The organism is Fusicatenibacter sp., from assembly GCF_977045365.1.
The window spans coordinates 1-46,444 of record NZ_CDRRUH010000018.1; the positions used below are offsets into that span (position 1 = coordinate 1).

General features: G+C 50.9%; 41 protein-coding genes, 7 tRNA genes and 2 riboswitches. Of the genes, 45 read left to right on the plus strand and 3 right to left on the minus strand.

The window, feature by feature from the left end; all coding sequences use genetic code 11:
• The coding region (locus tag ACY2VW_RS05910) for a LysR family transcriptional regulator (protein WP_461877399.1) at positions 1 to 238 on the minus strand (238 nt) is incomplete at its 3' end.
• Positions 239 to 375: 137 nt separating this feature from the next.
• Between ACY2VW_RS05910 and ACY2VW_RS05915 the strand changes: the two genes are divergently transcribed.
• The 38 genes from ACY2VW_RS05915 (at position 376) to ACY2VW_RS06100 (ending at position 33,921) form a co-directional block, all read left to right on the plus strand.
• Complete coding sequence (locus ACY2VW_RS05915) at positions 376 to 2,136, plus strand: ABC transporter ATP-binding protein (RefSeq protein WP_461877400.1); 1,761 nt, start codon at positions 376 to 378, stop codon at positions 2,134 to 2,136.
• A 41-nt stretch (positions 2,137 to 2,177) separates the two neighbouring features.
• Positions 2,178 to 3,887, plus strand: coding sequence for an ABC transporter ATP-binding protein (locus ACY2VW_RS05920; RefSeq protein WP_461874452.1), 1,710 nt, complete (start codon positions 2,178 to 2,180; stop codon positions 3,885 to 3,887).
• Between the two features lie 310 nt (positions 3,888 to 4,197).
• Positions 4,198 to 4,288: riboswitch (glycine riboswitch) on the plus strand.
• A 209-nt stretch (positions 4,289 to 4,497) separates the two neighbouring features.
• A complete protein-coding gene (locus tag ACY2VW_RS05925; RefSeq protein ID WP_461877401.1) occupies positions 4,498 to 5,862 on the plus strand; it encodes an alanine/glycine:cation symporter family protein in 1,365 nt (454 codons plus the stop codon).
• 475 nt (positions 5,863 to 6,337) lie between these two features.
• A complete protein-coding gene (locus tag ACY2VW_RS05930) occupies positions 6,338 to 6,523 on the plus strand; it encodes a hypothetical protein (RefSeq protein WP_461874440.1) in 186 nt (61 codons plus the stop codon).
• Positions 6,524 to 6,643: 120 nt separating this feature from the next.
• Complete coding sequence (locus ACY2VW_RS05935; RefSeq protein WP_461877402.1) at positions 6,644 to 6,961, plus strand: rhodanese-like domain-containing protein; 318 nt, start codon at positions 6,644 to 6,646, stop codon at positions 6,959 to 6,961.
• A gap of 106 nt (positions 6,962 to 7,067) precedes the next feature.
• Positions 7,068 to 7,610 carry a phosphodiesterase gene (gene yfcE, locus ACY2VW_RS05940; RefSeq protein ID WP_022462632.1) on the plus strand — a complete coding sequence of 181 codons (543 nt, stop codon included), beginning with the start codon at positions 7,068 to 7,070 and terminating at the stop codon, positions 7,608 to 7,610.
• A gap of 16 nt (positions 7,611 to 7,626) precedes the next feature.
• Positions 7,627 to 8,784 carry a THUMP domain-containing class I SAM-dependent RNA methyltransferase gene (locus ACY2VW_RS05945; protein WP_173812551.1) on the plus strand — a complete coding sequence of 386 codons (1,158 nt, stop codon included), beginning with the start codon at positions 7,627 to 7,629 and terminating at the stop codon, positions 8,782 to 8,784.
• Positions 8,785 to 8,913: 129 nt separating this feature from the next.
• Positions 8,914 to 9,516: an XTP/dITP diphosphatase gene (locus ACY2VW_RS05950; RefSeq protein WP_117760504.1), complete on the plus strand. Its 603-nt coding sequence runs from the start codon at positions 8,914 to 8,916 to the stop codon at positions 9,514 to 9,516.
• 20 nt (positions 9,517 to 9,536) lie between these two features.
• Positions 9,537 to 10,016 carry a metallophosphoesterase family protein gene (locus ACY2VW_RS05955; RefSeq protein WP_055265863.1) on the plus strand — a complete coding sequence of 160 codons (480 nt, stop codon included), beginning with the start codon at positions 9,537 to 9,539 and terminating at the stop codon, positions 10,014 to 10,016.
• 320 nt (positions 10,017 to 10,336) lie between these two features.
• Positions 10,337 to 10,411 (plus strand) — tRNA-Pro (locus tag ACY2VW_RS05960).
• Between the two features lie 6 nt (positions 10,412 to 10,417).
• Positions 10,418 to 10,488 (plus strand) — tRNA-Gly (locus ACY2VW_RS05965).
• Positions 10,489 to 10,514: 26 nt separating this feature from the next.
• Positions 10,515 to 10,588 (plus strand) — tRNA-Arg (locus ACY2VW_RS05970).
• A gap of 46 nt (positions 10,589 to 10,634) precedes the next feature.
• A tRNA-His gene (locus ACY2VW_RS05975) sits at positions 10,635 to 10,708 on the plus strand.
• 20 nt (positions 10,709 to 10,728) lie between these two features.
• Positions 10,729 to 10,800 (plus strand) — tRNA-Gln (locus ACY2VW_RS05980).
• 18 nt (positions 10,801 to 10,818) lie between these two features.
• Positions 10,819 to 10,891: transfer RNA gene (locus ACY2VW_RS05985), tRNA-Lys, on the plus strand.
• A gap of 70 nt (positions 10,892 to 10,961) precedes the next feature.
• Positions 10,962 to 11,043, plus strand: a tRNA-Leu gene (locus ACY2VW_RS05990).
• Positions 11,044 to 11,328: 285 nt separating this feature from the next.
• Positions 11,329 to 12,900: a transcription termination factor Rho gene (rho, locus tag ACY2VW_RS05995; protein WP_461877403.1), complete on the plus strand. Its 1,572-nt coding sequence runs from the start codon at positions 11,329 to 11,331 to the stop codon at positions 12,898 to 12,900.
• 131 nt (positions 12,901 to 13,031) lie between these two features.
• Positions 13,032 to 13,232, plus strand: coding sequence for a 50S ribosomal protein L31 (rpmE, locus tag ACY2VW_RS06000; protein ID WP_022462139.1), 201 nt, complete (start codon positions 13,032 to 13,034; stop codon positions 13,230 to 13,232).
• Between the two features lie 104 nt (positions 13,233 to 13,336).
• Positions 13,337 to 14,320 (plus strand): DUF1385 domain-containing protein, encoded by a 984-nt coding sequence (locus ACY2VW_RS06005; protein ID WP_461877404.1) that lies wholly within the window; start codon positions 13,337 to 13,339, stop codon positions 14,318 to 14,320.
• A gap of 3 nt (positions 14,321 to 14,323) precedes the next feature.
• On the plus strand, positions 14,324 to 15,181 hold the full coding sequence (prmC, locus tag ACY2VW_RS06010; protein WP_461877405.1) for a peptide chain release factor N(5)-glutamine methyltransferase: 858 nt from the start codon (positions 14,324 to 14,326) through the stop codon (positions 15,179 to 15,181).
• Between the two features lie 75 nt (positions 15,182 to 15,256).
• On the plus strand, positions 15,257 to 16,333 hold the full coding sequence (gene prfA / locus ACY2VW_RS06015) for a peptide chain release factor 1 (RefSeq protein ID WP_022462136.1): 1,077 nt from the start codon (positions 15,257 to 15,259) through the stop codon (positions 16,331 to 16,333).
• 92 nt (positions 16,334 to 16,425) lie between these two features.
• Positions 16,426 to 17,346 (plus strand): nucleotidyltransferase family protein, encoded by a 921-nt coding sequence (locus ACY2VW_RS06020; protein ID WP_461877407.1) that lies wholly within the window; start codon positions 16,426 to 16,428, stop codon positions 17,344 to 17,346.
• Between the two features lie 108 nt (positions 17,347 to 17,454).
• A complete protein-coding gene (glmM, locus tag ACY2VW_RS06025; protein WP_461874448.1) occupies positions 17,455 to 18,801 on the plus strand; it encodes a phosphoglucosamine mutase in 1,347 nt (448 codons plus the stop codon).
• Positions 18,798 to 19,832, plus strand: coding sequence for a tetratricopeptide repeat protein (locus tag ACY2VW_RS06030; RefSeq protein WP_461877408.1), 1,035 nt, complete (start codon positions 18,798 to 18,800; stop codon positions 19,830 to 19,832). The genes glmM and ACY2VW_RS06030 overlap by 4 nt, the downstream gene beginning before the upstream one ends.
• Positions 19,833 to 19,850: 18 nt before the next feature.
• A complete protein-coding gene (gene hflX, locus ACY2VW_RS06035; RefSeq protein WP_461877409.1) occupies positions 19,851 to 21,086 on the plus strand; it encodes a GTPase HflX in 1,236 nt (411 codons plus the stop codon).
• Between the two features lie 245 nt (positions 21,087 to 21,331).
• Positions 21,332 to 23,740, plus strand: coding sequence for a ribonucleoside triphosphate reductase (locus ACY2VW_RS06040; RefSeq protein WP_461877410.1), 2,409 nt, complete (start codon positions 21,332 to 21,334; stop codon positions 23,738 to 23,740).
• Positions 23,741 to 23,938: 198 nt separating this feature from the next.
• Positions 23,939 to 25,216 (plus strand): O-acetylhomoserine aminocarboxypropyltransferase/cysteine synthase family protein, encoded by a 1,278-nt coding sequence (locus tag ACY2VW_RS06045; protein ID WP_461877412.1) that lies wholly within the window; start codon positions 23,939 to 23,941, stop codon positions 25,214 to 25,216.
• 137 nt (positions 25,217 to 25,353) lie between these two features.
• Positions 25,354 to 25,827 (plus strand): acyl-CoA thioesterase, encoded by a 474-nt coding sequence (locus tag ACY2VW_RS06050; protein ID WP_461877429.1) that lies wholly within the window; start codon positions 25,354 to 25,356, stop codon positions 25,825 to 25,827.
• 76 nt (positions 25,828 to 25,903) lie between these two features.
• A riboswitch (ZMP/ZTP riboswitch) is annotated at positions 25,904 to 25,984 on the plus strand.
• 78 nt (positions 25,985 to 26,062) lie between these two features.
• Positions 26,063 to 26,776: an IMP cyclohydrolase gene (locus tag ACY2VW_RS06055; RefSeq protein ID WP_461877413.1), complete on the plus strand. Its 714-nt coding sequence runs from the start codon at positions 26,063 to 26,065 to the stop codon at positions 26,774 to 26,776.
• 31 nt (positions 26,777 to 26,807) lie between these two features.
• The gene (locus ACY2VW_RS06060; protein WP_461874128.1) at positions 26,808 to 27,986 is read left to right on the plus strand and encodes a phosphoribosylaminoimidazolecarboxamide formyltransferase; all 1,179 of its coding nucleotides are present in this window, start codon (positions 26,808 to 26,810) and stop codon (positions 27,984 to 27,986) included.
• Positions 27,987 to 28,075: 89 nt separating this feature from the next.
• Positions 28,076 to 28,324 carry a hypothetical protein gene (locus tag ACY2VW_RS06065; protein WP_461877414.1) on the plus strand — a complete coding sequence of 83 codons (249 nt, stop codon included), beginning with the start codon at positions 28,076 to 28,078 and terminating at the stop codon, positions 28,322 to 28,324.
• A 161-nt stretch (positions 28,325 to 28,485) separates the two neighbouring features.
• Positions 28,486 to 28,728, plus strand: coding sequence for a hypothetical protein (locus tag ACY2VW_RS06070; RefSeq protein ID WP_461874131.1), 243 nt, complete (start codon positions 28,486 to 28,488; stop codon positions 28,726 to 28,728).
• Positions 28,715 to 29,251: a DNA-deoxyinosine glycosylase gene (locus ACY2VW_RS06075; RefSeq protein ID WP_461877415.1), complete on the plus strand. Its 537-nt coding sequence runs from the start codon at positions 28,715 to 28,717 to the stop codon at positions 29,249 to 29,251. The genes ACY2VW_RS06070 and ACY2VW_RS06075 overlap by 14 nt, the downstream gene beginning before the upstream one ends.
• A complete protein-coding gene (locus ACY2VW_RS06080) occupies positions 29,248 to 29,478 on the plus strand; it encodes a hypothetical protein (RefSeq protein ID WP_022463115.1) in 231 nt (76 codons plus the stop codon). Before ACY2VW_RS06075 ends, ACY2VW_RS06080 begins: the two co-directional genes overlap by 4 nt.
• A 37-nt stretch (positions 29,479 to 29,515) precedes the next feature.
• A complete protein-coding gene (locus tag ACY2VW_RS06085) occupies positions 29,516 to 29,860 on the plus strand; it encodes a metal-sensing transcriptional repressor (RefSeq protein WP_461874134.1) in 345 nt (114 codons plus the stop codon).
• Between the two features lie 30 nt (positions 29,861 to 29,890).
• Positions 29,891 to 30,715 (plus strand): P-loop NTPase, encoded by an 825-nt coding sequence (locus ACY2VW_RS06090; RefSeq protein WP_461877416.1) that lies wholly within the window; start codon positions 29,891 to 29,893, stop codon positions 30,713 to 30,715.
• Positions 30,716 to 31,050: 335 nt separating this feature from the next.
• A complete protein-coding gene (locus ACY2VW_RS06095) occupies positions 31,051 to 31,278 on the plus strand; it encodes an HPr family phosphocarrier protein (protein WP_461877417.1) in 228 nt (75 codons plus the stop codon).
• A 207-nt stretch (positions 31,279 to 31,485) separates the two neighbouring features.
• Positions 31,486 to 33,921 (plus strand): ATP-dependent DNA helicase, encoded by a 2,436-nt coding sequence (locus tag ACY2VW_RS06100; protein ID WP_461877419.1) that lies wholly within the window; start codon positions 31,486 to 31,488, stop codon positions 33,919 to 33,921.
• On the opposite strand, the gene ACY2VW_RS06105 is transcribed toward ACY2VW_RS06100, so the two are convergent.
• Positions 33,909 to 34,805, minus strand: a complete 897-nt coding sequence (locus ACY2VW_RS06105) for an AraC family transcriptional regulator (protein WP_461877420.1) — start codon at positions 34,803 to 34,805, stop codon at positions 33,909 to 33,911. The genes ACY2VW_RS06100 and ACY2VW_RS06105 overlap by 13 nt on opposite strands.
• 255 nt (positions 34,806 to 35,060) lie before the next feature.
• On the opposite strand from ACY2VW_RS06105, the gene ACY2VW_RS06110 reads away from it, so the two are divergent.
• The 7 genes from ACY2VW_RS06110 to ACY2VW_RS06140 all read left to right on the plus strand — a co-directional run bounded on the left by ACY2VW_RS06110 (position 35,061) and on the right by ACY2VW_RS06140 (position 44,905).
• A complete protein-coding gene (locus ACY2VW_RS06110; protein ID WP_461877421.1) occupies positions 35,061 to 36,230 on the plus strand; it encodes a galactokinase in 1,170 nt (389 codons plus the stop codon).
• 40 nt (positions 36,231 to 36,270) lie between these two features.
• Positions 36,271 to 37,764 carry a UDP-glucose--hexose-1-phosphate uridylyltransferase gene (gene galT, locus ACY2VW_RS06115; protein ID WP_461877422.1) on the plus strand — a complete coding sequence of 498 codons (1,494 nt, stop codon included), beginning with the start codon at positions 36,271 to 36,273 and terminating at the stop codon, positions 37,762 to 37,764.
• A 73-nt stretch (positions 37,765 to 37,837) separates the two neighbouring features.
• A complete protein-coding gene (gene galE / locus ACY2VW_RS06120; protein WP_461877423.1) occupies positions 37,838 to 38,854 on the plus strand; it encodes a UDP-glucose 4-epimerase GalE in 1,017 nt (338 codons plus the stop codon).
• 186 nt (positions 38,855 to 39,040) lie between these two features.
• On the plus strand, positions 39,041 to 40,975 hold the full coding sequence (gene ftsH, locus ACY2VW_RS06125) for an ATP-dependent zinc metalloprotease FtsH (protein ID WP_461877424.1): 1,935 nt from the start codon (positions 39,041 to 39,043) through the stop codon (positions 40,973 to 40,975).
• Between the two features lie 92 nt (positions 40,976 to 41,067).
• The gene (gene uvrC / locus ACY2VW_RS06130) at positions 41,068 to 42,927 is read left to right on the plus strand and encodes an excinuclease ABC subunit UvrC (protein ID WP_461877425.1); all 1,860 of its coding nucleotides are present in this window, start codon (positions 41,068 to 41,070) and stop codon (positions 42,925 to 42,927) included.
• 94 nt (positions 42,928 to 43,021) lie between these two features.
• The gene (gene hprK / locus ACY2VW_RS06135; RefSeq protein ID WP_461877426.1) at positions 43,022 to 43,957 is read left to right on the plus strand and encodes an HPr(Ser) kinase/phosphatase; all 936 of its coding nucleotides are present in this window, start codon (positions 43,022 to 43,024) and stop codon (positions 43,955 to 43,957) included.
• A gap of 3 nt (positions 43,958 to 43,960) precedes the next feature.
• Positions 43,961 to 44,905 carry an ROK family glucokinase gene (locus ACY2VW_RS06140; protein ID WP_461877427.1) on the plus strand — a complete coding sequence of 315 codons (945 nt, stop codon included), beginning with the start codon at positions 43,961 to 43,963 and terminating at the stop codon, positions 44,903 to 44,905.
• A 96-nt stretch (positions 44,906 to 45,001) separates the two neighbouring features.
• Here ACY2VW_RS06140 and ACY2VW_RS06145 read toward each other — a convergent pair.
• A partial coding sequence (locus tag ACY2VW_RS06145; RefSeq protein WP_461877428.1) for a transglycosylase domain-containing protein occupies positions 45,002 to 46,444 on the minus strand: 1,443 nt, incomplete at its 5' end.

Consider the following 46,444-nt stretch of genomic DNA (forward strand, 5'->3'; position numbering starts at 1 on the left):
GCTCCGTCGATTTCACGTACTCGAGCAGGTTGGCGGAGCGGTCGTACAGCAGTTTTCCGGCTTCGGTCAGGCGGACGCCCTGGCGGGTGCGTTCAAATAAAGTGACGTTCAGTTCGGCTTCCAGCTGTTTTAGCTGATAGCTGAGCGGCGGCTGGGACATATTGAGGCGGCGGGCGGCCTCGTGAATGCTTTCGGTTTCGGCGATGACGCGGAAATATTCAAGCTGGCGCAGTTCCATAAGAGACTTCCTTTCGTGAAATTATCTATGATATTAAAATTGTATCACTAAGCTATAAAAACAATACTATTCGTATTAATCATATGAGATTATACTGTCAATGTCAAGAACCAAAGAAATGGAGAGTGAAAAAGAAGATGAAAAGTCTTGGAGTCTACTTGAAGCACTACAAAAAAGAGAGCATCATCGCTCCTTTGTTCAAGCTTCTGGAAGTCGTATTCGACCTTCTGGTGCCGATGGTTGTTGCCCAGATCATCGATGTGGGTATCGCAGGCAATAACCGTCCGTACATCGTCAGCCGTTTTGGAATCCTCGTTCTGATGGCGGCAGTCGGACTTTGCTGCAGCTTCACCGCGCAGTATTTCGCGGCAAAAGCGAGCGTCGGCTGTGCAACCGAGCTTCGCCAGGCGGTCTTTGACCACATCCAGGCTCTGTCCTTTACGGAGCTGGATACCATTGGAACCGATACGCTGATCACCCGTCTGATCAACGATATCAACCAGGTGCAGAACGGAATCAACATGGGTCTGCGTCTGCTGCTGCGGAGTCCGTTTATCGTATTCGGTTCCGTTGTGATGGCATTTACCGTCAACGTAAAATGTGCCATCGTATTCCTGGTTACTATTCCGATCCTGTTCGTTGCCGTATTCGGCATTATGCTGGTCAGCATCCCGCTGTTCAAAAAGGTACAGGCGGCACTCGACCGCGTCACCGGAATGACAAGAGAAAATCTGAACGGTGTCCGTGTCATCCGTGCGTTCTGCCGTGAGGAGCAGTCTGTTGCCGATTTCGAAAAGAGCAACGATGAGCTGACTCGTCTGAACGAGTTTGTCGGAAAAATTTCCGCACTGTTAAATCCGCTGACCTATGTCCTCATCAACATCGCAGCCGTTGTTCTGATCTGGCAGGCAGGCCTTCAGGTCAACATCGGCAGTATGCAGCAGGGACAGGTTGTCGCACTTTACAACTACATGCTGCAGATCATCGTGGAGCTGATCAAACTGGCATCGCTCATCATCACCTTAAACAAATCCGTTGCCTGTGCAGAGCGTGTCTCCGGCGTACTGGCGGTTCCGACAACCATGAACTACCCGGCAAAAGGCGGCGCTGCAAAGAAAGTAACTGGCGATGCGGCTGTTACATTTAAAAATGTCAGCTTCACCTATGCAGGAGCCGGCGCAGAGAGCTTATCGGATATCAGCTTTACCGCAAAACGCGGCCAGACCATCGGAATCATCGGCGGTACCGGAAGCGGAAAATCGACGCTGGTCAGCCTGATTTCCCGTTTCTATGACAGTACAAGCGGTGAGGTTCTGGTGGACGGCGAGAATGTAAAGAATTATACAAAAGAAGAGCTGTGCAATAAGGTTGGCGTGGTACAGCAGAGAGCAGTCCTCTTTAAAGGAAGCATCCGCGACAATATGAAGTGGGGCAAAGAGGACGCCACCGATGCAGAAATCTGGGAGGCGCTCACCACAGCCCAGGCGAAAGAAGTCGTAGAAGGCAAACAGGATCAGCTCGATTTTATGCTGGAGCAGAACGGAAAGAACCTCTCCGGCGGACAGAAACAGCGTCTTTCTATTGCGCGTGCGCTGGTAAAAAAACCGGAAATCCTGATTCTGGACGACAGCTCGAGTGCGCTTGACTTTGCAACGGATGCAAAACTCCGCAAAGCCATCCACAATCTCGAAGGAAACACGACAACCTTCCTCGTATCCCAGCGAATCGCCGGCATCCGTCAGGCAGACCAGATCCTCGTTCTTGGAAATGGTACGCTCGAAGGAAACGGCACACACGACGAGCTGATGAAAACCTGCGAGGTTTACCGCGAGATTTACTTCTCCCAGTTCCCGGAAGAGTGTGCAGCTTATAACAACGAAAGCGGGGTGATCGCATGAAAAAGACAGAAAACAAGTCCGGAAAAAGCGGCATGCAGGTCATGAAAAAGCTGATGGCGTTTATCGGAAATTATAAAATTTTCTTAGGCCTTAGTATTGTCCTGGCTGCGGTTACCGTTATTTTACAGCTTTATATTCCGATCCTGTTCGGCGATGCGATCGATGAGGTCGTTGCAGCCCACCAGGTCAATTTCCCGGAGATGTGGTTCTATCTGAAACGAATCGTATTCTTTACCCTCGTTTCCGCACTTTCCGCATGGATCATGAACCTGATCAACAACCGTATGACGTACCGCATCGTGCGCGACCTTCGTTCCCAGGCGATCCGTCATATCCAGGTGCTGCCGCTGTCCTATCTGGATCAGCACAGCTCCGGAGACATCGTAAGCCGTGTTATCGCAGATACCGATATCTTATCGGACGGTCTTCTGCTTGGCTTTACGCAGCTGTTCTCCGGCATCGTAACCATTATTGTGACACTGTTTTTCATGTTCTCGAAGAACGTATGGATCACCCTTCTTGTGATCTGCCTGACACCTCTCAGCTTCTTCGTGGCAAAATTTATTTCCGGCCGCTCGTTCAAAATGTTCCAGAAACAGAGTGAGACGAGAGGAAAACAGACCGCACTCATCGATGAGATGATCGGAAACCAGAAAGTAGTCAAAGCGTTCGGCTATGAGGAAAAAGCTTCCGAGCGTTTTGCAGAGATCAACAAAGATCTGCAGAAATACAGCCAGCAGGCCGTGTTCTACAGTTCCTTAACGAACCCGTCCACCCGTTTTGTCAACAACGTGATCTATGCCGGTGTTGCCCTTGTGGGAGCTTTCATGATCCCGGGCGGCGCGCTGACCGTCGGCGGACTTTCCGTTCTGCTGTCGTACGCAAACCAGTATATGAAACCGTTCAATGATATCAGCTCCGTTATCACCGAGATGCAGAACGCGCTTGCCTGCGCAGGCCGTATCTTTGCTCTTCTGGAAGAGAAAGAGGAGAGTGCAGACCCGGCCGGAACGATCGATACCGTGACGGGAAATGTGACGATCGATGATGTAGCATTCAGTTATGACAAAGAGAAAAAACTGATCGAGAACTTTAATCTTGACGTACAGCCGGGCATGCGTGTTGCCATTGTCGGCCCGACCGGATGCGGAAAGACGACGTTTATCAACCTGCTGATGCGCTTCTATGATGTCGATGCCGGAAAGATCTGCATCGACGGAAAGCCGATCGACGGACTGTCCCGCCATGCGCTCCGCAGCTGCTTTGGTATGGTGCTGCAGGATACCTGGATCAAACAGGGAACCGTGCGCGACAACATCAGCTTCGGAAAGCCGGATGCGACGGAAGAGGAGATCATCAATGCGGCCAAAGAGGCACACAGCTGGGAGTTTATCAAGCGTCTGCCGAAGGGGCTTGACACGGTTCTCAGCGAAGACAGCATCAGCCAGGGTCAGAAACAGCTTCTCTGTATCACCCGTGTCATGCTCTGCCTGCCGCCGATGCTGATCCTCGACGAGGCGACCTCCAGCATCGATACCCGTACCGAACTGCAGGTTCAGGAGGCGTTTGACAAGCTGATGCAGGGCAGAACGAGTTTCGTCGTTGCCCATCGTCTGTCCACGATCCGCAACGCTTCGCTGATCCTTGTCATGAAAGACGGAAAGATCATCGAGCAGGGATGCCATGAGGAGCTTCTTGAGAAGAAAGGCTTCTACTACAATCTGTACAACAGCCAGTTCCAGGCGTCATAAAAGATATTTGGAAAAGAGAACAGCAGATCTGTGCCGCGCATGCGATTTTGAGGCGTGCGCGCAGATCTGCTGATTTTTTATATATTTTTGCAATATTCCGAAAAAAAATACGGCATGGGGTATTGACGAATCCTGTCACAGGTGCTATAGTTTTACAAAAATAAAAAAAGACGTAGAAGTTTTTAGAAAATGTGCGGAGAGCCTTTGGAAATTTAATTTTTGAAAGGTGCACGACCGAAGAAGTAAAACTTTCAGGTGCTGGTTCTCTTCTTAAAACAAGAACGGACGGGAGACGGCGAGGACTAAAAACGGAGTGGTCTCTGGAGAAGCTCTTGAAAAGAGTGCCGAAGGTGCAATGCAGCGATGCAGAATCTCTCAGGCAAAAGGACAGAGTCAAAAAAAGATACAGAAGAAGAACAGCCGCGGAACAAAAAAGCGGTGCGCAGAAACGAAAAAATTCCGGAAGCGCGGTTTTTTGCTGTATTTTTCAATCAGAGCCATGTTCTGCAGGAAAATTCCCGCAGGAGATGGTATTTTTTTTCTCAAAACGGTGCGGATGTGTGATCCACATCGTTCAGACCATACGTCGAATGGAAAGGGAGAAAAGAAAATGGATGCATTGAATCAGGCAATTGCGCAGATCAGTGATGTGCTCTGGAACAGCGTACTGCTGTTTCTGCTGGTAGGTACGGGAGTTTATTTCTCCGTTCGGACCCGCTTTGTACAGGTAAGAAAGTTTAAGACCGCGTGGAACCGCGTTTTCGGCGGTTTCTCGTTAAAGGGTAAGAAGGCCGGAAAAGACGGCATGACTTCCTTCCAGGCGCTTGCAACAGCGATCGCCGCACAGGTCGGAACCGGAAACATCGCAGGATGTGCGACCGCACTCGTATCCGGCGGCCCGGGAGCCATCTTCTGGATGTGGCTTGCTGCGTTCTTCGGCATGGCAACGATCTACGGCGAGGCGTATCTCGCGCAGATCTCCAAACGCCGCGATGAGAACGGAGAAGTCATCGGAGGACCGGTTTACTACATTACCCACGTATTCAAGGGAACGTTTGGAAAAGCACTGGCAGGCTTCTTTGCCGTAGCCGTTATTCTGGCGCTTGGCTTTATGGGAAATATGGTACAGTCGAACTCCATCAGTGATGCGTTCTACACCGCATTTTCCGTACCGAAATGGGTGATGGGTGTGATTGTAGCCGTTCTCGCCGCATTCATTTTCATCGGAGGTATCTCCCGTATCGCATCCTTCACCGAAAAAGTTGTTCCGGTGATGGCAGCCCTGTATCTCGTCGGAGCCCTTGTTGTTATTCTGATCAACATCCAGCATGTGCCGTCAGCGATTGCTTCGATCTTTATCTGTGCATTCCGTCCGGACGCCGTATTTGGTGCAGCAGCCGGTATTACCGTGCGGAAAGCCATGCGTTACGGTGTTGCCCGAGGCCTCTTCTCTAATGAAGCCGGTATGGGTTCCACCCCGCATGCCCATGCGATTGCCGATGTCGAGAACCCGGAGGATCAGGGTGAAGTAGCGATGATCGGTGTCTTTATTGATACCTTCGTTGTTCTGACCATGACCGCTCTCGTTATTCTTTCTTCCGGCGTTCTGGAAGAGATGATGAGTACCGGTGTTGTAGGAACCCCGGTTGCACAGGCGGCATTCCGTACCGGCCTCAAAGGCTTTGGTCCGGCGTTCGTAGCGATCTGCCTTCTGTTCTTTGCGTTCTCAACCATCGTCGGATGGTACTTCTTCGCAAGACAGAACGTACAGTATCTGTTCGGAAAGAAAGCAGTCGTTCCGTTCTCGCTGATTGTCGTTGTGTTTGTATTCTTCGGCTCTCTGCTGAAAGTAGATCTCGTATGGAACCTGTCAGATCTCTTTAACGGCCTGATGGTAATTCCAAACCTCATGGCGCTGATCGTCCTCGCAGGAACCGTAGCGAAAGCGGCAAAAGGTGAAAAAGTAGAATTTTAATCATACATACAGAACGGGAAAAAGGAGGAAAGTCTGCTGATGCAGACTTTCTTTTTGAAATTTTATATGGCGAGAAGCCACATCGAGATGCAGCGCAGCGGAATCGAGATGGGGCTCTGAATAATTGCAAAAAGAAAGACCGGCAGGGGAGCTACCGGTCTTTCAAGGGGAGTATAAATAATTAATAAGGGGTTATTAATTGTAAAAAAATTTATGAAGGGTAAATTCTTTTACAAAATTGATTATAATACAGATAACGGGAAAAAGCAACATCGAAATTCAAAAGTTGGAAAAAATTACCACAATTTGGAAAGCAGTGGTCCAAAAGCAGGAAAAACACAGTGTTTTTGGGCTTGCATTCCCCACTTTGGAACAGATACCATGGAAAAACAGGGTTCTGGATGCATAATCTGCGCGGAAAAAGCGATACTAAAGGATGTCGCAGGACAAAAAACATTCAGGAGGAAACAAGATTATGACCAGAAACAGCAAAAATGAATACAGCAAAAACGAGTACAGTAAGAACGGATACGAGAAAAGCGAATACAGCAAAAACCAGAAGAACAGCAGAGACTGCAGTCATGTGAAAGACCGTGAGATGTCATCCTATGGTCAGCAGAACCGGGAGCAGGACGAGAAGGATGAGTATGAAAAATACTAAGTAAACCTCGGGATTCCGGCAGAAAAAAGCCGACGGCGGGTCCCATACGGACTCTGCCGCCGGTTTCTGCATACATATAAAACAGGAGAGAAAGTCAGATCCGGAGAGGGGGACCAGGATATGGCAGGCATGACACTGCTGGCGGCAGACCAGCTGGACTGGTACGTGGGAAAAACGTGGGCGATGATCATTGATGTGCGGAACCGGCGGGAATACGAAAAAGGGCATGTGAAAGGAGCGGTGAATCTTCCCTATGACCATCTGCTCGAACGGGTCTGTCTGCCGCGGGACAAAATTCTTGTGATCTGCTGTGAGCGGGGTGCCGCGAGCATGGCGGAGGGAAAGCGGCTGGCGGAGAACGGATACGAGGTCAAAACGGTCATCGGCGGAATGCATGCATACCGCGGACGGTATCTGGTGGCAGGAGAAGAGCTGTAAGGGGGCGGCAATCCAACATTTCTTCTTGTCAAGCGGGAAAAGATACGGTAAGATGAAACAGAAAACAATACAAAACCAAACCACAAAACGAAAGAGAGATCACGATATGAAATACATGTTTGCATCTGATATTCACGGTTCTGCCTATTACTGCAGAAAAATGCTGGAAGCCTTCGAGGCAGAGGGCGCAAGCCGCCTGTTTCTGTTAGGCGACCTTCTCTATCACGGCCCGAGAAACGATCTTCCAAAAGAATACGCACCGAAACAGGTCATCGCCATGCTGAATGAGAAAAAACAGTACCTCACCAACGTGCGCGGAAACTGCGACGCAGAAGTAGATCAGATGGTACTGGAGTTCCCGGTGCTGGCAGATTACGGCATCCTGATCGAGGGAGGCCATACCTTCTATATGAGCCATGGCCACATCTACAATGAGCAGAATCTGCCGCCGCTGATGGATGGAGATATCTTCCTGTACGGCCATACCCACGTCCTGCGTGCCGAGAAAAAGGGCGCACACACCTTCCTGAACCCGGGTTCTGTATCTCTGCCGAAAGAGGGCAATATCCCGACCTATGCAATCCTCGAGGACGGCGTATTTACGATCAAAGGCTTTGACGGCACCGTCGTAAAACAGCTCACATTATAAGAGGGGACGGGAGAGTATGGAATTATATGAACTGATCGCCCCGTGCCACTTCGGCCTGGAGGCGGTGATGAAACGTGAAATCCTCGACCTCGGCTACGAAATCGAGCGCGTGGAGGATGGAAAAGTAACGTTTCTTGCAGATGCAGAGGGAATCGCCTACGCCAACCTGTTCCTTCGCACGACCGAGCGTATCCTGCTCAAAGTAGGACAGGTCCACGCCGAGACGTACGATGAACTCTTTGAAGCGACAAAAGCACTCCCGTGGGAGAATTTTATCCCGAAAAACGGAAAGTTCTGGGTAACGAAGGCAAACTCCATCAAGAGTAAGCTCTTCAGCCCGTCCGATATCCAGTCGATCATGAAAAAAGCGATTGTCGAGCGATTGAAACAGGTCTACCACATGGAGTGGTTCCCGGAGGACGGTGCACAGTACCCGATCCGTGTTTCGATTTTAAAAGACGAGGTTACGATCGGACTCGATACCTCCGGCGTTTCCCTTCATAAGAGAGGCTACCGCAAGCTGACCGCGAAAGCGCCGATCACCGAGACCCTTGCCGCAGCACTTATCATGCTGACTCCGTGGAAGGGTGACCGGATTCTTGTCGATCCGTTCTGCGGAAGCGGTACGTTCCCGATCGAGGCGGCCATGATGGCGGCCGATATTGCACCGGGTCTCAACCGTTCTTTCCTTGCGGAGCAGTGGACGCACCTCGTGCCGAAAAAATGCTGGATGGATGCGGCGGAGGATGCACGCTACCGGATCCGGAACGATATTGAGACAGATATTCAGGGCTTTGATATCGACGGAGATGTCATTAAGAGTGCAAGAGAGAACGCAAAGCTGGCCGGTGTGGATCACCTGATCCATTTCCAGCAGCGTCCGGTTGCCGAGCTGTCGCATCCAAAAAAATACGGTTTTCTGATTACCAACCCGCCGTACGGTGAGCGCCTGGAGGACAAAAAAGATCTTCCGGCCCTGTATCAGACATTAGGAGAGCGGTACCGCGCTCTCGATTCCTGGTCGATGTATCTGATCACGAGTTACGAGGATGCCGAGCGGTATCTCGGCAAAAAGGCGGATAAAAACCGTAAAATTTACAATGGAATGCTGAAAACCTATTTTTACCAGTACGCGGGACCGAAGCCGCCGCGCCGGGAAAAAGAACAGAAATAATACAAATGGAGGAGCAATGCCGAATGATTTTTGGCGTTGCTCCTTTTTTGCGACAGGGTTCTTGTGTTTGCGTCACACATACGGTATAATGATCGCAAGTTATTTCAGCGTGAAAGAGGGAAAACGGTTATGAAAAAAATTGTATTTGCAACAGGAAACGCCGGCAAAATGAAAGAAATCCGTGAAATCCTTGCGGATCTGCCGGTGGAAATTTATTCAATGAAAGAAGCCGGCATTTCGGTAGAGATCGATGAGAACGGCAAAACCTTTGAGGAGAATGCAAAAATCAAAGCACAGACCGTTGCCGGATGCACAGACGGCGACATGATCGTGCTGGCGGATGACTCCGGTCTGGAAGTGGATGCCTTAAACGGCGAGCCTGGTGTCTATTCGGCAAGATATATGGGAGAGGATACGTCCTACCGCATCAAAAATCAGAGCCTCGTTGACCGCCTGGAGGGCGTGCCGGTGGAAAAAAGAACGGCACGATTCGTCTGTGTGATTGCAGCCGCCTTCCCGGATGGAACAGTCTGTACCACCAAAGGAACGATCGAGGGAAAAATCGGTTACGAGGAACGCGGGGAGAACGGTTTTGGCTATGACCCGATTTTCTATCTGCCGGATATGAGCCGCACGACCGCAGAACTTTCTCCGGAAGAGAAAAACGCAGTCAGCCACAGAGGAAAAGCACTGGCGGCGATGAAAGAACAGATTGCATCATATTTGAAATAAGAAGAGGGAAGAGAATGAGTATGAAATTTCTGATAGTGAGCGATACCCATGGACGGATGTATAACCTCGAGGAGGCCATGGAACGTGAGGAGTTCGACGGCATGATCCACTGCGGTGACGTGGAAGGGATGGATGACCTGATCAAATCCAAGGTAAACGGCCCGTGCTATATGGTCATGGGAAATAACGACTGGTTTTCAAACCTCCCGGCGGAGATTCAGGTGAACATTGATGATTACCGTGCCTTTATCACACACGGTCATAACTACGGCGTATCGCTCGGCCTGGAGGGAATCTATGCGGAGGCGCTTTCCAGGGGTGTGGATATCGTACTGTTCGGCCATACGCACCGGCCGGTCGCAGAAAAGCGTGGAAATCTCTGGATTGTCAATCCGGGCAGCCTCACGTATCCGCGTCAGATGGGAAGAAAACCAAGCTATGCCATGCTGACGATCAACGAAGAGCATGAGCTTTCGGTGGAAATCAAGTATCTGGATTAAAAAACGGGTCGAAAAAGGGCGGAGAACAGCCCAAAATCGAATGAATTATCGCAACTAACATGACTATTCCAAAGAAAACAGGGTAGTACCGGAGCAGGTTCTGACTAATTCTTAAAAAGTTTGTCAAAAAAATACAATTTAGGTGTTGACAGATGAGAAAAGATATGATAAGATCTCTTTGTTGTCCGGTGAGAACAAAACAACACAAAAAACATTTTGAAAAAAATGAAAAAAAGTGTTGACAAACCGAAAACAATGTAATATAATAAATCTTGCGTCGAGCGCGAAAGGGTTAAACGCAAATCGGGAAACCTTGTTTACGGGGTGTGGCTCAGCTTGGCTAGAGCGCCTGGTTTGGGACCAGGAGGTCGCAGGTTCGAATCCTGTCACCCCGATGTCGTGCGGGTGTAGTTCAATGGTAGAACACCAGCCTTCCAAGCTGGATACGTGGGTTCGATTCCCATCACCCGCTTGCTGCTACAATTTTGTAGAAGCTGTGTGCTTGTAGCTCAGTTGGATAGAGCAACGGCCTTCTAAGCCGTGGGTCGGGGGTTCGAATCCCTCCAAGCACGCTTCACTAAAATTAAATAGTGAAAAAGACTGTAAGTCGTAATTATGGTGGGTATAGCGCAGTTGGTTAGCGCGCCAGATTGTGGCTCTGGAGGCCAAGGGTTCGAATCCCTTTATCCACCCTGCCAGCAAGGCGAAACATTGGGCTATCGCCAAGCGGTAAGGCACAGCACTTTGACTGCTGCATTCGCTGGTTCGAATCCAGCTAGCCCAGTTGGATGCAAAAGTATACGGAGCATTAGCTCAGTCGGTAGAGCACTTGACTTTTAATCAAGTTGTCCGGGGTTCGAATCCCCGATGCTTCACTAAATAACCCATAGAAAACGCCCATGGAGGTTTTCTATGGGGTTTTTCTTTTTCTCGAAAAAATAATATGCGGTTATGACGGAATTGGCAGACGTGCAGGATTTAGGTTCCTGTGCCTTTCGGCGTGTGGGTTCGAGTCCCACTAACCGCAGAAAAATCGTTACAGTTCACAGGTTCCCTGCAAACTGTAACATTCGCAGCCCTCATTTAAAGTTTTGCTTCGCAAAAGGAGGGCTGCTCACACCTGAATCACTTTCTTACGCAGCGAAACAGCAAGTGTTTCACTGCTGAGTGAACAGTAACGAAAAATCTACAGCAGTAAAATGACAAAAATCAGATTCTAAATAATTGCAGCAAAAATATTCGCGCATCAAATATCTTAAAAACTCCAAACAGAACCGAAAATCAAATAGAGAATAGATAGAGGAAAAATGGTATGACAAGAGAAAAGTATGAGTCATTGCCTTTGAGCACGCTGAAAGCGCTGGCAAAATCCAGAAACATGAAGGGGATTTCCACCCTGCGGAAAGAAGCGCTGATTGAGCGGATGCTGGAAGAAGATCAGAAAGAAAACCAGAAAAACATGGAAGAGCCGGCGGTTCTAAAAGAGGAAAAAAAGACGGAAACTGTACAGGATCAGAATCAGGAACCGCAGGAAAAGCGGGAGGACGGTATGGAGCGCCAGAAGTACCGTCCAAGAGCGCCGCGTTTCAATGAGCGCAGATTTCAGGAACCACGGAATTATAATCAGAATAACCGTGAGGAAGAGCAAAGACAGGAGCCGCGTCAGGAAGCAGGGCAGGAAATGAGACAGGAGCCGCTGCGTCAGGAAGCAAGACCGGAGACGAGACAGGAACCGCGTCAGGAAACCAGCACGCTCGACAGCGGCCAGGAGGCCTGCGGCATCCTCGAGGTCATGCCGGACGGATTTGGATTTATCCGCTCTGACAACTATATGCCGGGCGACAGCGATGTCTACGTTTCCCCGTCCCAGATCCGCCGTTTCGGACTGAAAACGGGAGATATCATCCGCGGAAACACGAGAGTAAAGTCCGCAACCGAAAAATTCAGCGCCCTTTTATACTTAAAGAGCGTCAACAATCTGCCGCTCGACCAGATCATGCGCCGCGGCAATTTCGAAGATATGACGCCGGTATTTCCGGATGAGAGGCTGCGCCTCGAGCGCCCGGGCGGAAGCATGGCGATGCGGATTGTGGACCTTGTAAGCCCGATCGGAAAAGGCCAGCGAGGCATGATCGTTTCCCCGCCGAAAGCCGGAAAAACGACGCTTTTGAAGGATGCGGCCAAATCCATCCTGCGGAACAACCCGGAGATGTATCTGATCATCCTTCTGATCGACGAACGTCCGGAGGAGGTCACCGACATCAAAGAAGCGATTCAGGGCTCCAATGTGGAGGTTATTTATTCCACGTTTGATGAGCAGCCGGAGCACCACAAACGCGTGTCCGAGATGGTCATTGAGCGCGCGAAACGCCTTGTGGAGAGCAAAAAAGACGTTACGATTTTCATCGACAGCATCACGCGTCTCGCCAGAGCCTACAACCTGACTGTTCCGCCGAGCGGCCGTACACTTTCCGGCGGTCTCGATCCGGCAGCACTTTACATGCCGAAGCGGTTCTTCGGCGCAGCCAGAAACATGCGTGAGGGCGGAAGCCTGACAATTCTTGCCACGGCGCTTGTGGATACCGGAAGCAAGATGGACGATGTCGTTTACGAGGAGTTCAAAGGTACCGGAAACATGGAGCTTGTGCTCGACCGGAAGCTGCAGGAACGCCGTGTCTTCCCGGCCATCGACATAGCAAAATCGGGAACAAGAAGAGAAGATCTGCTTCTGACACCGGATGAGCAGGAGGCCGTTTACAACATGCGGAAGGCATTAAACGGCATGAAATCCGAGGAAGCCGTGGAAAATATTCTGAACATGTTTGCCCGCACCAGAAACAACGGCGAACTGATTCAAATTTTAAAGAAACAAAAAATAGTATAAGGCTTGCAATTTTCAAAATTGTGTGATACAATGAGAAAGCTGTGCAAGGTTGATGAGATTTTGTCAGCCTGAAATACGAAATCATCAGAGTAAATCTGAGAAGATAACAATATTAAGAAGAGGTGAATAAAATGAGAGAAGGAATCCATCCAGAATACCATCAGGCAACTGTTACCTGCAACTGCGGAAATACTTTCGTAACAGGTTCTACCAAGAAAGAGATCCACGTTGAGATCTGTTCTAAATGCCATCCGTTCTACACTGGCCAGCAGAAAGCTGCTGCAGCTCGTGGACGTATCGAGAAGTTCAACAAGAAATACGGCATGAAATAAGAATTGAATCAAGCAAGATGAAAAACGGGCTGAGGTTGGAAGATCTCAGTCCGTTCTTGCGTTACGGATGCAGAAAATCCCCTTTGAGGAGGTAAACGTAAATTATGAAATCATCCAATATTGGCGGCCAGGCCGTGATGGAAGGCGTCATGATGATGAACAAGGACCGCTATTCCGTCGCCGTACGCCGTCCGGACGGGGAGATTGAGGTCAAGGTAGAACAGCATAAGCCGCTGACAAAGCACAAGGAGCTCTTAAAAGTTCCGATTCTGCGCGGCGTTTTCAGCTTTGCAGATTCGATGATCGTCGGCATGAGTTCTCTTATGTACTCCGCTTCATTCTATGAGGACGAGGAAGAGGAAAAGAAAAAGCCGGCGACGAAAGAGGAAGAGGAGCAGCAGAAAGCGAAAAAAGAAAAGACAGACAAGCTGATGATGTACGGAACCGTCACATTTTCCGTTGTCATCGCCGTCGTTCTCTTTCTGATGGTGCCGTACTTCCTGTCCGAACTGCTGCACAAAGCGGGAGCCGGAACGACACTGACCGCGGTGGCTGAGGCCTTTGTGCGTGTGGCACTGTTTCTCGGTTATCTGGCAGCCATTTCCCGTATGGAAGACATTCAGCGCGTGTTCATGTACCACGGCGCCGAGCATAAATGCATCAACTGCGTCGAACACGGTCTGGAGCTGAACGTGGAAAACGTTTTAAAGAGCTCCCGGGAGCACAAGCGCTGCGGAACGAGCTTTCTGATGTACGTCATCGTCATCAGCATCATCTTTTTCATGTTCGTCAGGGTCGATTCCCCACTGCTGAAAATTGTGATTCGTCTGCTGCTCATCCCGGTGATCGCGGGCGTTTCGTATGAAATCATCCGCCTGGCGGGAAAAAGTGACAATAAACTGGTCAACCTGATCAGTAAACCGGGCCTGATGCTGCAGCATCTGACAACACGCGAGCCGGATGCCGAGATGGCAGAGGTTGCGATTGCCGCTGTGGAGGCTGTGTTTGACTGGAGAGCGTACCTGAACGAAAACTTTGGTTATACGTACCCGGCCAAAACCGAAAAGAAAGAACATGAGGAGCCGTGACCGATGAGTGTGCACGATAGAAAAAACTTGAAATCTGCACTGGAATCCGCTATTCTGTACTTACAAAAGCAGGGGGTGGAGGAAGCCCGGCAGGACGCATGGCTTTTACTGGAGCATGTCTGCGGGATCAGCCACAGCACCTACTTTGTACACAGTGAAGATGAAATGCCAGAAGAACAGCAGGAGCAGTACGAAGCGCTGGTCAGAAAGCGCGGCGAACACATTCCGCTGCAGCAGCTGACCGGAGAGGCGTGGTTCTACGGAATCCCGTTTTTTGTGAATGAGCATGTACTGATTCCGCGGCAGGACACCGAGATCCTTGTGGAGGAAGCGCTCCGCGGCCTTCCAAAAGATGCACGGATTCTCGATCTCTGCACCGGTTCGGGATGCATCCTCACATCGCTTCTTGTGACGAGAGAGGACTGCACGGGAATCGGCGCGGATCTCTCCGAGAAAGCCTTACAGGTTGCGGAAAAGAACGGCGCACAGGCGGGCGGACGGGCATCGTTCGTAAAGAGCAACTTATTTGAAAACATCGAGGGAACCTTCGATGTGATCGCAAGCAATCCGCCGTATATCCGCACGGATGTGATTGAAACCCTGATGCCGGAGGTGCGCGACCATGAGCCGCGGATGGCACTCGACGGCAGCGCGGACGGTCTTGTCTTTTACCGGAAGATCACAGAGCAGGCGGGAAGCTATTTAAAAGAGGGCGGAAAGCTCTGCTTTGAAATTGGATACGATCAGGGAGATGAAGTGCGGGAGCTGATGGAGCACCATGGTTTTGCTGATGTACAGGTTCTGAAGGATCTGGCAGGCCTGGACCGCGTGGTGACCGGTATCTGGCACAAAGAACCCTGACAGAAATGAATTTTGATTTTGACACCATAATGACATCATAAACAGACGAAAACAGCAAAAAGGAGCAGTCATTTTATGTTTGATAAACTTGATGATATCCTCATGCGTCTCGAGGAGGTCCTGAATCAGTTAAGCGAACCGGACGTCGCTGCCGATGCGGCGAAGTTCCAGAAGCTGATGAAGGAGCAGGCAGAACTCCAGCCGATCGCGGACGCATATAAGGACTATAAAACACAGAAACAGACCATCGAAGAGAGCCTGATGCTTCTCGAGGAGGAATCCGACGAAGAGATGCGTGAAATGCTGAAAGAAGAGCTCTCCGATGCGAAAAAACGCGTAGAGGAGCTGGAGCAGGAGCTCAAAGTCCTGCTTCTGCCGAAAGACCCGAACGATGACAAGAACGTTATCGTAGAGTTCCGCGCAGGTGCCGGCGGAGATGAGGCGGCACTCTTTACCGCAGAAATCTGCCGTATGTACATCAAATACGCAGAGAGCCGCGGCTGGAAAACAGAGCTGACCAGCGCCGATGAAAACGGAATCGGCGGTTTTAAAGACGCAACCCTTCTGATCAACGGAGCCGGCGCGTACTCCCGGATGAAGTACGAGAGCGGCACGCACCGCGTACAGCGTGTGCCGGAAACCGAGTCCGGCGGAAGAATCCATACTTCAACCATGACCGTAGCGATCATGCCGGAGGTGGACGACGTTGAAGTACAGATCGACCCGAAAGATTACAAATTCGATGTATTCCGTGCTTCCGGAAACGGCGGCCAGTGTGTCAATACGACCGACTCTGCAGTCCGTCTGACCCATTTCCCGAGCGGCATCGTCATTTCCTGCCAGGACGAGAAATCACAGTTAAAGAATAAGGACAAGGCACTGAAAATTCTGCGTGCCCGTCTGTACGACCTAGAGCAGCAGAAACAGCACGACGAGATGGCTGAGCTTCGAAAGAGCCAGGTCGGAACGGGAGACCGCTCCGAGAAGATCCGTACGTACAACTTCCCACAGGGACGTGTGACGGATCACAGAATCAAACTGACCTTATACAAACTGGACGCCATCATGAACGGCGATCTGGACGAAATCATCGACAGTCTGATTGCAGCCGATCAGGCCGCAAAGCTGAGCAGCATGCAGGAAGAAGCATAATAATAAACGCTGCGAATCACGATTGGTCTACAGGATCGATTGTTGATAGAATAAACAAGAGAAAAAAGGGGAAAAGAGAAAGGGAAAATGCTATGAAGAAAACAGCACTTGTGATCATGGCAGCCGGAATCGGCAGCAGATTTGGAAAGGGAATCAAACAGCTTGAGCCAGTAGGACCAAACGGGGAGATCATCATGGATTATTCCATCCACGATGCACTGGAAGCCGGCTTCAACAAAGTAGTATTCATTATCCGCAAGGATCTGGAGAAAGATTTTAAGGAAGTCATCGGCAACCGCATCAGCAAAATCACAGAGGTGGAATATGCATTCCAGGAGCTCGACGATCTGCCGGCAGGCTTTGCAAAACCGGAAGGCCGTACAAAACCGTGGGGAACCGGCCAGGCCGTTCTTGCCTGCAAAGGTCTTGTAAAAGAGCCGTTTGCGGTTATCAATGCAGATGATTACTACGGAAAAGACCCGTTCGTAAAACTGCACGACTACCTCGTACAGGAACATGATGTAAAAGAAGTTATGCCGATCTCCATGGCAGGATTCGTTCTTGGAAATACCTTAAGCGACAACGGCGGCGTAACAAGAGGTGTCTGCGTTGTTGATGAAAACGGAAATCTGACCGGCGTCAACGAGACGAAAAACATCGTAAAGACCGCAGAGGGCGCAGGTGTTGAAAACGAGGATGGAACCGTTGCACCAATCGACGAAAACTCCCTTGTTTCCATGAACATGTGGGGACTGCAGCCGGAGTTCATCGATCTTCTGGAAAAAGGCTTTGTTGAATTCCTCTCCGCACAGAAAGAAGGAGATGTAAAAGGCGAGTACCTTCTTCCGATCTATATCGACGAGCTGCTGCACGCAGGAAAAGCAGAAGTAAAAGTTCTTCCGACCGATGCAGAGTGGTTCGGCGTAACGTATCAGGAAGACAAAGCTTCCGTAACAGAAGCATTCCGCAAACTGATTGCGGACGGCGTATACAGTGAGAAGCTGTACGACTAATTACGATATTTTGTTATTTGAGTGAATAACCAGAAAAAGCGTGTTTGAATGATTGCCAAAGAATTTCAGACACGCTTTCTGCCCGAAAGGGGAAAGGAGAGCATTACCATGGGTAAATATTTTGGAACAGATGGATTTCGTGGAGAAGCAAACATTGATCTGACGGTTGAGCATGCATATAAAGTGGGAAGATTCCTCGGATGGTATTTCGGAAAAGACCACAAGGCACAGATCGTCATTGGAAAAGACACCAGACGCTCCAGCTACATGTTCGAATATTCGCTGGTAGCAGGACTGACCGCATCGGGAGCAGACGCTTATCTGCTGCATGTAACGACCACCCCGAGCGTTTCCTACGTTGTCCGTACAGAAAACTTTGACTGCGGAATCATGATCTCCGCCAGCCATAACCCGTTTTATGACAACGGAATTAAGGTCATCAACGGCCTCGGACAGAAACTGGAAGCCGACATCGAAGCGCAGATCGAAGCCTACATCGATGACGGAACACCGAAGATCCCGTTCGCAACGAGAGAAGACATTGGACGCACCGTGGATTTCGCAGCCGGAAGAAACCGCTACATTGGGCACCTGATCTCGATTCCGACAAAATCGTTCAAAAACATGAGAGTCGGACTTGACTGCTCCAACGGAAGTGCCTCTTCCGTAGCCAAGAGCGTATTTGATGCCATCGGCGCCAAGACGTATGTGATCCACAACGAGCCGGACGGAACAAACATCAACCGCGGCTGTGGTTCCACCCACATCGAAGAGCTTCAGAAATACGTAAGAGAGAAACACCTCGATGTCGGATTTGCCTACGACGGAGACGCAGACCGCTGCATCGCTGTCGATGAGCTGGGAAATGTCGTAGACGGAGACCTGATCATGTACGTCTGCGGTAAATACTTAAAAGAAAAAGGCCAGTTAAACGGAGATACGATCGTAACCACGATCATGTCAAACCTTGGTCTTTACAAAGCATGTGACCGCGCCGGTATCCGGTATGAGAAGACAGCAGTCGGCGATAAATACGTGTGCGAGAACATGATGGCAAACGGCTATTCTCTCGGCGGAGAGCAGTCCGGCCACATTATTTTCAGTAAGCACGCGACGACCGGTGACGGAATCCTAACCTCCCTGATGGTGATGGAAGTGCTGATGGATAAGAAACTCCCGCTCAGCACCCTGACAGCCGAGGTAGTGATTTACCCACAGCTCTTAAAGAATGTCCGTGTGGCAAACAAAGCAGCTGCAAAGGCCAACCCGGCCGTACAGAAAGCAGTAGAAGACGTAGCAGAGGCCCTGGGCGATGACGGACGCATCCTCGTAAGAGAGAGCGGCACCGAGCCGGTGATCCGTGTCATGGTGGAAGCGCCGGACGACGCAACGTGTGCAAAATACGTAGACCAGGTCGTTTCTGTGATGCATAAAGAAGGACTTGTGACAGAATGAAAAAAAGACTGGTAATCTTTTTTCTGGCGGCGGCAATGGTGCTTGGCGGCTGTGAAAATAAAAATTCAAAGCTTTATAAAAAGGGCATCGAGGCGCTCGAACAGAAGGACTACGTAACGTCGATTGCGATGCTGGAGGGAGCTGTAAAGGCAGGCGACCGTCTGGCAGAGAGCTACCGGTCGCTCGGCATCGCTTATCTGAAAAGCCAGGAGTATGACAAGGCAAAAGAGGCTTTCAAGAGCAGCCTTTCGAGCATGAAGCACAAAGACGCGGAGTTTTCGCGCGATGTCATGTATTACGAGGCGGAAACCTGCGTACAGGCCGGGGATCTGGACGGAGCCATCGAGATCTGCACCAATATTCAGGCAGAAAAGGCAGATGCCGATGCGCTGTTCCTTCGGGGACGCGCGTACTTCCTGCAGAAGAACTACGAGCAGGCGAAGGTGGACTTTGATGCGGCGGTGGAGACAAAGGAGAGCTATCAGCTCTGCCTTGATATTTACGAGCTGTATCAGGAGAGCAGCATGAAGGCGGACGGCGACCGTTACCTTGAAGCGGCAGTGAAGATTGAGCCGAAAACGACCGAGGATTATTATAACGTCGGCTGTGCATACTACTATCTGGAGGAGCAGGACGAAGCGGTGAAAGCGTTCTCGAAGGCAATGAAGGACGGCAGCAGCGCGGCGATGGAAATGCTCGGCGAGGTTTATCTCTCAGAAGGGCAGAGCGACGAGGCGAAAGCGCTGTTTTCCTCGTATCTTTCGACGGAGGGTTTTGCGGCAGCAGCCAACAACGGACTGGCGCTCTGTGCTCTGGCAGAGAACGATACCGACGGAGCACTCTCGTATATGGATGAGGGCCTCAAGACAGCAGAGGATTCCGAAAAAGAAAATCTGCTGTTCAACCAGATTGTAGCATATGAAAAACGGGCGGATTTTGATACCGCGAAGTCGCTGATGGCAGATTTTCTGGCAGCATACCCGGAAAATACCACGGCGCAGCGGGAAAATACGTTTCTCCAGAACCGATAACAGACGGAGGAAGTTGGATTGTTTGATTTAAGAGAAGAACAGGAGCGCGTGATTCTGGTCGGCGTACAGGAAAACGGCGGCGCAAACGCAGAAGAATCACTCGACGAGCTGGCGGAACTGGCCAGCACCGCCGGTGCGAAGGTGGAGGGCCGCCTGGTGCAGGTGCGGGAGGCCATTCATCCGGGAACGTACATCGGAAAAGGAAAATTAGAGGAATTGAAAATTCTGGTGCGCGCCTGCGATGCGACGGGCATCATCTGCGACGATGAGCTCTCCTCGATCCAGTTAAAAGGGCTGGAGGAAGCACTGGAATGCAAGATCATGGACCGTACGCTTCTGATCCTGGATATCTTTGCGGCGCGCGCCGTGAGCAGCGAGGGTAAAATCCAGGTTGAGCTGGCCCAGTTAAAGTACCGTGCGTCCCGACTTTCCGGCCTTGGCACATCGCTTTCCCGTCTCGGCGGCGGAATCGGCACGAGAGGACCGGGAGAGAAAAAGCTGGAGACGGACCGCCGTCTCATCCGTGCCCGCATTACGCAGTTAAAACGCGAGCTCGAGGAGGTGCGCCAGCACAGAGAGCTTCTCCGCGAAGGCAGAAAGCGCTCAAGAATCCCGGTGGCGGCACTCGTCGGCTATACTTCGGCGGGAAAGAGCAGCCTTTTAAATGCACTGACGGGATCGGATATTCTCGCCGATGCGATGCTGTTCTCAACGCTGGACACGACGACGCGGTCACTGACCCTGCCGGACGGACAGGAGATTCTGCTGACCGACACGGTTGGATTTATCAACAAGCTGCCGCACCATCTGATCGATGCGTTCCGGAGCACCCTCGAGGAGGCGCGGTACGCCGATTACATTCTCCACGTTGTGGATACTTCAAATCCGCAGATGGAACTGCAGATGCAGGTGGTTTACGATACGCTGCGGGAACTGAAAGTTGAGGATAAAAAGATTGTCACGCTGCTGAATAAACAGGATAAGCTTCTCGATCCGGTCATCGTAAAGGATTTCCGGGCAGATGCGAGCCTTGCGGTTTCGGCAAAGACGGGACAGGGACTTGAGGACCTCAAAAATTTGCTCTCTTCCTGGATGATGGAAGGCAAAATTTATATCGAGCGGCTTTATCCGTACGACAAGGCGGGAACAATTTCACTGATCCGCAGCTACGGAATTCTGCTCGAAGAAGAATATCTGCCGGAGGGCATCCGCGTAAAAGCCTATGTACCGAAGGATATCTACCCAAGGGTATAGAGGTATGGCAAGCGGGCTTGAAAACGGCAGTACATCCCTTTAAACGCCGTACAGCGCCGAAAAATGGAAGGGACAGAACACAAGTAAAAGTACCATATCTAGTGATGTTAGAAAATTTCACACTAGATATGGTACTTTTTACTATTGACGGGAGAAACATGCTCTGCTATCATATGGTTCAGACACTGCAAAGAGCGGAACTTAAAAGGCCTTGCAGAAACGGTTGAATTAACAGGAGGGATTCCATGTTTCAGGTAGAAAAGAGAGACGGAACGATTGCAGAGTTCCAGATGAAAAAGATTACCGATGCGATTGGAAAAGCATTCGGCGCAAAAGATATGCAGTTCAGCGATGACATGCTTCAGATGCTGGCACTGCGCGTAACAGCGGACTTTCAGTCCAAGATCAAAGACGGAAAAATTTCAGTGGAGGCAATTCAGGACAGCGTGGAGAACGTGCTGATCCAGTGCGGCTACGCAGAAGTGGCAAAAGCTTACATTCTGTATCGCAAGCAGAGGGAAAAAATCCGCAACATGAAATCGACGATCGTAGACTACAAAGAGATCGTGGACAGCTACGTAAAAGTAGAGGACTGGCGTGTCAAAGAGAACTCGACCGTAACGTATTCTGTCGGCGGTCTGATCTTAAGCAACTCCGGTGCGATCACAGCCAACTACTGGTTATCAGAAATTTATGATGACGAGATCGCCGAGGCACACCGCAACGCGGATATTCACATCCACGACCTGTCGATGCTGACCGGCTACTGTGCAGGATGGTCCTTAAAGCAGCTGATCAAAGAGGGACTTGGCGGCATCAACGGAAAGATTACTTCTTCTCCGGCAAGACATCTTTCGGTTCTGTGCAACCAGATGGTCAATTTTCTCGGCATTATGCAGAACGAGTGGGCAGGTGCGCAGGCATTTTCTTCGTTTGATACGTATCTGGCGCCGTTCGTCAAAGTGGATAACTTAAGCTACGGCGAAGTGAAGAAGTGCATCGAGGCGTTCATCTACGGCGTCAACACACCGAGCCGCTGGGGAAGCCAGGCACCGTTCTCCAACATCACACTCGACTGGACCGTACCGGATGACCTCGCAGAGCTTCCGGCGATTGTCGGCGGCAAGGAGATGGACTTCAAGTACAAAGACTGTAAAAAAGAGATGGATATGGTCAACAAAGCCTTTATCGAGACGATGATCGAGGGAGATGCCAACGGACGAGGCTTCCAGTACCCGATCCCGACGTACTCCATCACATCTGATTTTGACTGGTCCGACAACGAGAACAACCGTCTGCTGTTCGAGATGACCGCAAAATACGGTACTCCGTACTTTTCCAACTACATCAACAGCGATATGAAACCAAGCGACGTGCGCTCCATGTGCTGCCGTCTCCGCCTGGATCTGCGTGAGCTTCGAAAGAAAACCGGCGGATTCTTCGGTTCCGGCGAGAGCACCGGATCGGTCGGCGTTGTCACCATCAATATGCCGCGTATCGCATATCAGTCCAAAGATGAGAAAGAGTTCTACCGCCGTCTCGATCATATGATGGATATCGCCGCACGTTCGTTAAAGACGAAACGTGAGGTCATTACCCGCCTCCTGGACGAGGGACTGTATCCATATACGAAACGGTACCTCGGAACGTTTGAGAACCACTTCTCAACCATCGGTCTGATCGGTATGAACGAGGCCGGTTTAAATGCCGCATGGCTTGGAAAGGGTCTGGAGGATCCGAAGACACAGCAGTTTACGAAAGAGGTTCTGAACCATATGAGAGAACGCCTCTCCGATTATCAGGAGGAGTACGGCGATCTGTACAACCTTGAGGCAACTCCGGCGGAGTCTACCGCATACCGTCTGGCAAAACATGACCGTGCAAAATGGCCGGATATCAAGACCGCAGGCCACGAGGGAGATACCCCGTATTACACCAACAGCTCCCATCTGCCGGTGGACTATACCGAGGATATTTTCTCGGCGCTTGACATTCAGGACGATCTGCAGACCCTGTATACATCAGGAACGGTATTCCATGCGTTCCTCGGCGAAAAGCTGCCGGACTGGAAAGCAGCAGCTTCCCTCGTGCGGAAGATTGCAGAGAACTACAAGCTGCCGTACTACACGCTGTCCCCGACATATTCTGTCTGTGCGAACGACGGCTATCTCGCCGGCGAGCACTTTACCTGTCCGATCTGCGGAAAAGAGGCAGAGGTTTACAGCCGTATCACGGGATATTACCGTCCGGTCAAGAACTGGAACGACGGAAAACGCCAGGAGTACAAAAACAGAACCGTTTATGATATCATTCACTCCAAATCTCCGGAGCAGAAGATGAAATCCTACGGCGCAGCAGAAAAACTGGCAGAGCAGGCAGCCGTAAAAGAAGAGCCGAAAGCCGCTGCAGCAGATAAAATTGAGGAAGATGGCATGTATCTGTTCACGACAAGCACCTGTCCGAACTGCAAAATGGCAAAAGAGATGCTCGCCGAAGAGCAGTATGAAGTGATCGATGCAGAGCGCCGCCCGGATCTTGCCGCACAGTACGGTATTATGCAGGCACCAACCCTTCTCGTTGTGGAGGACGGTCAGGTGCAGAAAATTGTGAATGCATCTAATATCCAGAAATATGTGGATGAATATCTCTCCTGAATCTGTGCGCATATAGTTGCAGGAAAGAACAAACAGAGGTATAATAGGGAAAAGCGATACCCTCGCCCGGGCATCCCGGGCGGGGGTATTCTGTTTCACAAATAATAGGTCAAGGTTCGTGATCACACGAAATTCTGACAAATGCCGTGATAACGGATTATGGGATGCCCGTTACCGGTGAAAGAAAGGAGAAAATATATGGGATACAGCCAGGACACAATCTGTGTACAGGGAGGATGGCAGCCGAAAAACGGTGAGCCGCGTGTGCTTCCGATTTACCAGAGCACAACATTCAAATATGCAACCAGCGAGGAAATGGGAAAACTGTTCGATCTGGAGGAGGAGGGATATTTCTATTCCCGTCTGCAGAACCCGACGAACGACGTCGTAGCGCAGAAAATCTGCGATCTGGAGGGCGGCGTGGCAGCCATGCTCACATCTTCCGGCCAGGCGGCAACGATGCTTGCCGTTACCAACATCTGTGAGGCAGGCGACCACGTTGTCTGCGCGGCAAAGGTTTACGGAGGAACCTCCAACCTGCTCGCCGTTACCTTAAAACGATTCGGCATCGAGACTACCCTCGTGGACCAGGATGCGCCGGCAGAAGAGCTGGAAAAAGCATTCCAGCCGAACACGAAAGCCGTTTTTGCCGAGACGATTTCCAACCCGGCAGGCGTTGTGCTGGATATCGACAAGTTTGTCAAACTTGCACACGAGCACGGCGTTCCGATGATCTGCGACAACACCTTTGCAACTCCGATCAACTGCCGTCCGTTCGAGTTCGGTGTAGATATTGTCACCCATTCCACCACAAAATACATGGATGGCCATGCAATGGCGCTCGGAGGAGCGATTGTTGATTCCGGAAACTTTGACTGGGATGCGCATGCAGACAAATTCCCGGGGCTTACCACACCGGATGAATCGTACCACGGTGTTATTTATACCCGGAAATTCGGCAAAAAAGCATATATCACCAAAGCAACCGCACAGCTGATGCGCGATATGGGAGCATGCCAGTCCCCGCAGAATGCATTCCTGACGAATGTCGGCCTGGAGACCCTGCACCTGCGCGTGGAGCGTCACTGCAGAAATGCCGAGAAAGTGGCAGAGTTCCTGAAAAACCACCCGAAGGTAGCATGGGTTGAGTATGCAGGCCTTGCGGACAGCAAATACCATGCACTGGCTGAAAAATATATGCCGAACGGAACCTGCGGTGTTCTCTGCTTCGGACCAAAGGGCGGAAGAGACGGCGCAATGCGCTTCACGAACGGTCTGAAAATGGTAGCAATTGTAACCCATGTTGCCGATGCAAGAAGTTGCGTCCTGCACCCGGCAAGCCATACCCACCGCCAGCTGAACGATCAGCAGCTCATCGAAGCCGGTGTTCTGCCGGATCTGATCCGTCTGTCGGTCGGTATCGAGGATGTGAACGACATCATCGCAGACCTTGACCAGGCGCTTGCGAACGTATAAACACTCTGAAAATCAATAAACAAGGGTAAATATACCGAAAAACGGCGTTTACAGAATGCGGAAATGTTTTTTTCGCGTACCGAAAGAGTGTTGAGAAAAGCAGAGTGTAAGAAGGAGAAAAAGAAAACATGGAAGAAATGGCAAAAAAACGCGTAAAAGATTCTGAGACAGAGCAGTCGTATCTTCTGATGCACCGCCATATCAACGGCTACGGCCGTCTGTTCGGCGGCCAGCTGGTCGCCTGGATTGATGAAATGGCCGGACTGGTGGGACGCCGCCACTGCGGCCACGAAATCACCACCGCGTGTATCGACAATCTGAACTTCAAACATCCTGCTTTTCTGAACGACACCGTCGTGCTGGTCGGAAGAGTCACGTACGTCGGACGCACTTCGATGGAGGTGCGGGTCGACACGTACGTGGAAGAGCTCGCGACCGGCATGCGGAAAATGATCAACCGCGCCTACGTGGTGATGGTGGCGATCGACGAGAAAGGCCACGCAGTTCCGGTTCCGGGACTCATTTTAGAGTCTCCGGAGCAGGAGGCTGAGTGGGAAGGCGGAAAACGACGGTATGAGCTTCGGAAAAAACGCCACAGAGAAGGATTTTAAAAACATTCTGAAAAAATTCATTTTGAGAAATTCCCGCTTCGTCCCTTGACAGGCGGGAATTTCCATGTTAAGGTAAAGGCAGTTATACGACTGACGGAAGTGGAAATGACCACAGGGAGTATAGCGTGAGAAGAGGCCGACCGTCTGGGCAGAAGAATGCTTGGGGGAGTGGGTCTGTTTTTTTATCCAAAGACAGAAAACCCCATTCCAGCCACCTTGAAAAGGAGATCAGAAGATGAAAAAAGTATCACTGGAACAGGAATTAAAAGGAAATGCATATCCAGGAAGAGGAATTGTGATCGGCAGATCCAAAGACGGCACAAAAGCCGTTGCCGGATACTTTATTATGGGCAGAAGCCAGAACAGCCGTAACCGTGTCTTTGTTGAGGAGAGTGAGGGAATCCGCACACAGGCGTTTGATCCGTCGAAGCTGGAAGATCCGAGCCTGATCATCTACGCGCCGGTACGCGTTCTTGGAAATGATACGATCGTAACAAACGGAGACCAGACCGATACCGTATACGAAGGACTGGAGCAGGGAAAAACATTTGAGGTATCCCTCCGAAGCAGAGAGTTTGAGCCGGATGCACCGAACTACACCCCTCGTATTTCCGGTGTGATGCACGTAGAGAACGGAACGTACGGCTATCAGATGTCGATCTTAAAGAGCAACAATGGCGATCCGTCCCAGTGCAACCGCTACACCTTCTCTTATGATAACTGCGTAGCAGGGGAAGGCCATTTCATCCATACTTACATGCACGACGGCAATCCGCTGCCAAGCTTTGAGGGTGAGCCAAAGCTGGTTGACATCCCGGATGACATTGATGCATTCACGGAACTGCTCTGGAGCAGCTTAAATGAGGACAACAAGGTGTCCCTCTTCACACGCTATATCGACATTGCAACCGGCAAGTATGAGACAAGAATCGTGAATAAAAATAAATAAGAAATCGAGTGTTTTGCGAAAGGAGAAAATCATGAAAGAATTAGCGTTAAAATACGGATGCAACCCGAACCAGAAACCTTCCAGAATCTATATGGACGATGACAGAGAGCTTCCGATCGAAGTATTAAGCGGCCGTCCGGGCTACATCAATTTCCTGGATGCGTTCAATGGCTGGCAGCTGGTACGTGAGCTGAAAGCAGCCACAGGCCTTCCGGCAGCAACTTCCTTCAAACACGTTTCCCCGGCAGGTGCAGCCGTAGGTCTTCCGCTGGACGAGACCCTGCGTAAAATTTACTGGGTAGACGATATGGGAGAGCTTTCTCCGTTAGCATGCGCTTATGCAAGAGCAAGAGGCGCTGACCGTATGTCTTCCTTCGGCGACTTTATTGCACTTTCTGATGTCTGCGACAAGGACACCGCATCCCTGATCAAACGCGAGGTATCCGACGGCGTTATCGCTCCGGGATTTACCGACGAGGCACTCGAAATCCTGAAAGCAAAGAAAAAAGGTAACTACTGCGTCATCAAAATCGACGAGAATTACCGTCCGGCTCCGCTCGAGCACAAACAGGTCTTTGGCATTACCTTTGAGCAGGGCCGTCAGGAGCTGCCGATCGACGATGAGCTGCTCTCCAACGTGGTAACCGAGAACAAAGAGATTCCGGAAGCAGCAAAACGCGATCTGAAAATTGCGCTGATTACCTTAAAATATACCCAGTCTAACTCCGTATGCTTCGTCAAAGACGGCCAGGCGATCGGTGTCGGTGCAGGCCAGCAGTCCCGTGTACACTGCACCCGCCTTGCCGGACAGAAAGCCGACAACTGGTTCCTGCGTCAGTGCCCGAAGGTGCTGGATCTGCAGTTCGTAGACGGCATCCGCCGCGCAGACCGTGACAATGCGATCGACGTTTATATCGGCGAGGAGTACATGGATGTCCTCGCAGACGGCGCATGGGAGAAGATCTTCAAAGTAAAACCGGAAGTCTTCACAAGAGAAGAGAAACGTGCATGGCTCGACCAGATGAAGGGCGTAACCTTAGGCTCCGATGCGTTCTTCCCATTCAGTGACAACATTGAGCGCGCACACAAGAGCGGCGTCGAGTACATCGCAGAGCCGGGCGGATCGGTTCGTGACGATGCTGTCATCGAGTGCTGCAACAAGTACAACATGGCGATGGCATTTACAGGAATTCGTTTGTTCCATCACTAAGAAAAAAGATATTATATATAGAAGAAACCCGGTCTTTCGATGGCCGGGTTTCTTTCTGCCATGGCATTTCCTGGGAAAACAGGCAAAATATGCATATCGCATTCCGGAATTACTGGGCAGTATGGGCGTACACTAAACCATTTGAGTTTGATGAAATTGCAAACAAACTGGATGAGATTGCATGGTCTTCTCTGGTAAGCTGTGTAATCGGAAGTGAAGCTGACTTTGATGCGAACTATGATGCAATGCTCAAAGAGCTGGAAGATACCGGAATGGCAGATGCAGAAGACATGCTGACCGATATCATCAAAGAGAGAGTAGCACTTTCAGAAGAATAAAAGAGAAACGTAAAAAGGCGGTACAGAACCTTGAGGGGGGACTGTACCGCCTTTTTTTCTGATGGAAACGGGAAAATCCCCTGTTCTTTTTCGGAAAAGTGTGATAAAATACCCCATGGGCGTATCTTTTGGCGCCCGCTGCAAGAAGGAGGATGATAGATATGCGGCAGATGGAATTTAAGATGGAGCGACAGGGACTTCTCGAGGAAGGCCAGGAAGTCAACGTGACAGAGAGCGCACTGCCTACCTCCTATTATTATACGATTACCCCGGCAGTGGCCATGAGCAAGAATTATCAGGCGTATGAAAGGCTGCAGTCCCGGAAGGGAATCGTAAAAGAAGTAAAAGAGACACCGAGAGGATTCTATACGGTAGTGGAGTTTGATGAAGATGAGCCGACCTGACGAGAACAAAAATGAGCACCCGGTGGTGCATCCGATTCCGCCGGTTTACCGCGCCGATTCCCGGATTCTGATTCTCGGCAGTTTTCCGTCTGTAAAATCCAGGGAGACCGGCTTTTTTTACGGCCATCCGCAGAACCGTTTCTGGAAGGTGACAGCCGCCGTGTGCGGGGAAGAGGTGCCGCAGACGGTGGAAGAGAAGAAGGCGTTTCTGCTCCGGAATCATATCGCTGTCTGGGATGTGATCGCGTCCTGCGTCATCACAGGATCGAGCGATGCGAGCATCCGCGACGTTGTGCCGAATCCGCTGCAGGACATTCTGGCCTGCGCCGATATCCGGCAGATTTACTGCAACGGGGCGACCGCGTGGAAGTATTACCGGAAGTACCAGGAAAAGCAGCTTGGAAGGGAAGCGGTCCGTCTTCCGTCGACAAGCCCTGCAAATGCGGCATGGTCCGTGGAGCGCCTTCTTGGCGAGTGGAGCCAGTGCGGCGATGTGCTGCGAAGTGAAGAGGAAAAAGCATGAAAAAAGAGTACGAGACCGTCTGGGAGATTTTTAACGAGTGTGCCAACAATCAGATGCGGGATGTCTTTTTCGATGAAATCGAGACGGACGACCCGGAAGCGTATATCCGTCAGAAATTTCCAGACAAAAACTTAAAATACGAAAAAACGGTGGAAGCAGACGGATCTCTGGTCTTTGACATCGAGACTTCCGGCATCCGCCAGCGGTTTACGTTTACAGAAATCTGAATCGCGCAGAAAATACCGGAAAAGCGGAGAAAAAACGATGAGTGAAGAAAAACACACGCATGTGCATGTGCTGGAAGACGGCACCGTGATCGAACATTCCCACGATCACGCTCACGGGCACCATCATACAAATACAAAAGCAGTCTTAAACCGCCTCTCCCGCGCGATCGGACACATGGAGTCGATCAAGCGGATGGTAGAGGAAGGCCGGGACTGCACCGAGGTTCTGATCCAGCTGTCTGCCGTGAAGGCGGCCATTAACAATACAGGAAAAATTATCCTGGAGGATCACATTGAACACTGCATCGTCGATGCAGTCGAGCATGGGGACACAAAAGCGATTGAGGAGCTGAATAAGGCGATCGACCGCTTTGTCAAATAAGCAAGAAAAACAAGAAAAGAGGAAAGAAACATGGCAAAAGAATGCAGCAATTCGAGCTGTTCCAAAGAAAGCTGCGAAGGATGTCCAAGCAAGGCAGGACAGGGCAAACCGGATTTTCATATTGATCTGAATGCCGATTCTTCGATCAAACATGTCATTGGCATTGTCAGCGGCAAGGGCGGTGTTGGTAAATCCATGGTAACCGCATCTCTGGCAAACCAGAAAGCAAAAGAGGGCTATAAGGTAGGTATCCTCGATGCCGATATCACAGGCCCGTCCATCCCGAAAATGTATGGTCTGAAAGGACCTGCAAACGTAGATGACAAGGGTGTTTACCCAGCCGTTGCAGCAAACGGCGTCAAGGTAATGTCCATCAACCTTCTGCTTCCGGGCGAGGAGGAGCCGGTCATCTGGAGAGGACCTGTCATCGCAGGAACCGTAAAACAGTTCTGGACAGACGTCATCTGGGGCGATCTGGACTATCTCTTTGTCGATATGCCGCCGGGAACCGGTGATGTTCCGCTGACGGTTTTCCAGTCTCTTCCGGTAGACGGTGTAGTGATCGTATCCTCCCCGCAGGATCTGGTGCGCATGATCGTCATGAAAGCCTACAAGATGGCTCAGATGATGAGCGTTCCGGTGCTCGGTATCGTAGAGAACTACAGCTACCTCATATGTCCGGACTGTGGCAGGAAGCTGTCCATTTTCGGCGAAAGCCACATCGACGAGATCGCAGCCGAGATCGGCGTGCCGGTTCTCGGCAAAATGCCGATTCATCCGGAGTTTGCCGAGCTGGTAGATGAAGGAAGATTCGCAGAAGTGGATAACACGGATATTGCGAAAATTAATATCTGATCATTAAATACAAGAAGATGTAAGGACGTAAAAAACTCGTTTTTTCTTGATTTTACAAGAAAAAGCGGGTTTTTTTGACAAGATTTTTACGTTTCTTTTGGAAAAAACTATTTTATTTTAAACGGATTTTGTGTAACCGGTTACACATGACTGCACAAATGAGACAAAAAGCAACAAATATGAAGGGTTAATGAGAAAAACTTGCATAAAAAACATGCATAATATGGCAAAAATAAGGAAATAAATTCAATATTGACATTTAAAGAGAAAAAGTGCATAATCTACCTCAACGATAGGAAAACAAACAGCTATTGATTAAGAAAGAGGTGAATCGTATGTCAAAGTGCGTAGTAAGACTCAGTGGAACTGAGGAAGTAGAGGAGTTTGTAAAAGCAGCTTCGAAATGTGATTTTGATATTGACATTTTTTACAACCGTGTTATTATTGATGCAAAATCCATTCTTGGCATCCTCAGCATGGATCTGAACCGTGATCTCACCGTACACTGTTATGGTGACAGCCCGGCATTCAATAAAACCCTGCAGAAATTTGCTGTAGCATAAATTTTATTAAGGGAAACGAAAAAACAAAAGCCTGCGCCGCCAGCGAGAGATGAGACAGAATTTGCGCAGGGGACTTTCTGAAGAAAAACTAATCACACGAGACACATAACTTCAGAGAGAAAAAAGGAGACTGTTGCGGCAGTCTCCTTTTTTCTGTATAATAGAGAGCAAATATATGTTCTGAGTAAAAACAAGAGGAGCGGGCAAGTGGAAGAGAAAAAGAAGGAGATCCGGATTTCCGTGCGGAATCTGGTGGAGTTTATTCTGCGCAGAGGGGATCTGGACAACTCGTCGGGTGGTTTTGGTGAGCGCGATGCGATGCAGGCGGGAACGCGGGTGCATCAGCAGATCCAGAAAAAACGGGGTGTCGATTACCGTGCGGAGGTTCCGCTGGTGCATGAAAAAGAATATGAGCATTTCACCCTGCGCGTCGAGGGAAGAGCGGACGGCATGTACGAGGACGGAACCACGACCGTGATCGAGGAGATCAAGGGAACGTACCGTGACCTCGAAGCGATGGAAGAGCCGGTTCCGGTGCATCTGGCACAGGCAAAATGCTACGCCTGCATCTACGGCCTCCAGAACCGCAAAGAGGAGATGGGCGTGCTGATGACGTACACCCTGCTCTCCTCCGAGGAGGAAGGCCTTCTGCGCCCGCTTACCAAAGAAGAGGTAAAGCCGGAGCACTCCAACTGGCGCATCCGCCATTTTCTGCAGACGTACAAGCTACCGGAGCTGGAGCAGTGGTTCGATGAGCTTCTCGATGCCTGGTTTATCTGGGCGGAATTTCAGTACCAGTGGCAGAAAGCGCGAGATGCCTCGATGCAGCATCTCGAATTCCCCTTCCCATACCGGAAAGGCCAGCGGGAACTGGTGAGCGGTGTCTACCGCACGATTCTGCGGAAAAAAGAACTTTTCGTCCAGGCGCCGACCGGCATCGGAAAAACAATGTCCACGGTCTTTCCGGCGATCCGCGCGATCGGAGAGGGCTGCGGTGACCGCCTCTTCTATCTGACGGCGAAAACCATCACCCGCACCGTGGCGGAGGAGGCGGTCTCGATTCTAAAAGAGAAAGGACTGCAGTTCAAAGCGATCACTCTGACGGCGAAAGAAAAAATGTGCGTCCTCGACGAGCCGGAGTGCGATCCGATCCACTGCCCGCGTGCGAAAGGCCACTTTGACCGGATCAATGCGGCGGTGTACGAGATGCTGACGGAATGCGATTCCTACACCAGAGAGGAAGTACTGCGCCAGGCGGAAAAATGGAATGTCTGCCCGCACGAGCTCCAGTTTGACGTGGCTTCGTGGGTGGACGGCGTGATCTGCGATTACAACTATGCATTTGATCCGACCTCGAAATTAAAACGCTTTTTTGCAGAAGGAACGAAGGGCGGCTATATCTTTCTGATCGACGAGGCGCACAACCTGGTTGAACGGGGCCGCGATATGTTCAGTGCCACGCTCGTCAAAGAGGAGATTTTAAAGGTCCGCCAGCTCCTCCGCCCGTATGCGCCGGGCAAAAAGCTCGAGAAGGCGCTGAACCGCTGCAATCATCAGATGCTGGTCTACAAAAGAGAGTGCGATTCCTGCACGGAGCTGGAAAGCGTATCGACGTTTCTTCTGATGGTCAATCAGCTGCTGGAAGAGCTGGCGGGCTGGCTGGAAGCACACAAGACGAGCGAAATCCGGAAACAGGTCCTGGAATTTTACTTTAACCTGCGGAATTTTTCGGAGATTTACAATTTAGTCGATGAAAATTATCTGATCTACACAAGCTATCTCGATAACGGCGATTTTGCACTGCGCCTGTTCTGCGTCAATCCGGCGGAGAATCTGCAGCGGTGCATCAACCAGGGGCGGTCGGCCGTCTTCTTTTCCGCGACGCTGCTGCCGGTGCAGTATTATAAGAAGATGTTCAGCACGAATACGGACGATTACGCGATTTACGTGGAGTCCCCGTTTGATCCCACGAAGCGGTGTCTGGCGGTCGGAAGCGAGGTCAGCACGAAGTATCAGAGGAGAAACCGCGCAGAGTTTGAAAAGATCGCAGCCTACCTGAACGAGATGATCCAGAGCCGGAAGGGCAACTATATGGCGTTCTTCCCGTCATACCGCCTGATGCAGGATGTCTATACGGTCTATGAAGAATTGTATGCGGATGAAAACGTGACCTGCCTGATCCAGGAGTCGGCGATGCGGGAGCAGGAGAGAGAAGAGTTTCTGGAGGCGTTTGCGAAAGACAACGAGAAAACGCTGGTGGGATTCTGTATCATGGGCGGCATTTTCTCGGAAGGAATTGATCTGGACGGCGAAAAGCTGATCGGAGCGGCTGTCGTGGGCGCCGGTATTCCGCAGGTCGGACCGGAGCGGGAGCTTCTGAAACAGTATTTCGACCGGAACGGCGAAAACGGCTTCGACTACGCATACCGCTATCCCGGCATGAATAAAGTTCTGCAGGCGGCCGGCCGCGTGATCCGCACAACAGAGGACACAGGTGTGATTCTGCTGCTCGACGAGCGGTTCCGCAACCGGGAATACCGCGAGCTTTTCCCGCGGGAGTGGGAGGACTGCCGGATTGTGCAGAGAAACAGCCTCCCGGCAGTGATCAATCAGTTCTGGACGAGAATCGATCAGCCGGAATGATCCGCGCGGTTCCGGTATTCACTCGGGGAGCAGCCCATCTGCTGGCGGAAAATTTTAGAAAAGTAGGCAGGACTGGAAAATCCGGTCTGTTCGGCTACGGAAGTGATACTGGCCTGGCGCTCGAGAAGGAGCGGCAGGCTTTTTTCAATGCGGTAGTCGAGCAGGTAGTCAAACAGCGACTCGTTCATGCATTTCTTGAAAAAACGGCAGCATTCACTGCGGCAGATGTGGATCTGTGCGGCGAGATCCTCGAGCGTCAGATGCTCCATATAGTGGCGGTGGATGTAGTCGAGCAGAATGCGGAGCCGTTCGACATCGCGCGCTGCCGCGGTATTCTGGGATTCACCGGAAAAGGAAGCATGGCGGTAAATCTCAATCCAGATCGAGAGCAGAAGCTCCTGAATTTCCATTTCAAACGCGGCCGGCTGCGACAGCGAGAGGTCGTAGATGCGGTGCATACAGGTAAGCACCTTGTTCTGCCAGCCGATCTCCGGAGAAAAGACAATGGAGGCGAGCTGCATATCCGTCAGGACCGGTTCAACGTAGCGCGTCTGGATTACACTGTTTGAAAAACCATAGAGAAAGCGCGGGGCGAATGTGGTTGAAATATAGACGCAGTCCATCCCGTCGATCATGTGGCCGGTGTGAAGCGCATTCGTGTTGCAGAAAATGCCGTCCCCCTCTTTTAAGACATACGATTTTCCATTGACCTGATACCCGATCTGTCCTGAAAGGACAAACGTCAGCTCAATCTCCGGGTGCCAGTGCCAGGAAAAGGAGCCGCGCTCGTAGCAGGAGAGCTGTTCGTAACTGATATTGACGGGAAATTCATAACGGCCGTGGGCCTTTAATTCACGGTTTTCTTTATCCAGGCGAAGCTGCATGAAACGTACCTCCAGACGATAAAATTCATAAGAAATCATATAATAAGTAAAGTATGCGGCAAAAAGAAGAAAAAAACAAGGAAAAATCGAAGATCACCTCAATATAATTATCGTTTGCCCTAATATTGTTGTTGCGAAGGAGCGTATGGCTCACTATAATGATACTTAAGAAGATAAGAAAAAAAACACACACAATACACACACAACAAACGAAACCACGAAAACAACACACCAAAAAGAAAAGGAGACAACAAAATGAAACAGCAGGTACTGGATTGTTTTGCAAAACTGTTCGGGGGAGAGGGCGACATCCGCACCTACTTCGCACCTGGACGTGTGAACCTGATCGGTGAGCACACCGATTACAACGGGGGCCACGTATTTCCATGCGCACTGACCATCGGAACTTACATGGCAGCAAGAAAACGTGACGACAGAAAACTTCGTTTTTACTCCATGAACTTTGAGAAACTCGGCGTGGTAGAATCTTCCCTCGACGAGTTCCTGATGGGAAAAGAAGGCAACTGGACCGCATATCCGAAGGGAATGATGTGGGCATTTTGCCAGAAGGGCTTCCCGGTAGAGCAGGGCTTCGACATCGTGCTCTACGGAAACATTCCGAACGGCTCCGGCCTTTCCTCTTCCGCATCCGTTGAGACCGTAACCGGCGTAATGCTGCGTGACATGTTCGGCTACGACACCATCTCCATGATCGACATCGCTCTGTACGGCCAGTTCTCCGAGAACAACTACAACGGCGTCAACTGCGGTATCATGGATCAGTTCGCCATCGCCATGGGCAAAAAGGACTGTGCGATCTTCCTTGACACCAGCGATCTGAAATATGAGTACGCACCGGTTAAACTGGAAGGCGCAAGAATTGTCATCTCCTGCAGCAACAAGAAACGCGGCCTTGGCGACTCCAAATACAACGAGCGCCGCAGCGAGTGCGAGACTGCTCTGGCTGAGATCCAGAAAGTCAAAGACATCAAGAGCCTTGGTGAGCTGACCGAGGAAGAGTTTGAGGCAGTGAAAGATGCCATCAAAGATCCGGTCCGACAGAAACGTGCAAAACATGCTGTTTACGAGAACCAGAGAACCGTTCAGGCCGTTGCAGCTTTAAAGGCAGACGACATCGCAAAATTCGGCGAGCTGATGAACGCATCCCACGTTTCCCTGCGTGATGACTATGAGGTAACCGGCATCGAGCTGGATACTCTTGTGGAAGAAGCATGGAACTGCCCGGGTGTCATCGGATCACGTATGACAGGCGCAGGCTTCGGCGGATGCACCGTCAGCATCGTAAAAACAGAAGATATTGACAACTTCATCGCAAAAGTAGGCGCAGCTTACAAAGAAAAAATCGGCTATGCCGCAGACTTCTATGTCGTAGACATCGGAGACGGCGCAGGCGTATTAAAATAAAAAACAAAAAAGCTGGATCGGCAGCAGGGAGGAAGCTACAGTGATCAACGAGAGTATTGCAAAACTGGTAAAATATGGAGAAAATGCCGGTCTTGTTTCGGGACTGGATAAAATCTATGCGACAAACCGGATTCTGGAAGTCATGCAGATTTCCGATTACGAAGAGCCGGAGCAGATTCCGGAGACCCCGGATTTGGAAGAGACTTTAAATGAACTGCTTGATGATGCAGCTAAGCGCGGTCTTCTCGAACACAACAGCGTCGTTTACCGCGATCTGTTCGATACGAAACTGATGGACTGCCTGATGCCGCGCCCGGGAGAGGTGGTAAAGAAGTTTGAGGAACTCTATGCGAAGAGCCCGCAGGAGGCAACCGATTACTTTTACAAACTGAGCCAGGATTCCAACTACATCCGCAGATACCGCATCGCAAAGGATATCCGCTGGAGCGTACCGAGTGCCTACGGCGATATCGATATCTCGATCAACCTCTCCAAACCGGAGAAGGACCCGAAGGCGATCGCGGCTGCAAAACTGGCAAAACAGAGCGGTTATCCGAAATGCCTGCTCTGCAAGGAGAATGTGGGCTATGCGGGACGCGTCAACCACCCGGCGCGCCAGAACCACCGCATCATTCCGCTGACGATCAATCAGACGGAGTGGGGATTCCAGTACTCGCCATATGTGTATTACAATGAGCACTGCATCGTGTTCAATTTCCAGCATAACCCGATGAAGATCGAGCGCGCGACCTTTGTGAAGCTGTTTGACTTTATCAAGCTGTTTCCGCACTACTTCATCGGTTCCAATGCGGATCTGCCGATCGTGGGAGGCTCCATTTTAAGCCACGATCATTATCAGGGCGGTCACTATACCTTCGCAATGGCGAAAGCGCCGATCGAGCGCCATTTTACCATCAAAGGATACGAGGATGTGGAAACCGGCATCGTCAAATGGCCGCTGTCCGTCATCCGGATCCGCCACAAAGATGAGAAACGGCTGATCGATCTGGCAGAGCATATCCTGAACTGCTGGAGAGGTTACACGGATGAGGATGCGTTTGTATTCGCCGAGACTGACGGAGAGCCGCACAACACGATCACGCCGATCGCAAGAAAAGTGGGCGATACGTTCGAACTCGATCTGGCACTGCGCAACAACATCACGACGGACGAATGCCCGCTCGGTGTTTACCATCCGCATGCACAGTATCATCACATCAAAAAAGAGAACATCGGCCTTATTGAGGTTATGGGACTTGCGATTCTGCCGGCGCGCTTAAAAGATGAGCTGGAAGAGCTTTCCAAATGCCTTGTAGAGGGAAAAGATATCCGCGCTGTCGCAGAGCTGGAGAAACATGCCGACTGGGTAGACGAATTCCTGCCGCGCCATCCGGAGCTGAACAGCGAAAATGTGATGGATATCCTGAAAGAGGAAGTCGGAAAAGTCTTTGTCGGCGTACTCGAGGATGCCGGCGTTTACAAGTGCACCGAGGAAGGCAGAAGTGCATTTGCAAAATTCATGGAAACGTTGTAGAATAAACTAAATGCTTCAATTAACCCGCTGCGGCAAAAAAGCAGCAGCGAAGGAAAACATGGAGGATACCAAAATGAAAATCTTAGTTACTGGCGGTGCAGGCTATATTGGAAGCCACACCTGTGTGGAACTGCTGAACGCAGGCTATGACGTTGTTGTCATGGACAACCTTTACAATGCAAGCGAGAAAGCCATCGAGCGTGTAGAACAGATTACCGGAAAGAAAGTAACCTTCTACAAAACCGATATGCTGGACCGCGAAGGCGTAAAGAAAATTTTCGACAACGAGAAAATTGACGCTGTCATCCATTTCGCAGGCTTAAAAGCAGTCGGCGAGTCCGTACATAAACCGATTGAATATTATCACAACAACATGACCGGAACCCTGATTCTCTGCGATGAGATGAGAAACCATGGCGTAAAGAACATCATCTTCAGTTCTTCTGCAACCGTATACGGCAATCCGGCACAGATTCCGATCACCGAGGAGTGCCCGAAGGGAACCCCGACCAACCCATACGGCTGGACAAAAAGCATGCTCGAGCAGGTTCTGACCGATATCCACACCGCAGATCCGGAATGGAATGTTATCCTGCTTCGTTACTTCAACCCGATCGGAGCTCACAAGAGCGGCCTTATCGGAGAGGATCCGAAGGGCATCCCGAACAACCTGCTTCCGTATGTCGCACAGGTTGCCATCGGAAAACTCGAGTGCATCGGCGTTTTCGGTGATGACTACGATACTCCGGACGGAACTGGTGTCCGCGATTACATCCATGTTGTTGACCTGGCACGCGGCCATGTAAAAGCCATCCAGAAACTGGCTGACAAAGAGGGCGTTTCCATTTACAACCTCGGAACCGGCAAAGGCTACAGCGTACTCGATGTCATTCATGCATTTGAAAAAGCCTGCGGCCATCCGCTGAAATACGAAATCAAACCGCGCCGTGACGGTGATATCGCAACCTGCTACTCCAAATGCGACAAAGCAAAAGAGGAGCTTGGCTGGGAGGCTGAGTACGGCATCGAGGAGATGTGTGCCGATTCCTGGAACTGGCAGCAGAAGAATCCGAACGGATATAACGACTAATGTAATGTGAGTGTTATCTGGCGGCCCGCCGATACTTGAAAGAGTGTCGGCGGGCCGTTTTTGTATAGATAATTCAGTCTTTTTTCACAAAGTCCGGCTTGCTAATTAAGAGGGAATCCGATATAATGTAAGAGTTAAAGTGTCCGTAAAAAAAGAGGGGCGGTTTGACATACAAGGAGGAAAAGCATGGACGATAGAAAAAATCAGAACCGGGAACCAGAAAACGGCTCCGGGGGAGGACCGAAAAACAGACAGACGATACTCATTATCCTGATCTGCCTCCTCGTCAGCCTGATGGTGATGGGACTTCTGAACAATGCCCTTGGGGGAATTACTTCCGAGGATCTTGACTATAGCAAATTCCTGGACATGGTAAACAACGATGAAGTGCAGGAAGTTGTCTTGAAATCGGGAACACTGACCGTAACGCCGAAAGACCAGAAATCGGAGGGAATCACCTATCAAGTAACGATGATGGGAGATGAGCAGGAGCTGGTCGATCTGTTACAGGAGAAAGGCATTACGTACCACAAAGATCCGCCGGATTCTACCGGAACGATTATTTACACATTGCTGACAGTCATTCTGCCGGTTGTGATGCTTGTCGCTGTCATGGTATGGGTGATGCGCAGCATGAACAAAGGCGGCGGAGTCATGGGCGTAGGAAAGAGCAAAGCAAAGGCCTACGTACAGAAAGAAACCGGCGTGACATTCCGCGATGTTGCGGGACAGGACGAGGCAAAAGAATCGCTCCAGGAGGTTGTGGATTTCCTGCATAACCCTGGAAAATACACAACGATCGGTGCAAAACTTCCGAAAGGAGCGCTTCTTGTAGGCCCTCCCGGAACCGGAAAAACACTGCTTGCCAAAGCCGTAGCCGGCGAAGCGCACGTACCGTTTTTCTCGATGTCCGCTTCGGAATTTGTCGAGATGTTCGTCGGTGTCGGTGCATCGCGTGTGCGTGACCTGTTTGAGGAAGCAAAGAAAAATGCACCGTGCATCATCTTTATCGATGAGATCGATGCGATCGGAAAGAGCCGTGACAACAGCTACAACAGCAACGACGAGCGGGAGCAGACGTTAAACCAGCTCCTTGCCGAGATGGACGGATTTGACAGCTCCAAGGGTGTTCTGATCCTTGCGGCGACAAACCGCCCGGAGGTGCTTGACCCGGCGCTGCTGCGTCCAGGCCGTTTTGACCGCCGGATTATCGTAGAAAGACCGGACCTGAAAGGCCGTGTGGAAATCCTGAAAGTACATGCCAAGAACGTATCGCTCGATGAGACGGTTGATCTCGACGGCATTGCACTTGCGACATCGGGAGCCGTTGGTTCTGATCTTGCAAATATGATCAACGAGGCAGCGATTCTTGCGGTCAAGAACGGAAGAAAAGCCGTTTCCCAGAAGGATCTTCTCGAGGCAGTCGAGGTTGTCCTCGTCGGAAAAGAGAAGAAGGATCGCATCTTGAGTCAGGAAGAGCGAAAGATCGTTTCCTACCACGAGGTAGGCCACGCACTTGTTACTGCACTGCAGAAGGATTCCGAGCCGGTACAGAAAATCACGATTGTGCCGCGTACGATGGGTGCGCTCGGCTACGTCATGCAGGTGCCGGAGGAGGAGAAATACCTCAACACGAAGAGCGAACTCGAGGCGATGATCGTCGAGTGCCTCGGCGGAAGAGCGGCAGAGGAGATCGTCTTCGGCAACGTGACAACGGGAGCTTCGAACGATATTGAGAAAGCGACGAAGATTGTCCGCGCGATGATCACGCAGTACGGTATGTCGGAGAAATTCGGTCTGATCGGTCTTGCGACCCAGCAGAATCAGTACCTCGACGGAAGAATGGTCTTAAACTGCGGCGATGCCACAGCAACCGAAATCGACCACGAGGTCATGAAGATCCTGAAAGAGTCGTATGAGCAGGCAAAAGAACTTCTGGCAGCTAACCGCGATGCGATGGATGAAATCGCAGCTTACCTGATCCAGAAAGAGACGATCACCGGAAAAGAATTTATGGAGATTTTTCATCAGGTGATTGCAAAACGGAATGGAAACGCGGAAGAAGCGGTTGAAAATACAGCACTTCCGGAGGCGGATTTTACCGTAAATCCAGAAGTATAAAAAGAAAGTGAAAAGGCCCGGCGGGAGCAGAGAAAACGATCTCTGCACGCTGGGCATTTTCAACATTACAGTCCCAAAAAGAGGAGGGTCATATGGCGTTTGATATTCAGGAAGAACTGAAAAAACTGCCGGGAAAACCCGGCGTCTATCTGATGCACGACGCGGACGACACAATTATCTACGTGGGAAAGGCGATTTCGCTGAAAAACCGTGTCCGCCAGTATTTCCAGACGAGCCGCAACAAAGGGCCGAAGATTGAGCGGATGGTCACGCATATCGCCCGCTTTGAGTATATCGTGACGGATTCCGAACTGGAGGCGCTCGTGCTGGAGTGCAACCTTATCAAAGAGCACCGTCCGAAATACAATACGATGCTGAAAGATGACAAGGCGTATCCGTACATTAAGGTGACCGTGAACGAGGATTTTCCACGCATTCTGTTTTCCCATCAGATGAAGAAGGACAAGGCGAAATATTTCGGCCCGTACACGAGCGCCGGAGCTGTGAAAGATACGATCGAACTGCTGCGGAAGCTGTACGATATCCGTTCCTGCAATAAGAGCCTGCCAAAGGAGATCGGTAAGGACCGCCCGTGTCTTTACTATCATATCCACCAGTGCAAGGCGCCGTGCCAGGGATACATTTCCAAAGAAGAGTACGGCGAGCAGATCAAAAAGGCGATCAGTTTCCTGAATGGAAATTACAATGACATTATCAAAGAGCTGACTGGAAAAATGACGGAGGCGGCTGAGGAGATGCGGTTCGAGCAGGCGGCGGAGTACCGTGATCTGATCGACAGCGTGCGCAGGATCGGCGAGCGGCAGAAGATTACGAACAGTGACGGCGAGGACAAGGATGTCATTGCGCTTGCGATGGACAAAGAGGATGCGGTGGCGCAGGTCTTCTTTATCCGGAATGGAAAGCTGATCGGGCGGGAGCATTATTATCTGCGGATCGGCGAGGAGGAGCAGAAAAACGAGGTGCTGCTCACATTTATGAAACAGTTCTACTCCGGCACGCCGTTCATCCCGCGGGAAATCATGATTTCCGAGGAGATTGCCGAGCAGGAGCTGATGGAAGAGTATTTAAGCAGCAAGCGCGGCCAGAAGGTCCGCATCCGTGTGCCGAAAAAGGGCAGCAAGGAAAAGATGGTGGAACTGGCGGAGCGGAACGCGCAGATTGTTCTCGACCAAGACCGCGAGCGGATCAAGCGGGAAGAGGGACGGACGATCGGCGCCGTAAAAGAGATCGCCAGATGGCTGAACCTGCCGTCCATCGACCGCATCGAGGCGTACGATATCTCCAATATCAGCGGTTTCCAGTCGGTCGGCTCGATGATCGTCTACGAGAAAGGAAAGCCAAAGCGCGCCGATTACCGAAAATTCAAGATCAAATCCGTCGAGGGACCGAACGATTACGCCAGTATGAAAGAGGTCTTAAGCCGCCGTTTTCTGCGCGGCATCCAGGAGGACAGCGGTTTCGAGCGGCTGCCGGACCTGATCATGATGGACGGCGGACGCGGCCAGGTCAACATTGCGCTTGAGGTGCTTGAAGAAATGGATCTTGCGATTCCGGTCTGCGGTATGGTAAAGGACGACAAGCACCGCACGAGGGGCCTGTATTTCCGAAACGTGGAAATCCCGATCGACCGGAACAGCGAGGGCTTCAAACTGATCACACGCGTGCAGGACGAGGCGCACCGCTTTGCAATCGAATACCACCGCCTGCTGCGGAGCAAGGGACAGGTCCACTCGATTCTCGACGACATCCCGGGCATCGGACCGACAAGACGGAAAGAGCTGATGCGTTATTTTCAGGGAATTGATGATATCAAGGCGGCAACCGTGGAAGAACTTTCCGGACTTCCGGGCATGAACAAAAAGGCGGCGGAGCAGGTTTACACATTCTTTCACGCACCTGCACAGGAGGAAAATGAGAATTCGTCAAAATAGTTAAATTTCCAGGTTGCCCGTGATGCTTTATTGTGCTAAAATCATAGAAGAGACGGATTTAAAAAGACGTCGAATGAAGTCGGAGGACAGGAAAATGAAAGAAATTGAAATGACCAAAATGGTGGAGGCGATGGATCTCCGCAACCTGACACCAGAGGTTGATATGACAGATCTTGTCATTGCAACACCGGATATCAACCGTCCTGCACTGCAGCTGACCGGCTACTATGAGCATTTTGCCAATGAGCGTGTGCAGATCATCGGTTATGTAGAGTTCACGTATCTGCAGCATCTTGAAGAGAGCGAGCGCGTCCGCGCGTTTGAAGAGTTTGTAAGCCGCAAGATCCCATGTGTCATTTTCACCACGAAGATGATTCCGGGACCGGAAATTCTGGAGCTGTGCAATCGTTATCAGGTACCGGCCTTTGCGGTAGACAAATCGACTTCCGTTTTCATGGCTGAAATCATCCGCTGGCTGAATGTCCAGCTTGCCCCGATGATCTCCATCCACGGCGTGCTGGTCGATGTATTCGGCGAGGGCGTTCTGATCATGGGCGAGAGCGGAATCGGAAAGAGCGAGGCTGCACTGGAGCTGATCAAACGAGGCCATCGTCTCGTCAGCGATGATGTGGTTGAAATCAGCCGTGTCAGCGACATTACGCTGGTCGGAACAGCACCGGATATCACGCGTCACTTTATCGAGCTGCGCGGTATCGGTATTATCGACGTCAAGACGCTGTTTGGTGTCGAGAGCGTAAAGGATACCCAGTCCATCGATCTTGTCATCAAGCTCGAGGAGTGGGACAAAGAGAAAGAATACGACCGTCTGGGCCTGGAAGAAGAGTATATTGAGTTCCTTGGAAACAAGGTTGTCTGCCATTCCCTTCCGATCCGTCCGGGCCGTAACCTGGCAATCATCGTAGAAACCGCTGCTGTCAACCACAGACAGAAGAAGATGGGCTACAATGCCGCACAGGAGCTGTACCGCCGTGTACAGGCTAATTTAGTGAAAAAAAGAGAGGAGAAGTAAAAAATGGCAAACTATGTATTTGGAATCGATGTTGGGGGTACTTCTGTAAAATGCGGGCTGTTCCAGACAGACGGAACTCTGCTGGACAAATGGGAAATCCCGACCCGCACCGAAAACGGCGGAAGCGAAATTCTGCCGGATATCGCAAAAAGCGTAAAAGCAAAAATGGGTGAGAAGGGCATCGCAGCAGATGATGTTGCCGGTGTCGGCATCGACGTACCTGGCCCGGTTAATGACAAAGGTGAGCTTTCCATCGCAGTCAACCTGAACTGGGGATATAAAAATATCGTAAAAGAGCTTTCCGACGAACTCGGCGGAATGGCAGTAAAAGCAGCAAACGACGCAAACGCAGCAGCTCTCGGTGAGATGTGGGCAGGCGGCGGAAAGGGAAGCAAGAACCTGGTTATGGTTACTCTTGGAACCGGTGTCGGCGGCGGAATCATCGTGGACGGCAAGATTGTAGCAGGCGCTCACGGCGCAGGCGGCGAGGTTGGCCATGCATGTGTTGATCCGGAAGAAGAAGCAGTCTGCAACTGCGGAAACCACGGCTGCCTCGAGCAGATGACTTCTGCAACCGGTATCGTTCGTCTGACCAAGAAATATCTGGCATCCCATGACACTCCGTCTGTTTTAAGAGAAAGAGGAGAGTCTGTCAGCGCCAAAGCTGTTTTTGACGCATTAAAAGAGGGCGACGAAGCAGCAAAAGACATCGTAGAAGAGTTCTCCGCATACCTCGGAAGAGCACTCGCAGTCTTCGCGTGCGTTGTTGACCCGGAAGTTATCGTAGTCGGCGGCGGCGTATCCAAAGCAGGCCAGATTCTGATCGACGGTGTGGCAAAATACTACCGTCAGGCAGCGTTCCTCGCATGCAAAGATACCCCGATTGTACTCGCTTCCCTTGGAAACGATGCTGGTATCTACGGCGCAGCAAAGATGCTGATCGACTGATTGATTCAGATTTTAAACGAAAGATAAGTATAAAAAACCGGTCCTGCTGGCATCTGCCAGAGGGCCGGTTTTTTGTGCATAGACTGACTGAAAAAGTTATTCGGAAGAGCCGCTCTCTTCGGACTGCGGCTGTACTTCCGATATCTCCGCCGGGGTATCCGGTTCTGACGGTGCATCAGGGGTATCCGGTGTGTCAGGAGTCTCCGGTGTATCAGAAGGCGGATCGGCAGGTGTTTCGGTCGGAGCCGGAGTTTCCTGCGGTGCCTCCGTCGGTGTCGGGGTTGCCTGCGGGGTTGATGCTGCGGAAGGTGTTCTGGTCGGTGTCGGTGTTGAGGCCGGCGCGGTGTAGTGGCCCTTGCAGCGCTCGGTCGGCAGATCGGATACCGCAAAGTATTCGGTGATGGACGGGCAGCTTGAGCGGGCGAGCAGGCCGGTCTTCGTACAGATCGTTGCCTCCTGTACGGTTGCGGAAGTCTCGAAATCCATATCGGCAAGGCCTTCGTGGATTTCGTTCATAACCTTTGCCCAGAGACGTTTGTGGAATTCACGGTCGCTCTCCGGAAACTCCGCGTGCGTGTCATACGTTGCCCAGATGGCAGCGGTATAATACGGCGTAAAGCCTGCAAAAACAAGATCCTTGGCCTCGTTCGTCGTACCGGTTTTTCCGGCTGCGTGCATATTGTCGAGGCGGGCGGCAACACCGGTACCTTTTTCCAGGACATCCTCCATGGCATTGGTGAGGAGGGAGGCAGTGCTTGCCTTGAAGACCTGCGTTGCCTTGTTTTCTGTGTTGTCAATTAAAATATTTCCCTTGCTGTCGGTAACCTTTGTGTAGAACACCGGCCTGCGGTACTGGCCGCCGTCTGCGATTGCCGCGTAGGCTGCCGTCAGTTCAAGATCACTGACACCGTAGGTGATACCGCCGAGAGCCAGCGGCTGGATCACATCGTATTCCTCGGAGAGTTTGGAAAAACCAAGCTTCTTCAGATAATCAAAGCCGACCTTCGGCGTAATTTCGGTCAGTACCTTGACGGCCGGGATATTGATGGAATTGATGATCGCCTGGCGGACGGTAACATCACCATGATAGGTAAGATCCGAGTTCTGCAGCGGTGTGCCGTCGCTGTAGTTGAACGGCTCATCCTTAATTACCGTAGCGAGTGTAATCTTTCCAAGGTCGAGCGCCGGTCCGTACGCGGAAAGAATCTTGAACGTGGAACCCGGCTGAGAATAATTATCGGTTGCGCGGTTGAAGGTAAGACTTGCTGTTTTTTCGCCGCGTCCGCCGACGATGGCTTTCACGTAGCCGGTGCGCTGATCCATAACGGTCATGCACGCCTGCGGCTGCGGGGTGAAGCTGCTGCGCTCGGCAACAATCGTGTCGCCCTCCTGCATGATAGCGGCTTTGTACTGGTCGATATAGCTCTGTGCCTCCTCCTGGGAGTCAAAGAGCAGATCGAAATTCGGATCGCTGTTGCGGAAGTAGAGCTGCAGCATCTCTTTGCTGTAGTTCTGTACCTCGCCGTCTGCCTGCTCTAC

What these genes read in the sequence shown, in the direction of transcription:
- ACY2VW_RS06055 (WP_461877413.1), top strand. Translation starts at nt 26,063, where the DNA reads ATGAAAAAAGTATCACTGGAACAGGAATTAAAAGGAAATGCATATCCA.
- ACY2VW_RS05945 (WP_173812551.1), top strand. Translation starts at nt 7,627, where the DNA reads ATGGAATTATATGAACTGATCGCCCCGTGCCACTTCGGCCTGGAGGCG.
- ACY2VW_RS06070 (WP_461874131.1), top strand. Translation starts at nt 28,486, where the DNA reads ATGCGGCAGATGGAATTTAAGATGGAGCGACAGGGACTTCTCGAGGAA.
- ftsH (WP_461877424.1), top strand. Translation starts at nt 39,041, where the DNA reads ATGGACGATAGAAAAAATCAGAACCGGGAACCAGAAAACGGCTCCGGG.
- prfA (WP_022462136.1), top strand. Translation starts at nt 15,257, where the DNA reads ATGTTTGATAAACTTGATGATATCCTCATGCGTCTCGAGGAGGTCCTG.
- ACY2VW_RS06065 (WP_461877414.1), top strand. Translation starts at nt 28,076, where the DNA reads ATGCATATCGCATTCCGGAATTACTGGGCAGTATGGGCGTACACTAAA.
- ACY2VW_RS06085 (WP_461874134.1), top strand. Translation starts at nt 29,516, where the DNA reads ATGAGTGAAGAAAAACACACGCATGTGCATGTGCTGGAAGACGGCACC.
- ACY2VW_RS06060 (WP_461874128.1), top strand. Translation starts at nt 26,808, where the DNA reads ATGAAAGAATTAGCGTTAAAATACGGATGCAACCCGAACCAGAAACCT.
- ACY2VW_RS06080 (WP_022463115.1), top strand. Translation starts at nt 29,248, where the DNA reads ATGAAAAAAGAGTACGAGACCGTCTGGGAGATTTTTAACGAGTGTGCC.
- ACY2VW_RS05950 (WP_117760504.1), top strand. Translation starts at nt 8,914, where the DNA reads ATGAAAAAAATTGTATTTGCAACAGGAAACGCCGGCAAAATGAAAGAA.
- ACY2VW_RS06020 (WP_461877407.1), top strand. Translation starts at nt 16,426, where the DNA reads ATGAAGAAAACAGCACTTGTGATCATGGCAGCCGGAATCGGCAGCAGA.
- rpmE (WP_022462139.1), top strand. Translation starts at nt 13,032, where the DNA reads ATGAGAGAAGGAATCCATCCAGAATACCATCAGGCAACTGTTACCTGC.
- ACY2VW_RS05925 (WP_461877401.1), top strand. Translation starts at nt 4,498, where the DNA reads ATGGATGCATTGAATCAGGCAATTGCGCAGATCAGTGATGTGCTCTGG.
- ACY2VW_RS06040 (WP_461877410.1), top strand. Translation starts at nt 21,332, where the DNA reads ATGTTTCAGGTAGAAAAGAGAGACGGAACGATTGCAGAGTTCCAGATG.
- ACY2VW_RS06075 (WP_461877415.1), top strand. Translation starts at nt 28,715, where the DNA reads ATGAGCCGACCTGACGAGAACAAAAATGAGCACCCGGTGGTGCATCCG.
- ACY2VW_RS05920 (WP_461874452.1), top strand. Translation starts at nt 2,178, where the DNA reads ATGAAAAAGCTGATGGCGTTTATCGGAAATTATAAAATTTTCTTAGGC.
- prmC (WP_461877405.1), top strand. Translation starts at nt 14,324, where the DNA reads ATGAGTGTGCACGATAGAAAAAACTTGAAATCTGCACTGGAATCCGCT.
- ACY2VW_RS05935 (WP_461877402.1), top strand. Translation starts at nt 6,644, where the DNA reads ATGGCAGGCATGACACTGCTGGCGGCAGACCAGCTGGACTGGTACGTG.
- glmM (WP_461874448.1), top strand. Translation starts at nt 17,455, where the DNA reads ATGGGTAAATATTTTGGAACAGATGGATTTCGTGGAGAAGCAAACATT.
- ACY2VW_RS06095 (WP_461877417.1), top strand. Translation starts at nt 31,051, where the DNA reads ATGTCAAAGTGCGTAGTAAGACTCAGTGGAACTGAGGAAGTAGAGGAG.
- ACY2VW_RS06110 (WP_461877421.1), top strand. Translation starts at nt 35,061, where the DNA reads ATGAAACAGCAGGTACTGGATTGTTTTGCAAAACTGTTCGGGGGAGAG.
- uvrC (WP_461877425.1), top strand. Translation starts at nt 41,068, where the DNA reads ATGGCGTTTGATATTCAGGAAGAACTGAAAAAACTGCCGGGAAAACCC.
- ACY2VW_RS06050 (WP_461877429.1), top strand. Translation starts at nt 25,354, where the DNA reads ATGGCAAAAAAACGCGTAAAAGATTCTGAGACAGAGCAGTCGTATCTT.
- hprK (WP_461877426.1), top strand. Translation starts at nt 43,022, where the DNA reads ATGAAAGAAATTGAAATGACCAAAATGGTGGAGGCGATGGATCTCCGC.
- ACY2VW_RS06005 (WP_461877404.1), top strand. Translation starts at nt 13,337, where the DNA reads ATGAAATCATCCAATATTGGCGGCCAGGCCGTGATGGAAGGCGTCATG.
- ACY2VW_RS05915 (WP_461877400.1), top strand. Translation starts at nt 376, where the DNA reads ATGAAAAGTCTTGGAGTCTACTTGAAGCACTACAAAAAAGAGAGCATC.
- ACY2VW_RS05955 (WP_055265863.1), top strand. Translation starts at nt 9,537, where the DNA reads ATGAAATTTCTGATAGTGAGCGATACCCATGGACGGATGTATAACCTC.
- yfcE (WP_022462632.1), top strand. Translation starts at nt 7,068, where the DNA reads ATGAAATACATGTTTGCATCTGATATTCACGGTTCTGCCTATTACTGC.
- ACY2VW_RS06090 (WP_461877416.1), top strand. Translation starts at nt 29,891, where the DNA reads ATGGCAAAAGAATGCAGCAATTCGAGCTGTTCCAAAGAAAGCTGCGAA.
- ACY2VW_RS06140 (WP_461877427.1), top strand. Translation starts at nt 43,961, where the DNA reads ATGGCAAACTATGTATTTGGAATCGATGTTGGGGGTACTTCTGTAAAA.
- ACY2VW_RS05930 (WP_461874440.1), top strand. Translation starts at nt 6,338, where the DNA reads ATGACCAGAAACAGCAAAAATGAATACAGCAAAAACGAGTACAGTAAG.
- galE (WP_461877423.1), top strand. Translation starts at nt 37,838, where the DNA reads ATGAAAATCTTAGTTACTGGCGGTGCAGGCTATATTGGAAGCCACACC.
- ACY2VW_RS06045 (WP_461877412.1), top strand. Translation starts at nt 23,939, where the DNA reads ATGGGATACAGCCAGGACACAATCTGTGTACAGGGAGGATGGCAGCCG.
- ACY2VW_RS06030 (WP_461877408.1), top strand. Translation starts at nt 18,798, where the DNA reads ATGAAAAAAAGACTGGTAATCTTTTTTCTGGCGGCGGCAATGGTGCTT.
- rho (WP_461877403.1), top strand. Translation starts at nt 11,329, where the DNA reads ATGACAAGAGAAAAGTATGAGTCATTGCCTTTGAGCACGCTGAAAGCG.
- ACY2VW_RS06105 (WP_461877420.1), bottom strand. Translation starts at nt 34,805, where the DNA reads ATGCAGCTTCGCCTGGATAAAGAAAACCGTGAATTAAAGGCCCACGGC.